General features: G+C 64.3%; 58 protein-coding genes (2 of these 58 cut by a window edge). 25 read left to right on the top strand and 33 right to left on the bottom strand.

The annotated features are described in order from the left end of the window. The 8 genes from QM588_RS07770 to QM588_RS07735 all read left to right on the top strand — a co-directional run. A protein-coding gene (locus QM588_RS07770) for an adenylate/guanylate cyclase domain-containing protein (protein ID WP_283312477.1) crosses the window boundary here: on the top strand, positions 1 to 720 show its end. The gene continues 804 nt to the left of window position 1, outside the view; 720 of the gene's 1,524 nt are visible here — the last part of the coding sequence; its start codon lies off the left edge, out of view; it ends in the stop codon at positions 718 to 720. Between the two features lie 115 nt (positions 721 to 835). Beyond that, entirely contained in the window at positions 836 to 1,501 is a 666-nt protein-coding gene (locus QM588_RS07765) for an HAD-IA family hydrolase (RefSeq protein ID WP_283312476.1), read from the top strand. A gap of 24 nt (positions 1,502 to 1,525) precedes the next feature. Continuing rightward, on the top strand, positions 1,526 to 2,737 hold the full coding sequence (locus tag QM588_RS07760; protein ID WP_283312475.1) for a sedoheptulose 7-phosphate cyclase: 1,212 nt from the start codon (positions 1,526 to 1,528) through the stop codon (positions 2,735 to 2,737). Positions 2,738 to 2,739: 2 nt separating this feature from the next. Then, positions 2,740 to 3,528 (top strand): O-methyltransferase, encoded by a 789-nt coding sequence (locus tag QM588_RS07755; protein WP_283312474.1) that lies wholly within the window; start codon positions 2,740 to 2,742, stop codon positions 3,526 to 3,528. After that, positions 3,525 to 4,811 carry an ATP-grasp enzyme gene (locus QM588_RS07750; RefSeq protein ID WP_283312473.1) on the top strand — a complete coding sequence of 429 codons (1,287 nt, stop codon included), beginning with the start codon at positions 3,525 to 3,527 and terminating at the stop codon, positions 4,809 to 4,811. Before QM588_RS07755 ends, QM588_RS07750 begins: the two co-directional genes overlap by 4 nt. After that, positions 4,811 to 5,836: a D-alanine--D-alanine ligase family protein gene (locus QM588_RS07745; RefSeq protein ID WP_283312472.1), complete on the top strand. Its 1,026-nt coding sequence runs from the start codon at positions 4,811 to 4,813 to the stop codon at positions 5,834 to 5,836. The genes QM588_RS07750 and QM588_RS07745 overlap by 1 nt, the downstream gene beginning before the upstream one ends. Further along, positions 5,833 to 6,585: a TauD/TfdA dioxygenase family protein gene (locus QM588_RS07740; RefSeq protein ID WP_283312471.1), complete on the top strand. Its 753-nt coding sequence runs from the start codon at positions 5,833 to 5,835 to the stop codon at positions 6,583 to 6,585. The genes QM588_RS07745 and QM588_RS07740 overlap by 4 nt, the downstream gene beginning before the upstream one ends. Before the next feature lie 50 nt (positions 6,586 to 6,635). Next, entirely contained in the window at positions 6,636 to 7,361 is a 726-nt protein-coding gene (locus QM588_RS07735) for a YoaK family protein (RefSeq protein WP_283312469.1), read from the top strand. Here the strand turns inward: QM588_RS07735 and QM588_RS07730 are convergent. Next, positions 7,331 to 7,972 (bottom strand): TetR/AcrR family transcriptional regulator, encoded by a 642-nt coding sequence (locus QM588_RS07730; protein ID WP_283312468.1) that lies wholly within the window; start codon positions 7,970 to 7,972, stop codon positions 7,331 to 7,333. The genes QM588_RS07735 and QM588_RS07730 overlap by 31 nt on opposite strands. An 80-nt stretch (positions 7,973 to 8,052) precedes the next feature. Between QM588_RS07730 and QM588_RS07725 the strand changes: the two genes are divergently transcribed. Continuing rightward, on the top strand, positions 8,053 to 8,985 hold the full coding sequence (locus QM588_RS07725) for a DAPG hydrolase family protein (RefSeq protein ID WP_283312467.1): 933 nt from the start codon (positions 8,053 to 8,055) through the stop codon (positions 8,983 to 8,985). Positions 8,986 to 9,003: 18 nt separating this feature from the next. Here QM588_RS07725 and QM588_RS07720 read toward each other — a convergent pair whose 3' ends face one another. Genes QM588_RS07720 through QM588_RS07710 form a run of 3 tightly spaced genes read right to left on the bottom strand, consistent with a single transcriptional unit; the run spans position 9,004 to position 11,311 of the window. After that, positions 9,004 to 9,579: a hypothetical protein gene (locus QM588_RS07720; protein WP_283312465.1), complete on the bottom strand. Its 576-nt coding sequence runs from the start codon at positions 9,577 to 9,579 to the stop codon at positions 9,004 to 9,006. Positions 9,580 to 9,619: 40 nt separating this feature from the next. Continuing rightward, positions 9,620 to 9,961, bottom strand: coding sequence for a GNAT family N-acetyltransferase (locus QM588_RS07715; protein WP_283312464.1), 342 nt, complete (start codon positions 9,959 to 9,961; stop codon positions 9,620 to 9,622). 54 nt (positions 9,962 to 10,015) lie between these two features. Then, complete coding sequence (locus tag QM588_RS07710) at positions 10,016 to 11,311, bottom strand: ricin-type beta-trefoil lectin domain protein (RefSeq protein ID WP_283312463.1); 1,296 nt, start codon at positions 11,309 to 11,311, stop codon at positions 10,016 to 10,018. A gap of 454 nt (positions 11,312 to 11,765) precedes the next feature. Between QM588_RS07710 and QM588_RS07705 the strand changes: the two genes are divergently transcribed. Next, positions 11,766 to 13,007: an ATP-grasp domain-containing protein gene (locus QM588_RS07705; protein WP_283312462.1), complete on the top strand. Its 1,242-nt coding sequence runs from the start codon at positions 11,766 to 11,768 to the stop codon at positions 13,005 to 13,007. Between the two features lie 41 nt (positions 13,008 to 13,048). Further along, positions 13,049 to 15,055 (top strand): hypothetical protein, encoded by a 2,007-nt coding sequence (locus QM588_RS07700; RefSeq protein ID WP_283312845.1) that lies wholly within the window; start codon positions 13,049 to 13,051, stop codon positions 15,053 to 15,055. On the opposite strand, the gene QM588_RS07695 is transcribed toward QM588_RS07700, so the two are convergent. From QM588_RS07695 to QM588_RS07625, 15 genes are all read right to left on the bottom strand, one after another. Further along, on the bottom strand, positions 15,037 to 16,335 hold the full coding sequence (locus tag QM588_RS07695; protein WP_283312461.1) for a ricin-type beta-trefoil lectin domain protein: 1,299 nt from the start codon (positions 16,333 to 16,335) through the stop codon (positions 15,037 to 15,039). The two genes, QM588_RS07700 and QM588_RS07695, sit on opposite strands and share 19 nt — an antisense overlap. A 99-nt stretch (positions 16,336 to 16,434) precedes the next feature. Then, on the bottom strand, positions 16,435 to 16,656 hold the full coding sequence (locus QM588_RS07690; RefSeq protein ID WP_283312460.1) for a DUF2945 domain-containing protein: 222 nt from the start codon (positions 16,654 to 16,656) through the stop codon (positions 16,435 to 16,437). 63 nt (positions 16,657 to 16,719) lie between these two features. Next, positions 16,720 to 17,715, bottom strand: coding sequence for an alpha/beta hydrolase (locus tag QM588_RS07685; RefSeq protein WP_283312459.1), 996 nt, complete (start codon positions 17,713 to 17,715; stop codon positions 16,720 to 16,722). A gap of 110 nt (positions 17,716 to 17,825) precedes the next feature. Continuing rightward, positions 17,826 to 18,962 (bottom strand): RNA polymerase sigma factor, encoded by a 1,137-nt coding sequence (locus tag QM588_RS07680; protein WP_442972888.1) that lies wholly within the window; start codon positions 18,960 to 18,962, stop codon positions 17,826 to 17,828. 29 nt (positions 18,963 to 18,991) lie between these two features. After that, positions 18,992 to 19,399 carry a YciI family protein gene (locus tag QM588_RS07675; RefSeq protein ID WP_283312458.1) on the bottom strand — a complete coding sequence of 136 codons (408 nt, stop codon included), beginning with the start codon at positions 19,397 to 19,399 and terminating at the stop codon, positions 18,992 to 18,994. 93 nt (positions 19,400 to 19,492) lie between these two features. After that, positions 19,493 to 20,515: a class II fructose-bisphosphate aldolase gene (gene fbaA, locus QM588_RS07670; protein WP_283312457.1), complete on the bottom strand. Its 1,023-nt coding sequence runs from the start codon at positions 20,513 to 20,515 to the stop codon at positions 19,493 to 19,495. A gap of 33 nt (positions 20,516 to 20,548) precedes the next feature. Then, positions 20,549 to 21,559, bottom strand: a complete 1,011-nt coding sequence (locus QM588_RS07665) for a LacI family DNA-binding transcriptional regulator (RefSeq protein ID WP_283312456.1) — start codon at positions 21,557 to 21,559, stop codon at positions 20,549 to 20,551. Positions 21,560 to 21,595: 36 nt separating this feature from the next. Continuing rightward, positions 21,596 to 22,246: a nucleoside/nucleotide kinase family protein gene (locus QM588_RS07660; protein WP_283312455.1), complete on the bottom strand. Its 651-nt coding sequence runs from the start codon at positions 22,244 to 22,246 to the stop codon at positions 21,596 to 21,598. Next, complete coding sequence (locus tag QM588_RS07655) at positions 22,236 to 23,159, bottom strand: PfkB family carbohydrate kinase (RefSeq protein WP_283312454.1); 924 nt, start codon at positions 23,157 to 23,159, stop codon at positions 22,236 to 22,238. The genes QM588_RS07660 and QM588_RS07655 overlap by 11 nt, the downstream gene beginning before the upstream one ends. Beyond that, positions 23,140 to 23,868: an ATP-binding cassette domain-containing protein gene (locus QM588_RS07650; protein WP_442972887.1), complete on the bottom strand. Its 729-nt coding sequence runs from the start codon at positions 23,866 to 23,868 to the stop codon at positions 23,140 to 23,142. Before QM588_RS07650 ends, QM588_RS07655 begins: the two co-directional genes overlap by 20 nt. 50 nt (positions 23,869 to 23,918) lie before the next feature. Continuing rightward, complete coding sequence (locus QM588_RS07645; protein ID WP_032376276.1) at positions 23,919 to 24,908, bottom strand: ABC transporter permease; 990 nt, start codon at positions 24,906 to 24,908, stop codon at positions 23,919 to 23,921. 34 nt (positions 24,909 to 24,942) lie between these two features. After that, on the bottom strand, positions 24,943 to 25,941 hold the full coding sequence (locus QM588_RS07640) for a substrate-binding domain-containing protein (RefSeq protein ID WP_283312452.1): 999 nt from the start codon (positions 25,939 to 25,941) through the stop codon (positions 24,943 to 24,945). 281 nt (positions 25,942 to 26,222) lie between these two features. Beyond that, the gene (locus QM588_RS07635) at positions 26,223 to 27,803 is read right to left on the bottom strand and encodes a carboxylesterase/lipase family protein (RefSeq protein ID WP_283312450.1); all 1,581 of its coding nucleotides are present in this window, start codon (positions 27,801 to 27,803) and stop codon (positions 26,223 to 26,225) included. Then, positions 27,800 to 28,402 (bottom strand): TetR/AcrR family transcriptional regulator, encoded by a 603-nt coding sequence (locus QM588_RS07630; protein WP_283312449.1) that lies wholly within the window; start codon positions 28,400 to 28,402, stop codon positions 27,800 to 27,802. Before QM588_RS07630 ends, QM588_RS07635 begins: the two co-directional genes overlap by 4 nt. Positions 28,403 to 28,532: 130 nt before the next feature. Continuing rightward, positions 28,533 to 29,507, bottom strand: coding sequence for a YihY/virulence factor BrkB family protein (locus tag QM588_RS07625; protein WP_283312841.1), 975 nt, complete (start codon positions 29,505 to 29,507; stop codon positions 28,533 to 28,535). Positions 29,508 to 29,658: 151 nt separating this feature from the next. Between QM588_RS07625 and QM588_RS07620 the strand changes: the two genes are divergently transcribed. Together QM588_RS07620 and QM588_RS07615 are read left to right on the top strand one after the other, a co-directional pair. Further along, entirely contained in the window at positions 29,659 to 29,829 is a 171-nt protein-coding gene (locus tag QM588_RS07620) for a CsbD family protein (RefSeq protein ID WP_027495724.1), read from the top strand. A gap of 221 nt (positions 29,830 to 30,050) precedes the next feature. Continuing rightward, entirely contained in the window at positions 30,051 to 30,770 is a 720-nt protein-coding gene (locus QM588_RS07615) for a GAF and ANTAR domain-containing protein (protein ID WP_283312448.1), read from the top strand. Between the two features lie 12 nt (positions 30,771 to 30,782). Here QM588_RS07615 and QM588_RS07610 read toward each other — a convergent pair whose 3' ends face one another. The 3 genes from QM588_RS07610 to QM588_RS07600 form a co-directional block, all read right to left on the bottom strand. After that, on the bottom strand, positions 30,783 to 31,586 hold the full coding sequence (locus QM588_RS07610; protein WP_283312447.1) for a DNA-formamidopyrimidine glycosylase family protein: 804 nt from the start codon (positions 31,584 to 31,586) through the stop codon (positions 30,783 to 30,785). A gap of 70 nt (positions 31,587 to 31,656) precedes the next feature. Further along, complete coding sequence (locus QM588_RS07605) at positions 31,657 to 33,099, bottom strand: PepSY-associated TM helix domain-containing protein (RefSeq protein ID WP_283312446.1); 1,443 nt, start codon at positions 33,097 to 33,099, stop codon at positions 31,657 to 31,659. A 145-nt stretch (positions 33,100 to 33,244) separates the two neighbouring features. Continuing rightward, positions 33,245 to 33,775 (bottom strand): hypothetical protein, encoded by a 531-nt coding sequence (locus tag QM588_RS07600; RefSeq protein WP_283312445.1) that lies wholly within the window; start codon positions 33,773 to 33,775, stop codon positions 33,245 to 33,247. A 144-nt stretch (positions 33,776 to 33,919) separates the two neighbouring features. On the opposite strand from QM588_RS07600, the gene QM588_RS07595 reads away from it, so the two are divergent. Then, positions 33,920 to 34,180, top strand: a complete 261-nt coding sequence (locus QM588_RS07595; RefSeq protein WP_283312444.1) for a hypothetical protein — start codon at positions 33,920 to 33,922, stop codon at positions 34,178 to 34,180. Positions 34,181 to 34,228: 48 nt separating this feature from the next. Beyond that, positions 34,229 to 35,383 carry a hypothetical protein gene (locus QM588_RS07590; RefSeq protein ID WP_283312443.1) on the top strand — a complete coding sequence of 385 codons (1,155 nt, stop codon included), beginning with the start codon at positions 34,229 to 34,231 and terminating at the stop codon, positions 35,381 to 35,383. Here QM588_RS07590 and QM588_RS07585 read toward each other — a convergent pair. The 4 genes from QM588_RS07585 to QM588_RS07570 form a co-directional block, all read right to left on the bottom strand. After that, the gene (locus QM588_RS07585; protein ID WP_283312442.1) at positions 35,353 to 35,913 is read right to left on the bottom strand and encodes a DUF1275 family protein; all 561 of its coding nucleotides are present in this window, start codon (positions 35,911 to 35,913) and stop codon (positions 35,353 to 35,355) included. The genes QM588_RS07590 and QM588_RS07585 overlap by 31 nt on opposite strands. Beyond that, positions 35,870 to 36,094 (bottom strand): hypothetical protein, encoded by a 225-nt coding sequence (locus QM588_RS07580; protein WP_283312441.1) that lies wholly within the window; start codon positions 36,092 to 36,094, stop codon positions 35,870 to 35,872. The genes QM588_RS07585 and QM588_RS07580 overlap by 44 nt, the downstream gene beginning before the upstream one ends. Then, positions 36,091 to 37,677, bottom strand: a complete 1,587-nt coding sequence (locus tag QM588_RS07575; RefSeq protein ID WP_283312439.1) for a gamma-glutamyltransferase family protein — start codon at positions 37,675 to 37,677, stop codon at positions 36,091 to 36,093. The genes QM588_RS07580 and QM588_RS07575 overlap by 4 nt, the downstream gene beginning before the upstream one ends. Positions 37,678 to 37,765: 88 nt before the next feature. Beyond that, on the bottom strand, positions 37,766 to 39,136 hold the full coding sequence (locus QM588_RS07570) for a peptide MFS transporter (protein WP_283312438.1): 1,371 nt from the start codon (positions 39,134 to 39,136) through the stop codon (positions 37,766 to 37,768). Positions 39,137 to 39,455: 319 nt separating this feature from the next. Between QM588_RS07570 and QM588_RS07565 the strand changes: the two genes are divergently transcribed. The 3 genes from QM588_RS07565 to QM588_RS07555 all read left to right on the top strand — a co-directional run bounded on the left by QM588_RS07565 (position 39,456) and on the right by QM588_RS07555 (position 42,845). Then, a complete protein-coding gene (locus QM588_RS07565; RefSeq protein WP_283312437.1) occupies positions 39,456 to 40,175 on the top strand; it encodes a FadR/GntR family transcriptional regulator in 720 nt (239 codons plus the stop codon). A gap of 152 nt (positions 40,176 to 40,327) precedes the next feature. Then, complete coding sequence (locus QM588_RS07560) at positions 40,328 to 41,689, top strand: flavin monoamine oxidase family protein (RefSeq protein ID WP_283312436.1); 1,362 nt, start codon at positions 40,328 to 40,330, stop codon at positions 41,687 to 41,689. Between the two features lie 115 nt (positions 41,690 to 41,804). Continuing rightward, positions 41,805 to 42,845: an agmatine deiminase family protein gene (locus QM588_RS07555; protein ID WP_283312435.1), complete on the top strand. Its 1,041-nt coding sequence runs from the start codon at positions 41,805 to 41,807 to the stop codon at positions 42,843 to 42,845. Here QM588_RS07555 and QM588_RS07550 read toward each other — a convergent pair. From QM588_RS07550 to couN, 4 genes are read right to left on the bottom strand one after another with little or no spacing between them, the layout of a single operon-like run. Further along, positions 42,821 to 44,356, bottom strand: a complete 1,536-nt coding sequence (locus tag QM588_RS07550) for an acyl-CoA synthetase (RefSeq protein ID WP_283312434.1) — start codon at positions 44,354 to 44,356, stop codon at positions 42,821 to 42,823. The two genes, QM588_RS07555 and QM588_RS07550, sit on opposite strands and share 25 nt — an antisense overlap. A gap of 30 nt (positions 44,357 to 44,386) precedes the next feature. Continuing rightward, positions 44,387 to 44,848, bottom strand: a complete 462-nt coding sequence (couM, locus tag QM588_RS07545) for a p-hydroxycinnamoyl-CoA hydratase (RefSeq protein WP_032366817.1) — start codon at positions 44,846 to 44,848, stop codon at positions 44,387 to 44,389. Beyond that, on the bottom strand, positions 44,845 to 45,750 hold the full coding sequence (couO, locus tag QM588_RS07540) for a 4-hydroxyphenyl-beta-ketoacyl-CoA hydrolase (RefSeq protein ID WP_283312433.1): 906 nt from the start codon (positions 45,748 to 45,750) through the stop codon (positions 44,845 to 44,847). The genes couM and couO overlap by 4 nt, the downstream gene beginning before the upstream one ends. After that, positions 45,747 to 46,655, bottom strand: a complete 909-nt coding sequence (couN, locus tag QM588_RS07535) for a 4-hydroxyphenyl-beta-hydroxyacyl-CoA dehydrogenase (protein WP_032407229.1) — start codon at positions 46,653 to 46,655, stop codon at positions 45,747 to 45,749. The genes couO and couN overlap by 4 nt, the downstream gene beginning before the upstream one ends. 101 nt (positions 46,656 to 46,756) lie before the next feature. Here couN and QM588_RS07530 point away from each other — a divergent pair, with 101 nt between their 5' ends. Continuing rightward, positions 46,757 to 47,188 carry a MarR family winged helix-turn-helix transcriptional regulator gene (locus QM588_RS07530; protein WP_283312432.1) on the top strand — a complete coding sequence of 144 codons (432 nt, stop codon included), beginning with the start codon at positions 46,757 to 46,759 and terminating at the stop codon, positions 47,186 to 47,188. Positions 47,189 to 47,208: 20 nt separating this feature from the next. On the opposite strand, the gene QM588_RS07525 is transcribed toward QM588_RS07530, so the two are convergent. Both QM588_RS07525 and QM588_RS07520 read right to left on the bottom strand, forming a co-directional pair. After that, positions 47,209 to 48,798, bottom strand: a complete 1,590-nt coding sequence (locus QM588_RS07525; RefSeq protein WP_283312431.1) for an amidohydrolase — start codon at positions 48,796 to 48,798, stop codon at positions 47,209 to 47,211. Next, positions 48,791 to 50,311: an APC family permease gene (locus QM588_RS07520; protein WP_052053451.1), complete on the bottom strand. Its 1,521-nt coding sequence runs from the start codon at positions 50,309 to 50,311 to the stop codon at positions 48,791 to 48,793. Before QM588_RS07520 ends, QM588_RS07525 begins: the two co-directional genes overlap by 8 nt. A gap of 96 nt (positions 50,312 to 50,407) precedes the next feature. Between QM588_RS07520 and QM588_RS07515 the strand changes: the two genes are divergently transcribed. Then, positions 50,408 to 51,019, top strand: a complete 612-nt coding sequence (locus QM588_RS07515; protein WP_032366821.1) for a TetR/AcrR family transcriptional regulator — start codon at positions 50,408 to 50,410, stop codon at positions 51,017 to 51,019. Positions 51,020 to 51,041: 22 nt separating this feature from the next. Here QM588_RS07515 and QM588_RS07510 read toward each other — a convergent pair whose 3' ends face one another. Then, positions 51,042 to 51,497 carry a MarR family winged helix-turn-helix transcriptional regulator gene (locus tag QM588_RS07510; RefSeq protein ID WP_032369239.1) on the bottom strand — a complete coding sequence of 152 codons (456 nt, stop codon included), beginning with the start codon at positions 51,495 to 51,497 and terminating at the stop codon, positions 51,042 to 51,044. 160 nt (positions 51,498 to 51,657) lie between these two features. Between QM588_RS07510 and QM588_RS07505 the strand changes: the two genes are divergently transcribed. From QM588_RS07505 to QM588_RS07485, 5 genes are all read left to right on the top strand, one after another. After that, positions 51,658 to 53,154, top strand: a complete 1,497-nt coding sequence (locus QM588_RS07505) for an aldehyde dehydrogenase family protein (protein WP_032369147.1) — start codon at positions 51,658 to 51,660, stop codon at positions 53,152 to 53,154. Between the two features lie 33 nt (positions 53,155 to 53,187). Then, positions 53,188 to 54,291 carry an NAD(P)-dependent alcohol dehydrogenase gene (locus QM588_RS07500; RefSeq protein ID WP_032369148.1) on the top strand — a complete coding sequence of 368 codons (1,104 nt, stop codon included), beginning with the start codon at positions 53,188 to 53,190 and terminating at the stop codon, positions 54,289 to 54,291. Between the two features lie 133 nt (positions 54,292 to 54,424). Beyond that, the gene (locus QM588_RS07495) at positions 54,425 to 55,495 is read left to right on the top strand and encodes an aromatic ring-hydroxylating dioxygenase subunit alpha (RefSeq protein WP_283312428.1); all 1,071 of its coding nucleotides are present in this window, start codon (positions 54,425 to 54,427) and stop codon (positions 55,493 to 55,495) included. Further along, positions 55,492 to 55,737: a hypothetical protein gene (locus QM588_RS07490; RefSeq protein WP_283312426.1), complete on the top strand. Its 246-nt coding sequence runs from the start codon at positions 55,492 to 55,494 to the stop codon at positions 55,735 to 55,737. The genes QM588_RS07495 and QM588_RS07490 overlap by 4 nt, the downstream gene beginning before the upstream one ends. Continuing rightward, positions 55,734 to 56,687, top strand: partial view of a PDR/VanB family oxidoreductase gene (locus QM588_RS07485; protein ID WP_283312425.1) — the 5' portion only. It continues 9 nt past the right edge of the window; 954 of the gene's 963 nt are visible here — the first part of the coding sequence; it begins with the start codon at positions 55,734 to 55,736; its stop codon lies beyond the right edge, outside the window. Before QM588_RS07490 ends, QM588_RS07485 begins: the two co-directional genes overlap by 4 nt.

The following is a 56,687-nucleotide window of genomic DNA, read 5'->3' as shown; positions in this document are numbered from 1 at the left end:
TACGACGCCTCCGAAATCGGCAGACTGCAGAACGGGTTCAACAAGATGGTCGTCGGTCTCGACGAGCGCGAACGACTCCGCTCGCTGTTCGGCCGGCATGTGGGCCACGATGTCGCCCAGCGCGCGTTGGCCAGCGCGCCCCGTCTCGGCGGCGAAAACCGAACCGTCGCCGTCCTGTTCATCGACCTGGTCGGCTCCACCGCACTGGCCGAACGCGAGTCCGCCGAGACGGTGGTGGACCTGCTCAACCGATTCTTCGCAGTGGTCGTCGAACACGGCGAGCGCAACGGCGGCTTCGTCAACAAGTTCGAGGGCGATGCCGCCCTGCTGATCTTCGGCGCTCCGGTCGACCATCCCGACCCGGCCACCGCGGCGCTGCGCACTGCACGCACCCTCGCCGCAGCGCTTCGGGCCGACGGCGGATTCGAGATCGGCATCGGCGTCACATACGGGCCGGTGATCGCCGGCAACATCGGGGCCGAGTCCCGTTTCGAGTACACCGTCATCGGCGACACCGTGAATCAGGCGGCCCGGCTCACCGATCTGGCCAAGGACGACCCCGACACCGACGTCCTCACATCGTCGACGGTGCTCGAACACGCGACCTCGGACGAGAAGCAACTGTGGCAATCGGGTCGGTCCGTGACCCTTCGCGGGCGATCCGCACCGACGGTTCTGGCCGCTCCGATACTGCGCGACGAACAGGCGAGCGCACCGTAGAAAATTCGAAGGTTTCCCTTTCGGTGCCGATGGGGCATACCCCCCGAACCAACCCACCCATCGCGCTGGCGCGAGACATTTGCTGGTACAACGTCTCTCGCTCCGAAAGGCACCCATGCCCGCAATTCTGTTCGGCTCCATCAGCACTCTCGTCGACACCTCCGAGCTGCAGCGACGCTCGTTCAACGAGGCCTTCGCCGCCCACGATCTGAACTGGAACTGGTCGCAGGACGACTACCGGTCCATGCTCGGATCGAACGGCGGTGCCGACCGCATCAGCGAATACGCGTCGAGCACCGGAACCGAGGTGGACGCGGCCGCCGTGCACGCCACCAAGTCCGAGATCTTCCAGCGGCTGATCGGCGAATCCGACGTCAAGACGCGACCGGGCGTGGCCGACACGATCGACTCCGCGAAAGCGAACGGGTTGAAGGTCGGGTTCGTGACCACGACCTCGCGCGAGAACATCGACGCACTGCTCGCAGCACTGTCTCCCGAACTGACCGCCGACTCGTTCGACATCATCGTCGACGCCTCGTCGGTCGATGCGGGCAAGCCCGATCCCGCGTCATACGAATTCGCATTGAAGACGTTGGGCGAGAACGCGTCCGACAGTGTGGCCATCGAGGACAACGCCGGCGGAGTGCAGGCGGCGGCAGCAGCGGGCGTCACCTGTGTCGCGTTCCCCAACGAGAACACTGCCGGTACCGACTTCGGCTCGGCCACCGACACCGTCGATGCACTCGATCCCGAGCGTGTCCGCGCTCTGATCGCAGCCTGACCCTTCATCCACCCAGGAGTAATTGTGAGCAATCTTCAGGCCCAGGTCGTCGCCGGAGACAGGTCGTTTCGCGTCGAAGGCTACGAGCGCATCGAGTACGACCTGATCTACGTCGACGGAGTGTTCGCGATCGAGAACACCGAACTGGCCGACAGCTACCGGCCGTACGGTCGCGCGCTGATGGTCGTCGACGAATCCGTGCACGACATCTACGGCGACCGGATCAGCGCATATTTCGATCATCACGAGATCGCACTGACGGTGGTTCCGGTTCACATCGCGGAGACAGCGAAGTCGCTGGAGACATTCGAGCGCATCGTCGGTGAATTCGACGCCTTCGGCCTGGTCCGCACCGAGCCGGTTCTGGTAGTCGGTGGTGGATTGACCACGGACGTAGCAGGTTTCGCCTGCGCCAGCTACCGACGCAACACCCCGTACATCCGTATTCCCACGACGTTGATCGGCCTGATCGACGCAAGCGTGTCGATCAAGGTCGCCGTCAACTACGGAAAGCACAAGAACCGCCTCGGTGCATACCATGCATCGCAGAAGGTGCTCCTCGACTTCTCGTTCCTCGGCACACTGCCCGAGGATCAGGTTCGGAACGGGATGGCGGAGCTGATCAAGATCTCTGTCGTCGGCAACCTGGAGATCTTCGAATTGCTCGAGCAGTACGGCCCGGAACTGCTACGTACCCGCTTCGGCCACCTCGACGGAACACCCGAATTGCGTTCGGTGGCCGACCGTCTGACGTACTCGGCCATCGCGACCATGCTCGAGCTAGAGGCCCCCAATCTCCACGAGATCGACCTCGACCGCGTCATCGCCTTCGGCCACACGTGGAGCCCCACTCTCGAGCTCACGCCGCCCGCACCGTTCTTCCACGGCCACGCCATCAACATCGACATGGCCCTGTCGACCACGGTCGCCGAGCAACGCGGCCACCTGTCCGCGGCCGACCGTGACCGCGTGCTCGGAGTCATGAGCAGCATCGGGCTGGCGCTCGACAGCCCGTACTTGACACCCGAATTGCTCTCCGAGGCAACGGCATCGATCCTCAAGACCCGGGACGGGATTCTGCGCGCGGCAGTACCCGACCCGATCGGATCCTGCCGTTTCCTCAACGATCTGGATGCGAACGAGCTGGCCGATGTGCTGACCTTGCACAAGAAGATCTGCCTGGACTTCCCACGGGCGGGCGAGGGTCTCGACATGTTCACCGCTCCGACACCGTGACTGTGGAACCACGACCGGTCACCCCGACGACCATCCTGGCGCGCGAACTGGGCGAGATAGCCGCGCTGCTCGACGCCGGGGCGACGGGCGAGCTGACCACCCGTGTTCATCGGGCCCGCGATCTCGCCGCGGGACTCGACCCGTATCTCGACATCTGCACCACCTCCGAATCTGCGGCACTGGCCACGTTGGCGTCGCGGACCCGCTCTGCGGACTGGAGATCCCGTGACGTGGTCTCCGGTTCCGGGCCCCTGGAGATGGAAATGCTCTCCGGCCATGTGGAGGGACGCTTCCTGGCGTTTCTCGTGCACATGACCCGGGCGACGCGGGTGCTCGAGATCGGTATGTTCACCGGTTACTCGGCGCTGGCGATGGCCGAGGCGCTGCCCGCAGGCGGCGAGGTCGTCGCCTGCGAAGTGGATCCGTACGTCGCCGAATTCGCGCAGTCCTGCTTCGCGGAATCGACAGCAGGATCCGCCATCACGGTGGAGGTGGGGCCCGCGCTCGACACTCTTCGCCGGCTCGACGGGACGTTCGACCTGGTGTTCATCGACGCCGACAAGACCGGATATCGCGGGTACCTGGAGCATCTGCTCGACAGCGAGCTGCTCTCCGACGGTGCCGTGATCGCCGTCGACAACACCCTGTTGCAGGGACAGCCCTACACGGCACAGCGGAGCGATAACGGCCGGGCCATCGCCGAATTCAACGACTACGTCGCGAACGACCCTCGCGTGCAACAGGTTCTGATTCCCTTGCGCGACGGCGTGACGCTGATTCGGCGCGCATGATCCGCACCGTCGCAGCACTGATCGGCCTCACGGTCACCCTCCCCGTCGATCTCGCGGCGGTGGGGGTGGTGGCGCTGCGGGGTACCCGGCCTGCCACCCGTCGAACCGATTCGCCCAGAACGGTTCTGATCAGTGGCGGCAAGATGACCAAGGCCTTGCAACTCGCACGGTCCTTCCATCTCGCCGGCCATCGGGTGATCCTCGTGGAATCGGCGAAGTACCGCTGGACCGGACATCGTTTCTCCCGCGCTGTCGACCGCTTCCATTGCATTCCCGACCCGGGTGATTCGGGATATGCGCAGGCTCTGCTGGACATCGTTCACCGCGAGGGCGTCGATGTATTCGTGCCCGTGGCAAGCCCGGCCGCGAGTATTCACGACGCGGACGCGCGTGCACTCCTCGATGCGCACTGCGAGGTGATCCACGGCGGCGCGGATGTCGTGCGAATGGTGGACGACAAGTCCCGATTCTCGGAGCACGCAGCGTCATTGGGACTACGCGTTCCCGACTTCAGACGTATCACCGACCCCGCCCAGATCGACGAGTTCGAGTTTGCGCCGGGCCGTGAGTACATCCTCAAGCGGATCTCGTACAACCCGGTCGGCCGAATGGATCTGACGCGGTTGACGGCGCACACGCCGGAACGCAACTCCTCCTTCGCCCGGAGCCTGCACATCACCGAGGACGACCCGTGGATTCTGCAGGAGTTCATCGCCGGACAGGAGTACTGCACGCACGGCACGGTGCGTGAGGGTCGCCTACAGGTGTACGGCTGCTGTGCGTCGTCGGCCTTCCAGGTCAACTACGAGATGGTCGACAAGCCCGAAATCCACACCTGGGTCACCACTTTCGTCTCCTCGCTCGACACCACCGGGCAGCTGTCGTTCGACTTCATCGAGTCCTCCGCCGACGGCCGGATCTACGCCATCGAATGCAACCCGCGCACCCACTCGGCTATCACGATGTTCTACGACCACCCCGAACTGGCTGCCGCGTACCTCGACGACGGACATGCCGAGATCGTGCCGCGTGCGACGGCCCGGCCGACGTACTGGATCTACCACGAGGTGTGGCGTCTGATCACCGAGGGTGATCGAGCATCTCGGCTCCGCACCATCTTTCGAGGCAAGGACGCCATCCTCACCGGTTGGGATCCGCTGCCGTATCTGTTGGTACATCATCTTCAGATTCCCTCGTTGCTGATCCGGAACCTCCGCGAGCGGCGTGGCTGGTCCCGAATCGATTTCAACATCGGCAAACTCGTGGAGAACGGAGGCGACTGATGACGTTGTCGGTCGTGGTGCTCGTCGGGTCCTCGGTGGACCGCTTTCACAGTGACCTCTCTCGGGTCTACGCCGGCGGTTTCCTGGACGCCCTAGGTAACGACCCCACGTACGGTTTCGAGATCGCGTTCGTCTCTCCCGGCGGCCTCTGGAGTTTCCCCACCGGTCTCGACGATTCGAGTATTGCTGCGGCGCAGCAGATGCCGTTGGCACAGGCGGTGGAGCACATTGCGGTGCGAGACTTCGACGTCATGGTTCCGCAAATGTTCTGTATGCCGGGTATGACGACGTACCGCGGCCTGTTCGATCTACTGGGAGTGCCCTACCCCGGCAACGGTCCGGACCTCATGGCATTGACGGCGAACAAGGCCCGCGCCCGCGCCGTCGTCGCGGCAGCCGGCGTGCGTGTTCCCGAAGGCGTGGTCGTCAGATCCTCCGACGACGTGATGGACCTCGCCCTGCCGGTCGTGGTCAAGCCCGTGGATTCGGACAATTCGATGGGTGTCTCGCTGGTCCACGAGCCCGCCGGTCTGGCCCCCGCGATTCGAGAGGCTCTGACGTATTCGTCTGCTGCACTGGTGGAGACGTACGTTCCACTGGGTCGTGAAGTTCGGTGCGGGATCATCGTCCGAGATGGCGAACTGGTGTGCTTGCCCCTCGAGGAGTACGCCGTCGACTCCGTCCGCAGTAGTGCGGACAAGTTGAATCGCACATCCGACGGCGATCTCTACCTGGTGGCGAAGGAACAGACCAGGGCATGGACGGTCGACGTCACGGATCCGATCACCGAAAAGGTCTGGGCAGCAGCACGATCGAGTCACGTCGCACTGGGATGTCGCCACTACGGCCTGTTCGACTTCCGCATCGACCCGGACGGCGAGCCATGGTTTCTCGAAGCCAGCCTCTACTGCTCCTATTCGCCGTCCAGCGTGTTGGCGGTGATGGCCTCGGCCGCGGGCATCGCCGTCGAAGAATTGTTCGCATTCGCGCTCGAAGAACTGCCGGTGAAGGAGTCGTCGTCATGACGTTGGGAATCGAGATCGCCGATCTGAACTTGGAATCGGTTTCGGTAGAGCATCTTCGAGAGCTTCTTGCCGAACACGGGGTGTTGATCCTGCCGAACCAACCCGTCGACGATCAGCATTTCCTGGCGTTCCTGCGCCGGTTCGGAGAGTTGATGTTCACCGAGGGTGAGACGCCTGTTCCCGGCTGTCCGGATCTGAACGTCGTCAGCAATGTCGGCCGCTCCACGCCGCCGAAGTCCACGTTCCACGTCGACACCACCTACATTCCGAAGCCACCCGCCTACACCGCGTTACGCGCGGTCGAAGTACCCGAAGCCGGCGGCAGTACGTTGTTCAGCGACCAATACGCCGCATACGAAACGCTTCCGGCAGAGATGAAGGAGCATCTGGCCGGGCGCACGGTGACGCACCGAGTGACCGGCGTGGCGTCGGATTCCGACTCTTCGGCCGACCATCCCCTCTTCGCCGTTCACCCGGTATCGGGACGTACGGCACTGTCGCTGTCCGCTCCCGCTCGCTGTGTCGCGATCAGCGGAATGACCGAAGACGAAGCACGAGACACCGTTCGCTACCTCGTGGAGCATTCCACCCGGGAGGACAACCTGCTGCGGCACAGCTGGTCCCCCGACGACATGGTGATGTGGGACAACAGGTGTGTGATGCACCGCGCCGATCACAGCGGGGTGGTCGGCAACCGGGTGATGCACCGCGGGATGGTGGCGAGCAGCCACCCGACTGCGTCTGTGTGACCGATGACTCAAAGATTTGCCGACGCGGCTCACGCCCGGAGAATCGAGTCATGACTTCCCCCTTGGCGATCAGCCGCGAAACAGCCGTCGGCGCCGAAGCTCGTCTGTCCTGGGTCCTGTCCGGACTGGCAGGCATGGTGGGTGCGGTCGCGTTCCTGCATTCCGCCGGCTACTTCGTGACCTTCATGACCGGCAACACCGAACGTGCCGTCGTCGGGCACTTCGGACATCCGGAGGGCAAGGAGGTAGCACCTGGGGCGTCACCTTGGGCAGCGTTGGCACTCATGGCGGCGTTTCTCGGCGGCGTGATCGTCTCGTCGATCTGCCGACGTCGTTACTGGTCCAACCACCCCCATGGAGCGACGGTGCTGACCACGATCGCGCTCGCCGCAGCAGGGATGATCGACATCGCCGTCTCCGGGTGGTCGTCGGCCAACGTGAATTTCTACCCGATCCTCCTCGTTGCCTTCGCGCTCGGCGCATTGAACACCGCGTTCACGAAGAAGGAAGAGACGTACATCCCGCTCAGTTACGTCACGGGGACAGTGGTCAAACTCGGCCAGGGAATCGAGCGTCACCTCTTCGGCGGCGGAACCCACTACGACTGGCTCTGCTACGCAACACTTCTGGGGTCCTTCGCAGCGGGAGGTGCTGTCGGTGCGTTCATCGGCGTCGTGATCACCGGGCCGCAGGTGCTACTGCTCACTGCACTCATCAGCTTCGGCGCGACGATCTTCACGTTCACTCACACCGAACGAAACTCGCTGCTCGGCTGATCGGTGACCATCGGGGATGCGCCGACGATCTTGCGCAGCATTCGGTCGACGACGGGACGTGGCAGCCGCGATCCGATCAGCACCTGCCTCCCCACGAGACCCTCGATCATGACCACGAGCATCTCCGCATCCCCCTGGGGGTCTTCGGATTCCAACGACGCGACTATCCACTGGGTGTACGCGACGAACGCGGCCCTCTGGGAGTCGAACAGATCGCGGATTTCCCGATCGTGTTGCGCCTCACCGAGCAGGATGCTGCGCGCGATCACCCTTTTCGTCGCTTCTCCGGTGGTCATCGCCTCGATGAAGTCGATGATGCGGTTCACGACGATGTCGACGGTGAGTGGTTTGACGTCGACCAGACCACCGAAGGTCGCGCCGGCAGTGTCGTAGTCGCGGGCGAACAACAGCTCGAGCGCCAGGTGCAACAGTCGTCCACGAGTGGGTGCATGGTAGTTGACCGACCCGGGGCTCAATCCTGCTGCAGCGTCGACCGCCCGGTGCGTCAAGCCGCGGAAACCTTGCGTTGCCAACACTTCGATTGCTGCCGCGGCGATTTCGTCGCGCCGACGCACTCTCGACTCGTCGTCCTTGGGACGGGCAGGACTCATACCACGGAGTCTAGTGCCCCACCATTGACAGTCACCGAAGTCACGTCGTAGTCTCAACCGATGTTGAGGAAACCCGTCCGATGAATCGCGGCCCGTCCCGGCGACGAATCATGGTCGGTTTCGCCGCGGCTGCAGCCACGGCTGCGCTCGGCCCCGCAGCACGAGCGGTCGCAGCTCCCGGCACCGGTTCGAGCGAAAGCTGCGACGAGCGGTACCAGGGCTACCGCGACCTCGACCGCGGACGGCCCTATGCCCATTTCTTCGCCGAACGGACGACACCGGCGCCGGTCGTCGTGACCGACGCGGTCGGTGGGCCGCCGATAAGGCCCGAGTGGGTCCCGCACTTCGACTCCATCACAACCGATCTCGCGCCGACGGGATATTCGGCGATCGAAACCGGTTACGGACGACGCGACGACGGAATGACGTTCGTGGCGGTGCGCACCGCGATGCCCCGGGTCACGGCAGCGATGTGGGACTGGTGGTTCGGTTGGCATTCCGCCGAAGCGGCTCGTTACAAACTGTGGCACCCCGATGCCCACCTCCACGCCGCTCTCGCCGAGGACCGGTCGGCGCATGCGATTCCGGACAGGGCGAAGTACATCGGCAACACATCGTTCGTCGACGAGTACGTCGGCGCGAAGCTTCAGCAGCTGGGTATCGGCTTCCGTGACCCTGTTGCGCACGGTTTCGACGTTCCCGCAGACCAGACGGTCATCTTCGGCCGAGTGGGAAGTTCCATCGCACCGGTGGATCTGGGCTGGCTCGCCCATCAGGTTCGGCCGATGCAGGGCGGTGCCGAGATGCGCAGCCGCTTCTATCTGAACCTGCGAGGATTGCACGTTCCCGATCCGAAGCAGGCCGTGTGCGCAGTTCGCCGGGGTGCGTCCGTGGATCCGAGCGACCTCGTTCTCGGACTCGACCTCGCCCGAGATCTGCTGCTGCACTGCGGACAGGAGATGAACCACCTCGCTGGTTTTCTGCCGGAGCTGCACGCCGAGTTCGGCGGTTGATCCGTCCACGAGGTGCAGCTAGTGGCCCAAGAAGACCTTCGCCAGCACGATGAGAGCCGCGACGACGGCAGTGGCGAGCCCGATCACCAGGGCCCGAAACGTCGGGCGGTTCCCGCGAATTCGTTCCGTGACAATCGGTATGGTGGCGATTCGTACGACGATCACCGCACCGGCCAGCAGTTCGGCCCATTGCGCCGGAAGCACCGACAGCCACCCGAGCGCCAGCATCGCCGCCGGAAACGTCCCGGAGCTCAGAATGGGGACTGCATCCCGGAATTCCTCGATGGCCTCGAACTTGCGCTGTTCGTCCGTTGCATCACCGTGCGCCTCCGGGATCTGGCTCCCGGCGACGAAATCTGCGAACACATGCGCGAGAAATGTCGTTGCCGCGGTGGCCGCTACGAGAACGGCCGCCGTCCCGTGCCCGATGGAACTCGGCGTGGAGGCGGCAACCGCGGCGAGGACCAGGATGTTGCCGTAGATGTACGCCGAGAGCCTCCTGGCCGCCCGAACGGGCGACAAGGGGCCGTCGGACCGGGTGACCAACCGTCGGTAGAGCTGGGTGCCACCGGGGCGGTGTCCGGGATCGGTCATGCTGCAGATCGTCGCACGACGACAGCGATCGGTCGACGAATCATCCCTGCTGGTCGTCCAGCCACTGGCGAATATCGTCCGTGACGGGCTCGACGATGTCGTCGTACTCGTGATGTTCGCCGACGAACGCGGCCACCAACGGACAGATCGGAACGGCGTGCTTGTTCTCGGAACGCGTCGCATCGAGCGCGTGCCGCACGACGATCGTGGCCAGACCACGTCCGCCGTAGGCCGCATCCACTTCGGTGTGGAAGAAGACGCGCCTGCCCTGCTCGTCGTCGGCGAACTCGGTGAAGCCGACCTGTGTGCCCTCGACCGAAATCGTGAACCTGTCCGCCTGCTGGGCGATCTCGACCTCGGCACCGGTTTTGTCGACCGTCATCGACGCTCCCCTTCTCTCGATGGCGCGCCCCAATCGATTGGGTACACGGTCGGGTCAGCCTACCCAGCTGTACACCGAAACCCAGTCCAGCAACAGATGCCCGTTGCTCTTTCCGGTGCCGTTGGTCTCGGTCTGCAGTTCCCAGCGCATCGGACCCGAGGGAACCCACTTGGTGCTGTCCAGGACCACGGTGTCGTCGAGGATGTAGCGAACGCGGCCCGGGGACCACTCGATGGTGTACGTGTGCCAATCGGTGAAGTTCGCGCCGATGTTCCGAGCGACATCCTGGCAGCCGCCGACGCACGAACCGGCACCCGAGTAGTGATGGAAGCCGCCGACCTGCCCCGCGAGACTTCCTTCCGGGAAGTCCATTTCGCCGTCCGCGGGCCATCTTTCGGACTGCGGCCACAGCAGCCACGCAACGTAGTACTCGGCCAGAGTTGCCGAATCGACCTTGAATCGTGCTGTGTATCTTCCGTATGTCTGATTCTGCCCTGCCGCGTTGATCACCGGCGAGACGCTGGCACCGGCCGGGACGCCGTCGACATTGTGCAATCCGTAATCGAGCAAGCCGTCGTGCGTGGACAGCACGGCGTCCGCTCGGTACGGGCGCTTCTGATAGGTGTCCTTGTAGCACTTGGGGTACGTGCGCCACTTCTGATTCTGAGCACCGACGTAGACGATCTTGGTGGGGTCGCACTCGTTGGCCCAACTGCCGACGGCGGAAGGCTTCGCGAAGTCGTCGACGAAGATCTGCTTCCAACCGGGTAGGTCGCCCACCGGCGCGGCTACCCCGCTGGGTGTGGTGGACGGAGTGGTCGGTGGCGTCGTGGGCGGCGTCGTGGGCGGCGTCGTGGGAAACGGCGTGGTCGCGGTGATCCACTTCTGAGCAGCAGACCCGTTGCATTTCGCCAACACCGGTCGGTTTCCGTTGACCTCACGCGAATTCTGAATGCACAGGCCGGTCTTCTGCAGCAGCGAGATCGAGCCGTCGCCACGGATCGACCATTGCTGCGCGGGCTTGCCGTTGCATGCCCACGTGGTCAACGCGACGCCGGCCGCCGCGTAGCCCGATGCCGGTGACAAGCACCGGCCCTGCACTCGAATCGTGGCGTCCTCGGTACCGGTCCATGTCTGCGCGCCGGTACCGTTGCAATCCCAGATCTGGACGGGATTGTTCTGTCCGGTGAGACCGCCCTTGTTGTCCAGGCAGAACCCGGCGGGCGTCTTGATCTGTCCCGAGGTGGCGGCCGCGGCCTGTGGCGCGTGAACTACGAAAGCCGAGAGTAATACGGTTGTTCCGAGCGTTACCAAGGAACGCTTCAGAACAGCACGGCCCGAAACAGTCATGGTTTCATCCTTCGAGAGACCGAACATCGCATTGGATACACGGCGGATTAATACAATTGATTGCCGGCATCTCGAATCATAGGGATGAGTCAGGCATTGCGCAGTGAATTCGCATTCACCATGAAACTCCAGGTCAGAAGCGTAATTGAAAGAAATACGACCGGCATGAATTCGGGATTAAATATTAAACTAGTTGCTGCGGATCGAAAATCTATTCACGAGAATCGAAATGTCGAGCAAATCGTGCACCTGGACTTTTTATGATCTCGTATCGATCATTTTGCTGGCAAACGAGCGCATTGCCAGCCCTGCGCAGGATCCGGCCCGACAGTTCGAGGGACGGTTCACATCGCGTCCCGGCTTCCCGAGCACCGGGTCCGGAAAGCGGCACCGAACACCCTCTGTACGGTGGAGCGAAGGACCTCGACCGTGCATCACAAGGGAAAGGAACTTCATGGATCGGCCACCGAGGCTGGAGAAAGACCCGAACAAAGGCTTCGTAGCACTGCTGGGCTGGAGTTTGGCCGCAGTCGAAGCACTGGACAAGTTCGATCGACGCTACGTCGTCGTCGCCCCCGAGTGGGCCGAGGCATATTGCACCGAGCACGACATTCCGTACCTACCGTGGAACTTCGAGCGACTCAACGACAGGTCGCTCGAGATCGCGGAGACTCTCCGAGACAAAGGCGTCGATGTAGCGATACCGCTGTACGAGGAGACAGTCGAGTGGGCCGGTGCCATCAACTCGGTGCTGATGGGCAATCCGCGACTGTTCGGCCAGGCCATGTTGCTCCGAGACAAGTCCTTGATGAAGCGGCGCGCACAACTCGGTGGTATTCGCGTCGGCATCTTCGAGGAGGCCCACGACCGCGAGGACGTCACCCGATTCCTGCGCCGCGTGAATCAGACGCTGCTCAAACTCGACGGTGACCCGAACGACCCCATCCATGTCAAGGCATTCGACAAGGCAGGCTGCCTTGGCCACCGCGTCATTCGCACCCCCGACGAGGTCGACTCCATTCCCGACGAGGAATTTCCAGCGCTGATGGAGTCGCACCTCGACGGCTGGGAGTTCGCCGTCGAGGCGTGGATTCACAACGGCAAGATCAAGTTCCTCAACATTTCCGAGTACGTGACGCTCGGCTACTCGGTCTTCGTTCCGGCCACACCGGAGCTCGAGAAGTACCGCGAGCAGATCACGGTGCAGATCGAGAAGTTGATCAAGACCTTCGACATCGAGTTCGGTTTCATTCATCCCGAGTACTTCGTCACCAGTGACGGCGAGATGTACTTCGGTGAAGTCGCCTACCGCCCACCTGGTTTCAAGGTGTTCGAGCTCCTGGAGCGGGCCTACGGCTTCAATGCGTACCAGGGTCTGGCGTTGGCGTTCGATCCGAAAACCACCGAGGAGGAGATCGACGCCTTCTTCCCGAAGGAGGTTGTCGACGCCACCGGTGTCGCCGGATGTTTCGGGGTGTACCCGCGCCGACGCGTCGTCAGCGATCTCGTCATACCCGCCATCACCGCCGACGACGACTATTACGAGACCAACGACCTGTCGGCACCGGTCGAGGAAACCGTCACCAAGAGAACGGCTTTCGGTACCCACTGGGGCTTGCTGTACTTCTTCGGCGATGATCCGTACCGGATGCGCGACCTGCTCAAGCAACAGGAAGAACTGGACTTCTACGTGTGAAGCAGCAACTCGGCAACGACCACGAACCCACGACGCAGACGATGAACGACGCTGCACCGATCGACAAGGCTCTGGTGTCGCGGCTGGCCCAACTCGATCACGCCGTCGACGCGCTGGCCGGTGCACCCGAGTTCAGCAAGAGCACCAAGGTGCGACGGGTTCTGGATTCCCTGCACCGAGTGTTGTTGCAGCCCGGCGGTTGTGGCGCGGTACGCGAACGCGCTGCGGTGCTGGAGAACGCCGGGCTGTTCGCCGGGACGGACTGGGCGCAGCCGGACATTCTCGTTCCGGCGTTCGTGGGGCCGAGCCTGCGCAGCGGCAACGACGACACCGTGGTTCTCGAAGCAGCCAGCGAGTTGCGGATGGTCGCGATCGTCGCCGGTGAGTACGAGCATCCCGCAGTCACCGCCGACGATGCGCGACGCTTCCTCTCCCAGGTACTCGCGTTGAACCTCGAGGTGTTGTTCACCCCGCCCTCGGAATCGGAGCGAGTCCGTTTGGGGCGGACAGCACACCTGATCCGCGACCTCTTCGGCTACGTTGCCGGGGAGATCGGCTACGACAGTGTGCTGGACGAGTTGCTCGAGGAGATCTGGCGGATCCTGCGTCAGCGTCCGATCCAGGTCGACACCATCAAGTCCATGGTCACGCGCATTGCGATCTATCGCGACGACCCGACCGTCGATCTCGGCACGTCCGGTCAGGGACTCGATCGGTTGACCACGGCGTTGTTCGGCACCACGGACGCGTGCCGCGAGGACCCGGGCGTGGACGTCTACCGGAACCGGCTCGAGGCCATGGACGTCGAGGCACTGCAGTTCGAGGCCCGCGGTTTCGCACGGGCAATGCACGACACCGGTCTCGTTTCGCCGTACCACGCCACGCTCACGCAGTATCTCGTCGACCACTACTCGTATGTCCTGCCCGAGGCCTTGGGGCTGTCCGATACCGGGCGTACGTGCCTCACTCGCTATCCGGAATTGGTCCACCGTCTGATCGAGGAAACCGTGTATCCCGAGACGGCGCAAAGTCTGTACGGATTGGCGCTGCTGCTCGACCGCGGAATCCTGCATCAGCCGCCGATCGTGCCGTCCCTGTGGCGTCAGCTGGCGCTGACACTCGCGCCCGCAGTGCGAGAACGCCTGATCACCACCTTCGGTCCGGTTCCGGCACCGGAGTCTCGGTTGCTCGGTGGGTTGCTCTCCATGCTCGGACAACCGCTCGGTGTCGGCCAGGGCGACAACCCCACGTGTCAGTCGGCGCGCGCGCTGTCGATGTGGGCGTACAACGATCCCGACTACCTGCTCCAGATGGTGGTGTGGGCGGCACGCGACGAAGAGATCGTCATGCACTTCGAGGGTCAGTCGATCTCGTCCGTCGACAGCGAAAGTGGTGTCGCGACGTCGGATCCTGTCGATCTCGACCCGGCTTCGCTGATTCTGGTTCCGCACCTCGACCGGATCTACGCCGAGATGGTCCGACGCTGCGCCGACAGACCGGGCGACCCGCATCGCTGGGTCAACCCCGAATTCCACGGGTGGTGGTCGGCCCGCGAGTTCCATATCGACGTGGACGTCGCGACCGGGAATCTGATCGATCTCGATGGGTTCCTGCGGCAGTTCCATGCCGCGTATCACCCCGAGTACAACGGCCATCAGCCTCTGATCCACCCGCAACCCGCCGGGGTGGCCGTAACCGACAGCGCTGCACGGTATGTGGGGTGGCACGCCATCGCCATTCTGCGTGTTGCCCCCGACCCCGACGGCGTCATGCGGGTCTACTTCTTCAATCCCAACAACGACAGTGGGCAGGATTGGGGTGACGGAGTCGTCGTCGGAACGGCAGGGAACGGCGAACGCGCGGGCGAAGGCTCGCTACCGTTCGATCAGTTCGCCTCTCGCGTGTACATATTCCACACGGATCCGTTGGAAAAGGGTGAGCCCGAGAAGATTCCGAACGCGGACATCGACACGATCGTCGGTTACATCGAACGCAGTTGGGGTGCCGAGCGCTCGGCGCGGGCTGCGTATCAGCCGTTCCAGGAATAGACGGAGACCCAGTCCAGGATCAGATTGCCCTCGTTGTTTCCGTCCCCCTTGGTTTCGGTCTGCAGCTCCCATCGCATCGGTGTGGACGGCACGAAGTCGGTGGAGTCCAGTACGACCGTGTCGTCGAGGAAGTATCGAATCCTGCCCGGCGACCATTCCATGGTGTAGGTGTGCCAGTCGGTGAACTGGGCGCCGATGTCGAGGGCGGGCGATTTGCACCCGTCGGCGCACGAGCCTTCGCCCGAGAAGTGATGGAACCCACCGACGTTGCCCGACAGCGCACCTTCCGGGAAATCGAACTCGCCGTCGTACGGCCAGTTCTCGGACTGCGGCCAGAGCAACCATGCCGCGTAGTACTCGGACAGATCCGGTGAATCCACTTTCAGACGCGCCGAATATCTTCCGTACGTCTGATACTGACTGTCGGCACCGATCAGAGGGGAGATACTCGCTCCGGCCGGAACGCCGTCGACCTGACCGAGGTGGTATCGGAGCGCGCCGTCCGCAGTGGACAGCACTGCATCGGGCCGATACGGCCGTTTGTCGTAGGTATCGGGATAGCAGGACGGATAGGTGCGCCACCGCTGGCCCTCGGCTCCGGTGTAGACGACCTTCGAGGGGTCGCACTGATTGGACCAACTGCCGGTGGCAGACGGGGCGGTGAACTCGTCGACGAATATCTGCTTCCACCCCGGCAGATCCCCGGTGGGTGCAGCAATTCCGCCGGGGTTCTCCGCGGTCGGTTCCGCGGCCGCTACCGGTGTCCACGTCTGTACCGACGAGCCGTCGCATTCGGCGAGCACGGCCACACGCCGAGAGGTCTGTCGTGCGTCGTTCGCGAGACAGAGGCCGGTGCCCGTCAGACCGATCGCACCGGATTCGCCCGCCGTCCACTTGGAGACAGCACTGTCGTCGCAGCTTCCGAGGACAACAGGTACATCGGCTGCGGCCTCCCCGTTCTCCGGCACCAGGCACTGCGATTGCGATCGAACCGTGCCGTCGGCCTCGGCGACCACTTGCTGCGCCGGCGTTCCGTTGCACGTCGCGAGACTGACGGTGTCGGTGTCGCTTCCGTCCAGGCAGAGCTTGTCGGGAGACTCGATCTGCCCGGTGAAGGTCACTGCGGACGGTGTGTCCGTGGTCGAGTCGCCGGAGAACACGCCGCAGCCCACGACGAGTACGCACACGATCGCCAGCGTCCCCGAAGCAGCGAGAGCTCTCCCCGCACGGCGATCGCCACCCCACCGACCGAGACGCGAACGTGCACGAACAATCCGCATCGGGGTCGTCCCCATCGTTGCCTCCAAAGTGACGATCCGTCCCAGCCGAGGGTACAGATGGTCAGCAGGGGCAACTTTCGAGAGACATACGGAGCGGGATCAGCCCTTCTTGTCGAGCGATTCGGGCTTGTGCACTGCGTCCTTTCCGGACTTGTCACTTTCGACGCGGTACTGCGGGTCGTCTTTCGAGGCCTTGACCTTGCGGCCGGCGGCTTCGGTCTCGGTCTCGGAGGTGATCTTCTCCTGCACCGTTCCCTCGGTGGTGGTTCCGTGGGTCTGCCATTCGACCTTGTCGCCCTTGTGCAAATCGTCCTTCGACATGTTCCGGTGGTCCTTTCGTCGGTGCCTGTCCATCGACACTTACCCACGGGCGAGTCGGCGCAATCAGCTGGTTCCCAGAGCCGGTGCCAACGTGGTGAACCAGGCTTCGCGCAGCTGATCCTCGAACAGCGGCCAGGTGTGTGCGCCCTCGTCGCGCATGGAGACGGTCGCCGGCACATCGGCTCGTCGTAATGCGTCGACGAATATCGAGGTGCAGTAGTTCACCATCGCCTCGACTGCCATCCCACCGAACGGCGGTACCGCACCCTCCGGAATCCGGTCCACCGGTCCGGGAAGTCCACGGGACGAGCTCACGTACACCGCGGTTCCCCGCAATCGCTCGACGTTGAGCGACGGATCGTGGTCGCGCCAGCCCTGACTTCCCGGCAAACCCCACATGTTGAACGGGTTGTTGAGTCCACCGGCGATCATCGCCGAAATACCCGCGGTGGCAAAGGGATTGGAGGGCGCGGGACAGCCGCTGAACGACGCGGCTGCGTCGAACACATCCGGAGCCTGGATCGCCAGATCCAGTGCGGGGCCGCCACTCATCGACAGTCCCGCCACACCGCGTCGACCGTTGGATCCGTAGGCGGCGTCGACGGCGGCAGGCAGTTCGCGGGTGAGATACGTCTGCCACCTGTTGGCACCCAGAACCGGATCCGTTGCCTGCCAATCGGTGTAGAAGCTGAACCGACCGCCGATGGGTGCTACGACGGTGACGTTCTTGTCGAGAAAGAACTGTTCGACGCCGGAGTTGTTGAGCCAGCCGACCCCGTCCTCGTTGCCGAGTGCGCCGTTGAGCAGGATCAGGCTCGGGGCAGGTCCACCTCCCGGCGAATGCAGGATCTCGTTGGAGATGACCCGATTCATGGACGGAGAGAACACGTTCAGCACCGCACGCGTTGCCGACACCTGGTGGATTCCGACGGCCCCTACCGCGGCGTCGGCCGATCCGGTACCGCCCGGCAGCGCCTGTGCCGGGCTTCCGGCCCACACCATCGACGCCAGTACGGCCGCGGTCACCACCGCGGTGGATCGAGTCAGCTTCTTTCTCATCTGTCCCACAGGCAACATCAGCACCATACGAGGGTTGCACGGATTCCGCTTTCGACCGCTAACGATCCGATTACAAAACCGCTCGGTCCGTTCGCTGTTTTCGGGTACCGCTACGAACCTGCGGTACGAATTCGAGTGGCGCGCAGCGTCAGATGATGCCGCTCGGCCACCGAGGATGCCGACTCGGCCGCGCGAACGAACAGCTCGGCGGCCAACCGGACATCGCCCGCCTTCTCGTGCAGATGCGCAGCCACCGCGTGGTACCGAGGTACCGCGGAATCGACGGCGGCGAGCGCCGCGAGTCCGGCAGCCGGGCCGTCCGCCTCCCCCACCGCGACGGCTCTGTTGAGCCGAACGACGGAGCTGTCGGTGATCGCGAGCAACTCGTCGTACCATTCGACGATCTGTACCCAGTCCGTGTCCTCGACCCGGCGTGCATCGGCATGCAGTGCGGCGATGGCGGCTTGTATCTGGAACTCGCCCAGCCGATCCCGAGCGAGCGCCGCCTGCAGAATCCGCACTCCTTCGGCTATCGAGGCGGTGTCCCACGTCGACCGATCCTGCTCTGCCAAGGGAATCAGCCAGCCGTCGGAGCCTGTTCTCGCCGCGCGGCGGGCGTGGTGCAACACCATCAACGCCAACAATCCAGCGGTCTCCGCGTCGTCGGACAGGGTCGTCAGCTGCCTCGTCAACCTGATCGCCTCGGCCGCGAGATCGACGTCGCCGGTGTACCCCTCGTTGAAGACCAGGTACAGCACCCTCCGAACGGTCGTGAGGTCGCCCGGAGCGTCGAAACGGACATCTCGCACCGCCCGTTTGGCTCGGCTGATGCGCTGGGCCATGGTTTTCTCCGGCAGCAGATACGCCTGCGCGATCTGCCGCGTCGTCAGACCCCCGACGGCACGCAACGTCAGCGCTACCGCTGCTGCGGGTGTCAGCACCGGGTGCGCGCAGAGGAAGAACAACTGCAGCGTGTCGTCGACGCCGTGCACGCTGCCCGGTTCCGGCTCGGCCGCAACCCGGTTCTCTCGATCCCGTCGAGCTTTCTCCGACCGCTGCGCGTCGAGAAACTTGCGCCACGCCACGGTGACGAGCCACCCCTTCGGGTCGGACGGCGCGTCACCCGCCTGTGCCGACGCCCCCCACACCGAGGCCGCCTGAACCAGCGCCTCCTGGACGGCGTCCTCGGCGGCCGCGAAATCTGCCCCGCGGTGGACGAGGACCCCGATCACGGAAGGAGTCAGCATCCGCAGCACGTGGGGATCCACAAGTGCCGTCACTCGTCGATCGTGGTGGGGGCCTCCATGAACGGACGCAGCTCGAGCCATTCGCCGATCGGCTCACCACCGGCGCCGGGTGCTGCCGAGAGTTGCCCGGCGAGTTCGAGCGCGCGGTCGTAGGACTCGACGTCGATGACCATCCAGCCTGCGATCAAGTCCTTGGTCTCCGCGAACGGACCGTCGATGACCGGGGGCTTTCCGGCCCCGTCCGACCGCACCCACGTTCCCTCGGGGGCCAGGGCCTGCGCGTCGACGAACTCGCCTGTCTTCTCGAGTTCGTCGGCGAAATCTCGCATGAACTGGATATGGTCGTGCACTTCGGCCGGGGTCCACCGGTCCATCGGGATCCAGTCGGCAGGCTCGGGGGCTCCGCGATAATGCTTGAGCATGAGGTACTTGGCCATGATGTCTCCTCGCGTCGGATGCAGCCATTCTTTCTGCATTCGCCCCTGGGACGGAGCCGGTCGGCCGATATCTACATACTCGACCGAAACACTTCACCGCATCGTTCGTCCGACCGAGCCGAGCATCTGGGTTGCCTCGACCACGCGGGCTGCCATGGCCGACTCGGCCGGCTTGCCCCACGATCGGGGGTCGTAGGCCTTCTTGTTGCCGTACTCGCCGTCGATCTTGAGAACCTGGTCGTACTTGCCGATCATGTGACCGGCGATGGACCTGGTGAACGCGTACTGAGTGTCGGTGTCGATGTTCATCTTGATCACCCCGCTCGCCACAGCCGACGCGATGTCGGCGGCACTCGAGCCCGATCCACCGTGGAAGACGAGGTCGAACGGCTTGTCCTTTCCGATCTCGGCACCGACGACCGACTGGATCTCGTCGAGAATCTCGGGACGTAGATGTACCGAATCCGGGTTGTAGACGCCGTGGACATTGCCGAAGGTCAACGCCGTCATGTAGCGACCACGCTCACCTGCACCGAGCGCGGCGATGGTGGCGCGGGCGTCGTCGACGGTGGAGTACAGCTGCTCGTTGATCTCGTGGGACACCCCGTCTTCCTCCCCGCCGATCACGCCCACCTCGATCTCGAGAACGGTGTCGGCCTGCACCGACAGATCGAGCAATTCGCGTGCGATACGCAGGTTCTCGTCGAGCGGCACAGCGGAGCCGTCCCACATGTGTGACTGGTACAGCGGTGCCAGGCCGCGAGCGCGTCGTTCGATCGCGTCGGCCAGCAGCGGCCGCACCCAATCGTCGAGGTTCTCGGCGGGGCAGTGATCGGTGTGCAGTGCCACCGAGATCGAATAATGCTGGGCCACTTCGTGGGCGTACTGCGCGAGCGCCTTGGAACCGGCGAAGCGGTTCTGCACGGCATTGCCGGACAGGTACAGCGCGGTGCCGACGGACACCTGGATGATGCCGTCGCTTTCCGCTTCTGCGAAACCCTGCAGCGCTGCGTTGAGCGTCTGCGAGCTGGTGACGTTGATCGACGGGTACGCGAACCCGCCCTCCTTGGCGCGGTCCAACATGGCGACGTACTGTTCTGGGCTGGCAATCGGCATGGACTGTTCTCCTCTTTCGGGTGCGGCTGGTCTTCAGCGTGCTGCTGCAGTGCAGCCGCACGAATTGCGATGGGTGAACGTCGTCGGTACCGAAATCGACCGCGGTGCGTCGTCACGGCCTTCGATTCGACCGATCAACAGGTCGGCGGCGGTTCTGCCGATGGTCTGCACGTCCTGTGCGGCGGCCGTCAGGCGCGGCTCGAACAGATCGGACCACTCGAAATCGTCGTAGCACACGAACGCCAGGTCGTCGGGAATCGACAAGCCAAGGGCGCGAACCGCTTTGAGTGATCCGATGGTCATCGAGTTGTTCATCGACACCAGAGCCGAGGGTCGGTTCGAGCTGGTCAACAGCTCGCGTACCTGCGTCTCGGCCACCTCGACGTTGGACCGGCCCTCGAGAACCAACCGAGGGTCGAGTTCGATCTCCCGATCCGTGAGCGCCCTGGCATAGCCTGCGAAACGCTCTGTGGTGGAGGAGATTCCCTCGATGCCACGGACGATCGCAATTCGGTCGTGACCGGCGTCGAGCAGATGGGCCGTCAGCTCGTACGCGGATTGCTCGTTCTCCGGGCCCACCTGATCGCACGGGATGTCCAGCATCCGGTCGATCAGCACGAGAGGTGTTCCGCTGCGCATGATCTCGGGAATCGTCGACTCCTCCGAACCGGCCGCGGGCGCAAGGATCATGCCGTCGACCTGACGGTCCAGCAGAGAATCGGTGACGCGCCGCTCCGACGTCGGCTCGTCGTGCGAGTCACCCAGAATCAACACGTAGCCTGCCTCCGACAACCGCTGCTCGACGGCATAGACGAGGCTGCCGAAGTACGGATTGGTCAGCGCCGCGATCGACAGCCCCACCGTGTGGGTTCTACCGGCCGCGAGAGAACGCGCCACGACGTTGCGCCGGTACCCGATCTCGACGATGGCAGCGTCGACGCGTTGCCGGGTCGCCGGGTTGACCTTGCGGGTTCCGTTGAGCACGTGCGAGACCGTCGACACCGACACTCCGGCGATACGAGCGACGTCGTCCATGGTGGGCATGTCAGTCGTTCCCGTGTGTATCGGACGGCGGCGGTCTCATGTCAATCGCAGGATTCGATCGGCGCGCTGCGCGGTCGAACCGATGAGCTCCGCGTTGCGTTCGTCCGAACCCAATGCCCAGAACTGCGCTTCCTCGGGTGATTTCCCGTAGGCCTCGTGCCGCGCGACAAGGCGCTCGTGCCGAACGGCCGTGTGCGGGGCCAGGAACCAGACCTCGTCGATCATCGCCCGGGCAGCAGGCCATGCGTCGGATTGCATCAGCAGATAGTTGCCCTCGGTGATCACCAACGGAACGTCCGACGGGACCGGGACCGCGGAACCGATCGATTCCTCGATCTCTCGCCTGAACTTCGGTGCGTACACCAGCGGATCGCCGGGGCGTTGATCGTGAATCGCGGCGACGAGACGTGCGTAGCCGCCGTCGTCGAAAGTATCGTGTGCGCCTTTGCGATCGAGCCGGCCCAGTTCGATCAACACCTCGTTGGCCAGGTGGAATCCGTCCATCGGAACCAGCACCGAAAGCTCGGGGCCCAGTGCATCCACCAACTGCTGTGCGACGGTGGACTTTCCGGCTCCGGGTGCACCGGTCAGGCCGAGTATGCGCCGTTCTCCCGGCACGGCGAGCCGCCCGGCCAGCTCCACGAGTTCGTCCAGGGATGCTTCCTGCACCTGTCGGTCATTGCTCACTGTTGCCGCTTTCGAGTCCGTGAATGGAAATTTCGCGTAGCCACGCTCTGGGGCCGACGACCGAGCAGCGCAGCGCCGCAACGCGAGCCGACCGGCGGATACGCTCCTGCACGGAGCCGGACTGCGTCGAGTAGTACGCGTACGCGCCGTGGAAGACGTCGCCGGCTCCCAGTGTATCGACCACGGTGACCGCCTCGACGCCTACGGAGCCGGAGTTGCCCTCGGACCAGAATTCGACGGGCTCTCCGCCGTGGGTGGTGACGACGGTGCGTACGCCGGAGCGCACCAACGTCGCTGCGGTGGCAGCTGTGTCCGACGCTCCGGGCGTGCGAAAGTCCGCTGAGCACACCATGTCCGTGACGAACGGAATCAGCTCGCTCATCACGGGTTTCCAGCGTCCGGCGTCGACGACCGACGTGGTATCCCGCGCCGCCGCATGTTCCACGGCGGCGCGGGCGATCAGGGGGTGGTGGCCGTCGACGAGTACGACGTCGGCACCGGCGAGCACGGCATCGAGGCCGCTCGGCGGTGCGGCGTCGGAGTGCACGGCGTCGGCCGAGACGACAGACCGGTCTCCCGTCGACTCGATCACCGTCACGGCCGAGACGGGTACTGCTCTGACGGTGCCCGCGATCGAGTCGATCACGCGCACATCACATTCCGCAAGTTCTGCCTTGACCAGGGCAGCCACCGGATCGTCTCCGAGCGCAGTGACGAGAACGGCCGTACCGCCCAGTGCGGCGAACGTGACGGCGGCGTTGGCAGCAGGACCGCCGGCCGCAACGAACTGCGCGTTCGAGGTGATCTTCTGGTTCGACGCCGGGGGCGACGACACTCGATGAATCACATCGAGTGTCGCCAGCCCGACGAAAACTCCGACCGGACGGGTAGATTCAGAGTCCGGCGCGTTCATCGTCGGTCGGCTCCTCCGCGCCGGTCATGAGCGCGACGACCTCGGACATGGTGCGGTTCTTCGGATCCACGACGCCTGCGCGTTTGCCGAGGCGGTGGATGTGGATCCGGTCGGCGACCTCGAACACGTGCGGCATGTCGTGGCTGATGAGCACCACGGGTATCCCGCGGTCGCGAATCGTTCGGATCAGGTCGATCACCATGCCCGATTCCCGCACGCCCAGAGCTGCGGTCGGCTCGTCCATGATGATCACCCCGCGGCCGAATGCCGCAGCTCGTGCCACTGCGACGCCCTGACGCTGCCCACCGGACAGTGTCTCGACGGCCTGGTTGACCGACTTGATGCCGATCTTGAGGTCCTGCAGATGCTTCGACGACTCGTCGCGCATTCTCGGCATGTCCAGACGCCGAAAGATGCTGCCGCTGATGCCTTTGCGCTTGATCTCGCGTCCGAGGTAGACGTTCGAGGCGATGTCGAGCGCGGGAATGACGGCCAGGTCCTGATAGACCGTCTCGATCCCTGCCGCCCGCGCGTCGCGGGTGTTCTTGAACGACACGGGCGAGCCGTTCATCAGGATCTCACCCGAGTCCGGTATCACCGCACCGGCCAAAGCCTTGATGAGACTGGACTTTCCGGCACCGTTGTCGCCGATCACTGCCAGCACTTCACCGGCCCGCAACTCGAAATCCGCACCGTTGATGGCCGTCACGCTGCCGTAGGTCTTGACCAGACCACGGGCTTCCAGAGCGAGGGGGGCATTCACTGTGACCTCCTGCGTGCGAATTGATCGACGGCCACAGCGACGATGACGAGAATGCCGGTCGCGACGTTCTGGTACAGGCTGTCGACGCCGGCCTGGGTGAGCCCGTTGCGCAGTACCCCGACGATCAGAGTTCCGATGAGTGTCCCGATGACGGTACCGCGGCCACCGAAGAGACTGGTTCCACCGATCACGACCGCGGTGATCGTTTCGAGGTTGGCGTTCTGATAGGCGTTCGGGTCGGCGTTGGGGATCCGTCCGAGCGCTGCCCATGCCGCGATCGCGGCGATGACACCGGTGACGATGTAGACCGAGAACAGCACGCGACCGGACTTGATGCCGGAGCGGTCCGAGGCCTGCGGGCTACCGCCCACCGCGTATATGTGCCTGCCCCACGATGTTTGGGATAGGGCGTACCACATCACGGCGTACACCAGCAGCATTACCACCACGCCGTAGGTGGTGGAGAAACTGCCGATCTTGAACGAGGTACCCAGCAGCGTCAGTGGTCCGCTCGGCACCTGGTAGGTCTCGGAGCCGGCCAGCAGTCGGGTGGCCGCTTGGATTGCCGTGAACGTACCGAGCGTGACGATGAACGGTGGCAGCCGCAGCATCGTCACCAATCCGCCGTTGATCGCGCCGAACGCCACGCACACGGCGAGCGTCGAACCCAACGCTACGACCGGTCCGTTGGCCCCGGCCGACTGCGCCATCACGATGGTGCCCATCACGGCCACCGCGCCGATCGACAGATCGATACCGGACGTGAGGATGATCAAGGTCTGGCCGACGGCAAGAATGCCGACTACCACGGACTGCTGCAGAATCAGAGAAACGTTCTGCGGGTTGAGGAACGAGCTCGAGATCGAGCTGAACACGATGATGGCAATGACGAGTGCGGCCAGTGGCCCGAGCAGCGGTTCACGCAGGATGGTCCCCACATTGAACCGGCTCGGTGCCTTGGGAGGCGCAGCGGTATCGGTACTCACGAATCAAATCCCTGTGTTCGCCGTTGTTTCGCGATCAGCCCCAGCAATTCGCTTCGCCCCATGCGGTGTCCTGGGATTCGATTCCGGCAACCGGCTTGTCGGTGACCAGCTGAGAACCGGTGTCGTTGAAGCCACTGGGCTTGGTACCGTCCTGGGCGAACTTGACCACAGCGTCGACGCCCTGCTCGGCCATTTTCGCCGGGAACTGCAGCACCGTTGCGCCGATGATGCCGGACTTGACGTTCGCGATGCCGGTGCAGCTGCCGTCGATCGAACCGATGGTGATCTGATCGGCGCGGCCGGCGGACTGGATTGCCTGGTACGCACCCGCCGCGGCGGGCTCGTTGATCGTGTAGAGCGCGTTGACGCCCGGAGCGCGCTGCAGCAGGTTCTCCATGGCCGTCTGCGCCTTGGTCTGGTCGCCGTTGGTGTTCTCCTGGCCGACGATCTCCGACGAGCTGTCGGTCAGGCCCATTCCTTCGAGGAAGCCGTCGTGACGGAACGTGTCGACGGTGCCGCCCGCGGTGCCGTCGAGCATGATGACCTGGGGCGCAGTGGTTCCCAACGTGCCCTTGACCCACTCGCCCTGGCTGACGCCTGCCGCCTTGTTGTCGGTCGCGAACGTGGCGTCCACCGCGTCCTCGGGGTCGGTGGCAGTGTCGAGGGCGATGACGACGACGCCTGCGTCGCGCGCCTTCTTGATCGCGTCGAGGACGCCGGTCGAGGAGTTGGGGGTGATCAGAATGCCTTTGACACCCTGGCCGACCAGGTTCTCGATCGCCGCGACCTGACCTTCGTTGTCACCGTCGAATGCACCTGCGAGAGCGACCAGTTCGGCTCCGCTGGAATCCGCCTTGGCCTGAGCTGCCTCACGGAGCTTCACGAAGTACGGATTGGAATCCGTCTTGGTGATGAGCCCGACCTTGACGCTGTCCGAATCCGAACCGCTGCATGCGGTCAGTCCGAGTACGAGGGAACCGGCCATCAACGCGGTTCCGATCGTCAGCGTGGTCTTCCGACGGTGATTGAACATGTGGACTCCCTTGTCCTCGCCACGCAGGTCGCGTCGCTCGATTGCAGGAGCGTACGACCAATACAAGCGCTTGCGCATGCGCTTTCGCGAAATAATTCCGAAAACTTTTCCGACCGGCCGGCGACGTCCCGATTCAGCCCCGCCGCCCCGGTCCTCGCAAACGCGCGCGCGTTTGCCATCCGCGCGTGAAATAGTGCCCGATCACCCAGCTATTCCGCGCGCATCCAGCGAATGCGCACGCGTTTGCGGAGTCGATCGGCGTCAGCTCGTCGCCACGCTTCTCAGCGCGCGAGTGAGTTCCAGAAGTCGCAGTGATGCTCGGCATCGGCGTCGATCACCGAGATGTTGTCGGAGACGAACCGAAGCACCGGGATGGAGGTGTCGGTCGTTCGCGGCCACTGCGGCCCGCCGTCGGCACTGGGTGTTCCCGTGTGGGCGAACGAGGTGAAGTACTCGATCATCCTCCGCGCCAGATCCTGCTGCGCGGGCGTTTTCAGTAGATTCTCGCCGCCGAGATCGAACAGGTACGGCATATCGGACGCATGCGCGGCGTCCTGCGGAACCCCGGAAGATCCGACACCGTTGACGTCGACCGTGCTGGTATCGGCGAATTCGTAGGAGTACACCGGCGCATTCTTTCCCAGCGCTCGGTTGTTTCGGTATGTGGGACACGACCATCCAGCGTCGGTGGTGGCCGCCGCCCACGCGAGCGCCGCGGATGGATAATTCTGCAGCGGATACAGGTCGGCGACGCGGGCGGCGTCGGACCCGAAGGCATCGGCCAGCAACTTCGGGTAGGTGTCGGCGGTGATCGAGGCCTTCTCTGCCAGCACCGCACCACCCACGAACGATCTCTGCTCGGCAGCGGTACCGCCCGAGATGACGGGAATCGGTAGTGCACCGCCGCTTTGGACTACGGTTCGCGGATCCTCGGGCAGCAAATCGGTACCGAAAGCCACATCGAAGCCGAAGTTCTCCCCCTTACCCACGAGTGCATCGACGGGAAGTGCACGTAGGCATTCCACCGCATCTGCGCCTGCGCACCCCAGTTGCTGCGCAACGTCCGACCCGACCGACTCGTTGATTGCAAGCGGGACGAACGGTCGCTGCGGCGGAACGCCCGGGAAGACTGCATCCGCCGGAAAGTCCAAGGCGCACGATCCCGACATGATTGCGGCCTTGTCCACCAAGCCTTCCGCAACAGGGGATGTCAGCAGAGCGCACGTCGACATACCGCCCGCCGACTGCCCGAACACGGTGATATTGCTCGGATCACCGCCGAACGCAACGGCGTTGTCGTTCACCCATCGCAACGATTCGATCTGATCGGCCAGTCCGAAGTTGCCCGACCCCGTCAGATTGGGGAGTCCGAAATAGCCCAGCATTCCGAGTCGGTAGTTGGCGGTCACGACGATCACGTTGCCCTCGCTCGCCATCCGCTGGGCGTCGTAAGCGGACCCCGAGCCTGTGGTGAAGCCGCCGCCGTGCCACCACACCATCACGGGGAGTGGTTCGACCGACCGCTTCAGCGGCGTGGTGACATTCAGGAACAGACAATCCTCGTCCGAGGACGAGGTAACACCCGGTAGGCCGGCAGCCTGTGGGCACTGCGAGCCGGGTGCGGTGGCGTCGACATCGGCGTCCGACGTCGGAAGTGGTTGCGTCGGAGCCCATCTCAGATCTCCGACGGGCGGCTCGGCGAATCTGATACCGAGAAATTCACGGGTGGTCTCGGTGGTCAGGCCGTGTACCGTGGCCGTGGTCGTGGCGATATCGACAGGCGCGGTGTCGGATTCGGCGTTCGACGAGCAGCCGGTGAGTACAAGAATCAGTACGACGGCGGTGATCGTGAACTTCTTCATCGGTCCTTCGAACGTGTTGCAGCATCGAATGTTCGGCGCAATTCTCCTGAGAGCGTCGCCGCATCGTCACCGGCCCCGACTCGCCACACTGCCGCGTCGAGAGCGGCGCGAATCGTCATGGCCATGATCCGGGTGTCGAAGGATCGGAACTGTCCGCTCCGCTGGCCCGCCTCGAGCAGTGTGTGCACTTCGAGCATTTCGGCTCCGTGCTCGGATCGTTCGATCCGAGCGGGGGCGGCGGCGAAAATGGCCGAGAGAGCCTTCATGTGGCGCGGGTAGGCAGCGTAGAACGTGACGCTGCCGCTGATGAATGCCAACAACGCGTCCCGACTCGAGTGGGCCGCCTGAACGTCAGGGCCCACTTCCCGCTCGCCGAGCGCATAGACGCGCTGGACGACACCGTCGAGAAGTTCTTCGCGGGAGCCGAAGTGGTAGGAGATGACTCCGCGGCTGATGCCTGCGTGCTGGGCGATGCGCACGAACGACGCCTTCTCGACCCCCGTCTCGGCGATGACGTCGACGGCGCATTCGATCAACTGTGCTCGGCGGGCGTTTTGGATGTACGTCGGTTCCGAGCGATCGGCCTTCGCGGAGGGCATGCCTGCAATCTAACACTGGTGGGAGATTTTTCCCAGTGGTGTCAAAAATGAGCCCGAGGCGAGCTGAGGGTCCACAATTCGCCGCCGGTTACGGGATCCCGTGCGCGAGCCCGAATTGTGGACACTGAGCTCAGTCGTTCGAGTTACCGGCCGAGTCCGGCTCGTCATAAGTGACGGTAATGTCTTGGAAACCCTTGTTACGCTGCGCTTCTGCTTGGCCGGTGTAGGAGTTCTTGTCACCCTCGGTGAGTTCGACGTTGTCGGTGAACGGCGTCAGCAGAGCCCGGGGATGCAGGTGGTCGACTCGCACGGCGTTGATTTCGATACACAGCACGATCAGTACCGACGCGACGTACAGGAAGCCGAGCAGACCGAGGACAATTGCGAAGATGCCGTTGCTTGCACTTGCGTTGCCCACGACGTAGCGAATGTAGATGCCGCCGAACGACTGCAGCGCCTGCCAGACGACCGCCGCGATCGCCGCACCGGGGAGTACGTCGCGCACGCTCAGATCCCGCGCGGTGCCGATTCGGAAGGCCGCGGTGAAGACGGCGGCGTTGACCACCACCGCTCCGACGAGTGCGAGCGCACCGCCGGCGAACCCGAACACGCCCGAGGACGCGACCCCGTTCAGCACCGTCAGTCCGATGATCGCAGTGCCGACAGTGCTGAGCAGCAACAATCCGCGCAGCCGACCTTTTATAGGGTCCGGTTGCTCGTTGCGCGGCACCGACCACGCAGTGTTCATCGCGTACTGCACGGCCAGCGACACTCCGAGTCCGCCGTACAGCGACCCGACGACACCGATGACGATGGCCGTTGTTCCTCCACTGAGGCGGTCCGGTTGACCGAGCTGGTCACCGATGACCGGGATCTGGCTCATCGCCGAGTCGATGATGCGGGTCTGCAGCTCCGGGTCTCCGGCCAGCACGATTCCCAGCAGCGTGGTGAACAGCAGCAACAGGGGAAACAGCGACAGGAACGAGTAGTAGGCGATCAGTGCCGCGAGGTAGCCGCCCCGGTCGTCCATGAATTTGTAGAGCACCGCCAACGGGAAACCCGCCGAGGGGTGCCTGCGCTGGAAGTTGTCCACCTTCGCGACCATCATCGGTCGAATGTAGCCAGCGGCGAGCCTGCGGAAACGTCGACGCCCCGGCTTTCGGTGTGACCCAGATCTCACCATTGAGACGTGCGCTTCGTCGGTCGGGGTCCGACCAACCATTCGAGAAGAAACCGAACCGAGAAAGGATCTCGTCATGAGCTTCATCGACAAGGCCAAGAACGCAGCAGAAGACGCCATCGGCAAGGCGAAGGAAGTTGTCGGCGACGCAACGAACAACAAGGACCTCGAGGCCGAGGGCAAGAAGGATCAGGGTTCGGCCGGCGTCAAGAAGGTCGGCGAGAACATCAAGGACACCTTCAAGTAGGACGCAGTGTCCGGAAGGGTCGTCGATCGAATGATCGGCGGCCCTTCGTGCATCCGGTGACGATGCGCGGCAACACTCACCGGACCACCGTTTTGCGAACCGTATAAAATCCATTGATCCGGCCTCGAGGTCGGGACAGGGCGTCCAGAAGCAGGCGCACGATCACAGGATCTCGCCGACGCGATGACGTCGAAGGTCCAACGCGCGAGAGGATCGTGTGAATGACTGATTCACCGGCCGAGCAAGAGATGTCTCGAACGTCCGAAGCCCTGTCGCTCGCGCAATTCGCTCGATCGCTGCGTGATACTCATCGGTCGATGCCGCAGACGTTGAGTGAGATTCTCCGAATGGCGATTCGGCTCATTCCGGGCGCAACCACCGGATGCATCACCACGGTGAACAGGGGTGAGCGCACAGTCGTCGCATCGACGGACCCGATCGCCGAGAAGCTGTGTCGGCTGCAGTACGAGCTCGACGAAGGTCCGATTCCCACCGAGGTCCGACACCTCGACGTCGTCGTGTCCTACGATCTGGCAACCGAACCGCGATGGCCACAGTTCGCTGCGCTGGCCGTCGAGGCTGGTTTCAAGTCGCTCTCGGCCTTTCAGCTCTACAGCAACGCCGATGACCTCGGGGCGCTGGTGTTGTACAGCGACGTCACCGGAGCGTTCGACGCCGACGCGGTGGCGATCGGCGAGGCCTTGTCTGCGCATGCTGCCATCGCAATGCTCAGTGCCCGCGACAACGAGCAATTCCGGACCGGCTTGGCCAGCCGAGACATCATCGGCCAGGCAAAAGGCATGATCATGGAACGTTACGACCTCGACGCGGTACAGGCGTTCGACCTACTGGCGAAACTCTCGCAGCAACAGAACCTGCCCCTGCACACCGTCGCTCGCGATCTCGTCGACGCCGACCACCCGACGAACTCGACGTTCTGACCCCTACCGCGGTCAGCACCCAGGCTTCGGTTGGCAGTGCGGACACCACCATGTTCGACGTCGATCGGGGTCGTTCGGCACGTCGGCCTCGACACGAACAACGGTCGCGCAACGCAGACACGGCTTACCTGCCCGGCCGGCGACCCAGTGGGTCCGGCCACGACGGGTGTCGCCGGTGGTGACCTGCATGGCCCCGGGAGTGTTCGCCGAATGCCGCATCGCCCGCGCGAGCAGAGTCACCAATTTCTCCGCGTCCACGCCTGCCGACGGAGCCCAGGGCCACAATCCACGCAGAAAACACAGCTCGTTCGCCCACAGATTTCCGGGTCCCGCGATCACCCGCTGGTCCAGGAGGGTGAAGACGATCGGCCGGGAACCCTGCTCGAGGATGTTCGATGCCGCACGATTGGAGTCGAAGTCAGGGTGCAGTGGGTCCGGTCCCAGATGTGCGACCAGGGCGTTCATCGACGCCGTGTACCCATAGTCGACGACAGGCAACAGAATGCCGTAGGCCGTGGGGCCGTCCACCGCGGACAGGCGCACCCGGACGTCGGGATGCACCCGCCGCGGTATCGAGCGGCCGGCCCGGACCACCGTCCACGATCCCGTCATGCGGAGGTGGGTGTGCAGCGTGGTGTCGTCGTCGAAATCGGTGAACAGATGCTTGCCGTGAGTCCGATGAGCGACGACGGTTCGCCCGGCGAGATTCTCGACGGCGTGTGCGGGCACGTTCAGTCGCCCTGTCCGTAGCGTGACGCCGTCCAGCGCTCGCCGCAATCGCACGGCGAGCGCGTGGACGGTGTCACCTTCGGGCATGGTCTCCGAGTATCCCGAGGGCGGCAGAAACAATCGGACCGACCGGCGAGAGAGCGTCGTCCTCCTCGCGTCAGTGCGCGGGCCGCCTGACGTATCCGACCATGAAGTCGACCGCCAGGAAGGCGACCAGGCTCAGCCCCAACAAGGGCAGGAACCAGCCGACGGCCACGGTAGCCGTGGCGAGAAGCACCACCGAAAACGGCGAGATGCGGCGCAGTCCCCCACGCAGAGGCGGCCGGCCTGCGGTGAGTCCAGTGCTCTTCGCGGGTCGACGCTTCCACCACATCATGTAGCCGCGCACGATGACCGATGCCAAGGCGAGCGAAAGCACAACGAGGGCAAACTGATTGACAACTCCGAACAGCGTCCCCATGTGCAACTGAATTCCCCAGGCCGACAGCTTGGCTGCCACCGGCCAGTCGGCGAAGTACTGGGTGTCGATCACCGCGCCGGTACTGCCGTCGATCGAGATCGAGTTGTTCGACATCACCCAGGGCTGACGGGTTTCGGCGACGACGAACGCCACGTCGTTCGATGCCGGGATCGATGCCTCCACCGCTCCGTCGACGCCGTTCGCTTCGGCGGTGTCGAGCACCGAATCGATGCGGCCGACATTGCTGTCGGTCGCCGACGCATCGGCCGACATGTCCATGGAACGGCCGCCGTGACCGGAGTGATCCCCCGAGTGATCCCCCATGGTCGCCGTGTCGGAGGAACCGATGGTCGTGGCAACGGCGGGGGTCGTCCAGCTCAGCGCGGCGCGAAGGTCGGTGACGTTCGCGCCCGCGTACGTGGACCACGTGAGTCCGGTGGCGGAGAGGAAGATCAGACCTACGGCGATCCAGATACCGACTACGCCATGCCAGTTCAAGGACCTGTTGCGGCCCTTCGACTCACGATCGAAGGTGAGCAGAGTCGCCCTGCTTCGGTTGCGTCGGTAGCGCTCGATCCACAGGTACAGGCCACCGAGCGCGATCACCCACAGCCACGATGCGGCCAGTTCGCTGTAGATCCGGCCCGGTTCACCGAGGTGCAGGTGCCGGTGCAGTTCCGAGATCCACGTTCTGACCGGCAATGCGCTCGAGGAGCCGTAGACGGCAAGTTCACCCACCGGCGACGCCGTGGCGGGATCGACGAAGACGGCCAGTCGTCGCGATTCGCCGAGGGTCGGATCGGTGAACAGCACTCGGGTGGTGTCGCCGATTTCGGCGGCGGGTCGCACGGCCGACACGGTCAGATCCGGCCTCTCGACCTGAGCGGCTCGAATCTGTTGGGCGACCGGGACAGCCGGTCCGGTGGAGTCGACATGCAGGTAGTCGCGGTAGACGAGTTGCTCGATCGTCGGTGCGACGGCATAGAGGCCGCCGCTGACGGTCGCTATCAGGATGAACGGCGCGATGAATATGCCCGCGTAGAAGTGCAGACGAAGAATCAGCGGACGCCAGCTGCGCGGGCCGGCCGGACGGGTGGGCGGGGAAGGATCGGCGACGCGTTCCTTTTCCGGTGTGGACATGAGGGCTCGTTTCGTGAAGGCAGGGGTGGGCGCGCGCCGTGGGCACGGGTCGACTCGATGTCGAGCGAACCGTGCTGTGCGCGAAGAACATGCCGCAGCTCTGCTCGCCCCGCAGTGCAGGAGCGGTCGTGGTGGGAGGCTGCGGTCAGTACGACGCGGCAGGCGGTCCGCGGTTCCCGGAGCCCGAGAGATCGAGGAGCCGCTGGACGCCGGGTGTCCGGTACAGCGGAAGCGGGGCGGCACTCGGCGAATCGTCGACGACGACAATGGCAAGGATCGGGAGTATCCGACGAACGACGGTGGCTGCGCGCGAGATCCCACGCTCGGCCCCGTGCACGATCACCGCGCCGACGACGATCGCGATCGCGTGGGCCGCAAGCATCTGCTGTGTCGGCACCGAACCGTGGTGATCGCCCTCGACGAGCGTCAGCAGCACGTGTCCGAACGTCTGCGCAGCGGCCAGCGTCGCCATCAACTGCAGGCGAGGCGCGATGACGATCGGCACGGCGGCGGCGGCGTACCCGAGTCCCGCGCACACCAGAGCCAACAGGACGATCGCGGCGTCGGAGGGGAACATGCCGCCGCCGAACGCGTGCGCAGTGGCGGTGATCGTTGCCGTCAGAGCGCCGACGGCAGATCCGCGCAGGGCGGCGGATCCGTCCGGGGTCGCGGGCACGAACAGCAGACTACTACCCGTTTCGGCAGAGGCAGTGGCGTCTCGCCCATGTCGCATGGTTTGTACGCAAAAACCGATCCAGCGGTCTTTTTCAGGTCCGTTATGGTGATCGCGAGTATCACGCCACGTTCAGAGAGGATCGCCGTGCCGGACAGTTCTGATGTGGCTCAGGCCCGTGTGTTCGCCGACATGCTTGCGGCCGAAATTGCGTCGACGTCGAGCAGAATCGAAGTCTCGGAGAACTACGCCCACAAGGCCTTTCGGGTGGGCGACCCCCGCAGCGCGAAGTGGCACACCGACGAGGCCTGCGCTCAGAAGCAGGCGCTGTACGAACTGCACCGACAATTGGACGCACTGCGCAGCCGCTTCCAGATCTCGAAGGGTGAACCCGAACCCGTGTGCTGACGTCCGGCTCGGTGTGTGAGGGTGTCTGGTCCGGGGTACCGCGACAAGATGGTTTTCGACAAGACAGACAACGGCTCGGGGGCCGAAAGCGAAGGACAACGAACGATCACGATCGGGTTGGTGGCCGACGAGGGATTCGCGTCGACGATAGCGGCCGCCATCGAACGGGAACTTCCGCCCACCATCACTATCGACGGGACCGATGCCCGCCTGGACACGGCCCGGCCCGCAGTCACGCTGCCTCCCACCGAGGCAGGTTCTGCGCCGTTGGGTCAGTGGCTGGAGGCCATTCAGGCCACCAACACATTCGACTTGGTGCTCTGCATCTCCGAGGTTCCGCGACGCGTCGGGGCCAGCCCCGTCGTCGCCGAATTGCGTGACGGTTCGACCGGTGCGTTGTACGTACCCTCGTTCGGCACCATCGGCGTACGGCGTCGCGCCGTGGCGGTGGCCATCGCGATCGTGCACGATCTTCTTCGCAGCGATACCGCCTCGCGGCCACACCTACGACGGTCGATGTCCAAGTGGGCTCCTGGCCCCGACCCAGACGGTGGCGGCGAGCGAATCCTGCTCACTCCCGGCATGTTCGGCCGAACGCGCATGGTGCTGGGCATGATTCGCTGCAATCGGCCGTGGCGTCTGGTCCCCGCCCTGTCGAGCGTGCTCGCGGCTGCGAGCGCCGCGTCGGCATTCGGTGTGTTCTACGCGAGCATCTGGCAGATGGCGGCCTCGATGACGCCTGCCCGGCTCACACTGATCGGTATCGCCGCCATCGTGGCCATCACGGTGTGGCTCATCTTTCCGCACGGCCTCTGGGAGCACCGACGGTTTCGCTCCTCGACCACCGATCGCTGGATCTACAACTCTGCCACCCTCGGCACCGTCGTGGCCGGCGTGCTGTGTATGTACGCAGTCCTGTTCGCGGTCGTGTTGCTCTCTGCTGCCGTGGTGATCTCGCCCGAGTTCCTCACCGCTCAGATCGAGCGAGAAGCGAGCACGGCGGACTACCTGTCGCTGGCCTGGCTGGCGGCGTCGTTGGGCACGGTCGCCGGAGCAGTGGGCTCGTCGGTATCCGATCGCAGCGACATCCTCAACGCCACGTACGGCCACCGAGAGATGCTCCGGCGCCAGCACAGCGCAGAACGGTCCCGCACCGAAGACGCCGGTGCGGCTCAGCCCGTGGCTCCGTCCCAGGCCCAATGACCGAGCGCCGCGACCGCTGCGGTCAGGGCCGCACCGAGCAGCACGGGTATCGCAATGTCCACGCGCAGTAGAAGCGCTCCGATGACGGCCCCCACGAACAGCACGAGGATCGCCCAGAGCCGCCGGTTGAACAACCGACCGGGGCCCTGGCCGACGAACGACTCGCCGGCGAGCGAGGTGATGGTCGACGTGACGACGACGGTCGTCATGTCCTTGACCGCGAGGAATCGCGCAGCGAGTGCCTGAGCCCCCATGTCGACAGCGATGACACTGGCGATCGCGATACCGAGCGGCGAGTTGCCCTGAACGTCGACCACCAGCAGCGTGACGCCTGCTGCGACGAGTCCCAGCGTTCCCACCGTGAAGATCGCGGTGACCCGGATGTTCCATCCCGGCGCAGCCGAGCGAAGCGTCACGCCGGCCAGCGCGGCACCGAGCACGAAGGCGAACAGCGCTACCAACGGGCCGACGATCGGCAGTCCGTCCTCACCTGCCACCCCCATACCGAGGATGACGATGTTGCCGGTCATGTTTTCCGGTGAAAATGCGGTCCAATCCGAGGTAGCCGACGGCGTCGAGCATCCCGGTCACCATCGTCAGCACCATCATCGACCACAATCGGAGGTGACCGTTCACGGCCTCGCCGACACGGTGCCTCATGGTCGTCGGTGCCGGTCCGTCTCCGGCCACCGTCGTTTCGTCGAGACTCATGCGGTCACCCACACGCCGCCGTCACTACGCGGGTCTGCGCCGGCACCGAGCGTACCGTCGGCGAGAACCCTGGCCACCATGGAATGACCTGCGTTACTGTCCAATTCGGTGCCATGCTTGACGGTGAACACCGTCTGCGAAATCTGTTCGACGGCGGAGTCCTCCAACGTCGGCTCGACCAGTACCGAACCGTTGGGTGTGCCGGCTTCCAATCCGCCGACGATGAATCGGGGCGCGGAGACGGTCTGCTGCGGATCGAATCCACGCAGCGCCCGCAGGATCAACTGGGTGTGAATCTGCGACTGCGCTTTGCCTCCCATGGTCGAGTGGGCGGACACCGCTCCGTCCGCCCAGTCCACGATCACCGGAACGAGCGTGTGCGCGGGCCGCTTTCCGGACTCGATGCGGTTGGGCGACGCGGCATCGAGCGTGAAGAACGCAGCACGGTTGTGCAGCACGAGCCCGGTGTCGGGCTCGAGGATCTGCGCTCCGAAGGAATGAAAGACGGACTGTATCAACGACACTGCTGTGCCGTCCTTGGCTACGACCGCAATTCCGACGGTGTCGCCGCCCGGACGCGGCGTCGCAGTCGATGTCTGCCGTTCGGCTCCTGCCACCCGGGCTGCCGCCGCCTCGTGAATTGCCGCGAAGCCGGCCGGGGTCAGCTGATCGTGGATATCCACAGTGGCACAGCGTGGGTCGGCGAGGTAGGTATCGCGATGCTCGTCGGAGTCGTAGAAGATCTCGGCCAATACCCCGGCGTCGACATCCCCCGCAGACGCACTCCCGGACAAGGCGGCACCGAGAGATCGAATAAGTGTGTAGCCCTGCGAGTTCGGTGGTGCCGTGGCCACCGAGAATCCGTCGAATTCGCGCACCAGAGGTTCTTCGACGCTCGGACGATGACGTTCGAGGTCCTCTCTCGATACCGGCACGTCGAGTTTCTTCAGTCCGGCGGCGAATCGGTCGGCGGTGTGACCGCGATAGAAAGAATCGAGGCCATCGGTCGCCAGGTCCGTCAGGGTGCGGGCCAACTCGGGCTGCACGACGAGGTGCCCGACGGGGATCGGCTGACCATCGACGAAGAACTTCGCGCGCAAGCCTGGATCGGTGATCAGTGCGTCACGGTCGAGCTCGATCATCTCGACGAGTCCGGGGCTGGCCGGAAACCCCTCTGTGGCAAGCGAAATTGCTGGTGCCAATACTTCGAGCAACGGCAGCGAGCCACCGGCGTCGAGCAGAGCCGCCCACCCGGACACTGCACCTGGAACGGACACCGTCAGCGGACCGGTGATCGGCATCGTCTCGATCGTCTCGAACAGCTGGTCCACGGATGCAGCCGAACCGTATGCCCCCGATGCGTTGATGCAGGTGGTGCTGCCGTCGCTCCTGCGCAGCAATGCGATGACGTCACCGCCCACACTGCACATGTGCGGGTAGACCACGGTGAGGGCCGCAGCTGCAGCGACCGCCGCATCGACGGCGTTGCCACCGGCTTCGACGATCGTGCGGGCAGCGTCGACGGCCGCGGTGTGCGGCGCGGCGATTGCCACGCCGGGTGCCGGTTGCGACTGTTCGGGCATGAATATCTCCTCGAGTGCGGCCGATCCGAGAGCAGGATCGGTCGGGGCATGTTCTGGGTTCGTCCGAAAGTGTTGCGTTGGAGCAGTATTACGTCAGAGCGGCTCGTGCGATGAGCGTGCGATAGGCACCGTGCAGCACCGCCGCGGCCACGATCGACGCCGCCGCCGTCACACCGAAGAAGGTCAGTTCGTTTGTTGCAGAGTACTTCTGAGCAAGCAAGCCGGCCAAGGTCGAGCCTCCTGCCATCGTGAGGAAGTACAGCGACGTCATCCCGGCCTTGTGCGATGCGGGTGCGAGCTGCGCAGTGGCAGACAGGACCGACGGCACGACAGCTATCTCGCCGGCACCGAACAGCAACATCGCGACGAGAACCAGGACAACCGAATTCGTCGCCCCCGATGTGCCCGCCATTGCCGCGAACATGGCCATTGCCACCGCCAGCAGGCCGATTCCCACGACAATTTTCGTTCCGGGACTTGGCTGCCTGCTGCCCATCCGGGTCCAGCCGACGGCATAGATCGGAGCGATGACAGTGGCGAAGAGACCTTCCAACGTGATCACGGTTGCCGCAGGGATCGTGAGCGAGCCGACCGTCAGATCGACGCGGGTGTCCATGTACGCCGCCAGGGTGGTGAACAACTGGAACAACAACGTCCAGAACAACAAACTACTGAGGAACACCGGAATGTAGGCGAGCACCCGTCGATGCTCGGTGGCGTCGACCTTCTTCGAGGACAACAGCATTGCGAAGTAGGCGATGCTGGCGATCACGATGATCGCGGTCAGCACGGTTCCCAGGTTGTCGAGATTCAGGAGGCCACCGACGGCCGCGGCAACGATGACCAGGGTGACCGATCCGGCCACAGCTGCGGCCGCCGCCCGACGCGAGCGCGGAAGCGGATTGGGCACCGTTCGGGTGGCCTCGGGCAGATGCTTGTACCCGACCGCATACTGGGCCAGGCCGATCAGCATTCCCACCGCCGCTGCGCCGAAGGCGATATGGAAGCCGGCCGAGCTCTGCAGGGCACCGGTGAGCAGCGGGCCGAGGAATGCACCGAGCGAGATTCCCATGTAGTAGAGCGAGTATCCCGAGTCGCGCTTGGGATCGTCGTTCGCGTAGAGCATCCCGACCATCGCTGTGACGTTGACCTTGAGTCCGCCGGTGCCGATGACGATCAGCAGCAGGCCTACGCCCATACCCGCCGTCGTCGGGATCAGCGCCAGCACCACATGACCGAGCATGATCGAGATGGCCGAATAGAGCACCACCGTTCTCGGGGCGACCAGACGATCGGCAACCCAGGCTCCGACCATCTGCGCGATATAGACTGCGCCGCCGTAGGATCCGGCGATACCGACCGCCACTCCGACGTCGAGTCCGAGTCCGCCGTCGACGAGCGAGTAGTACAGGTAGTACGCGAGGATCACCTGCAGGCCGTTAGAAGCTGAACCGCTCAAACAACTCCGTGCCTGCCAGGGTGACCAGTCCGCGCGGTTGATCCCGGAACGTGGAGCCGAACGCACCGCGGTTCGCGCCTGCGCTCGGCTTTTCGAGTGTTCCGTCCGTCGTCATACAGGTCCACCTTCGGTAGTCCGAGAAACTGCTGCGGGAGAATGAGTGACCGGAGTCACGATATGTCGATCTAAAACTGGTAGGACCAGAACCGTCAAGGTGATGGGCGGGATATTTACACGTCAAATCGGCTCTACTGGGGAAACAGGTCGAATCTGGTATTTTGGTAGGACCATTTCGAAACGTTCGGGGACGGAGCTTTTGATGACGGCGTGGTCCGAGATAGACGTCGAAGCGGCGTCGGTCCCCGAATTGCTCAGCGGCAGAATCGCGCAGCTGATCGACAGCGGTCGCGTCGAAGCGGGATCGAAATTACCCAGCGAACGCGCCCTGGTGACGATGCTCGGAGCGTCGAGAATCTCGATCCGCCATGCACTTCAGGACCTCGAATTGCGGGGATACCTGACGCGCAAACCCCGGGCCGGCCGCGTCGTGGCACCGCTCGAGATGCGCGCGCTCGCCGAGGGCAGCATCTTCGGCAGCATGAGCAGCGACCAGCGCACGGTTCGTGAGGTGATGGACCTGCGCGCAGTCGTCGAACCACCCATTGCCGAGCGTGCCGCCGTTCGCCACCGCGTGTCGGAACTACATGCCCTGCGCACTCCGCTGGAGACCTCGGAGCGTGAGCTCGGCAACCGGCCGCCGTCTCTGCAGGTCATGCAACTGTGCGACGTGCAGTTCCATCTCGCGATCGCCGGGCTTGCCCACAACTCCATGCTCACCAGGCTCGTGACCGAGACCAACGAGTGGATGGCACCGTCGAGGCAAGCAAGTTTTCAGACCGAGCAGCGGATGCAACGCTCGGTCGATGCCCACCGCAGCATCTATCACGCTATCGCAGAACGCGATCCGGTCCGCGCTCGCAAAGCGATGCACGATCACCTCGCCGACATTCTCGAGGCGATCGCGCCCCTTGCGCACTGAGTCCGACCGCCCACACCGAATCGGTCGTTGTCCGAAATGGAGCGCACGATTGCACTCGAGTGGCCACTTCGTCGTGTGCGAATCGGGTGAATTCCGGTCAGAATCGAGGCCATCGGTCGACACCGATGTACCGCAACCAAAGGAGCTCGTCAGTGCCCACCCTCGACCGTGACGTCGCTATCGTCGGGGCCGGCCCTTCCGGCCTGGCCGCAGCAACCGAGCTCCGCAAAGCAGGATTGTCCGTCGCCGTGCTGGAAGCGCGCGACCGCGTCGGAGGACGTACCTGGACGAACACCATCGACGGTGCGAGCCTCGAAATCGGCGGTCAGTGGGTCTCACCCGATCAGGAATCTCTGATCGCGTTGATCGACGAGCTCGGCCTCGAGACGTTCGACCGATACCGCGAGGGCGAGTCCGTCTACATCTGCGCCGCGGGCGAGCGGACCCGTTACTCGGGTGACTCGTTCCCCGTCGACGAGACCACGGAGAAGGAAATGGACCGACTCGTCGCACTGCTCGACGACTTGGCCGCCCAGGTCGGCCCCGAGGAGCCGTGGGCGCACCCACTTGCGCGTGAACTGGACACGATCTCGTTCGAGCAGTGGCTGATTCGTGAGTCCGACGATGCCGAGGCACGAGGAAACATCGGTATGTTCATCGCCGGCGGCATGTTGACCAAACCGGCGCACGCGTTCTCGGCTCTGCAAGCAGTGCTGATGGCCGCCTCGGCGGGTTCGTTCTCCCACCTGGTGGACGAGAACTTCATCATCGACAAGCGCGTCGTCGGTGGTATGCAGCAGGTGTCGATCCGGATGGCGGCCGCCCTCGGCGACGACGTCGTCCTCGACGCGCCGGTGCGAACGGTGCGGTGGAACTCCGACGGCGCAACGGTATTCGCCGACGGCGACATCGAGATACACGCCAAGCGCGTCGTTCTCGCCGTTCCGCCGAATCTGTACTCGCGCATCTCCTACGATCCGCCGCTCCCGCGTCGCCAGCATCAGATGCACCAGCATCAGTCGCTGGGACTGGTGATCAAGGTTCACGCCGTTTACGACACCCCGTTCTGGCGCGAGGACGGGCTGTCGGGAACCGGCTTCGGTACCTCCGAGATCGTGCAGGAGGTGTACGACAACACCAACCATCAGGACAGCCGAGGAACACTGGTCGGCTTCGTGTCCGACGCCAAGGCCGACGCGATGTTCGAGCTCGACGAGCAGGAGCGCCGCGCGAAGATCCTCGAATCCATCGCACATTATCTGGGGCCCAAGGCAACCGAACCGGTCGTCTACTACGAGTCGGACTGGGGTGCGGAAGAATGGACCCGTGGTGCGTACGCGGCCAGCTTCGACCTGGGCGGTCTGCACCGCTACGGCAAGGACAGTCGCACACCTGTCGGCCCGATTCACTTCTCCTGCTCCGACATCGCCGCGGAGGGCTACCAACACGTCGACGGCGCAATCCGCATGGGTCACCGCACCGCCGCCGACATCGTCTCGAGAATCGTTTCCTGACACCCGATCTTCGATCGCACACAGCAGACCCACACCTAGCACCGAGGACACACATGCGCACTGTCACGGAACACAACTCGCCCGCTGCTGCGGCCTCGAACCTCGGAAGGCAGTGATGGCGTGGACGATGCCGGCCGAAGGTGTTCGGCACGAACGGACCTGGATGGCCTACCCGTGCGAGGGTTACTCGCTCGGTGACACGCCCGAGGAGCACCACGAGGCGCGGACCACGTGGGCCGAGGTCGCGCAGGCGGTCGCTCGTTTCGAGCCGGTCACCGTCGTCGTCGACCCCGCCGAAAGCGCCGTCGCACGCACGTATCTGACCTCCGAGAGCGCTTTCCCCATCGACATCCTCGAGGCACCGTTGAACGACGCCTGGATGCGCGATATCGGGCCCACGTTCGTGCTGTCCGAGGACGGCCGTGTCGCCGGCGTCGACTGGGTGTTCAACGGCTGGGGCGCGCAGGACTGGGCGCGCTGGGACAAGGACTCCAAGATCGGCGCGCTCGTCGTCGAGAAGTCCGGTGCCGAGATGATCGATTCGCCGATCGTCAACGAGGGCGGCGGTATTCAGGTGGACGGACTGGGAACGGTTCTCGTCACCGAGACGGTACAACTCGATCCCGGTCGCAATCCCACGCTGTCCAAGGCCGATATCGAGGCCGAACTGGCCCGCACGATCGGTGCCACCACGGTGATCTGGCTTCCCCGAGGACTCACGCGTGACGCGGAAGAATTCGGAACCCGGGGCCACGTCGACATCGTCGCTGCCATCCCCTCACCCGGCGTCGTTCTGGTGCACGACCAACGCAACCCCGAACACCCCGACCACGAAGTCAGCAAGACCGTGTTCGAGATATTCGAGAACAGCACGGACGCACGCGGTGAGAAGTGGACCATCGTCAAAGTTCCGGCACCGGAGATTCTCCGTGACGAGGAGGGCTTCGTCGATTACAGCTACATCAATCACTACGTCGTCAACGACGGTGTGATCGCCTGCAGCTACGGCGATCCCGCGGACGAAGAGGCTGCTGCCATTCTGTCGGCGGCATACCCGGGCCGCACCGTCGTCACCGTCGACGCTCGGCCCCTCTTCGCCCGCGGGGGCGGAATTCACTGCATCACACAGAATCAGCCACAGGCTCGGACGGACTGAGTGGACGCGGGAGCAGGTATCGAATACTGCTCCCGCAACTCGTTCTTGCGAATCTTGCCCGTCGGGTTGCGCGGGATCTCGTCGACGAGGATGTAACGCTTGGGGATCTTGTACCGCGCGAGTCGGCCGTCGAGCGCCGCCGCGATGGCATCGATGTCCACGTCTGCCCCTTCGACCACAGTGATTGCGGCAACCGCAGATTCGCCCCATTTCTCGTCCGGTACACCGAACACCGCGCAACTGTCGATGCCCGGCAGTTCGAGAAGTATCGCTTCGACCTCGGCGGGATAGATATTCTCTCCGCCCGAGATGATCATGTCCTTGAGCCGATCGACGATCGTGACGAATCCCTCCGCGTCGGCAATTCCGACGTCGCCGGTACGGAGCCAGCCGTCGTCGAACACGTCGGCGGTCGCGTCGGGACGACCCCAGTATTCCTTCATCACGTTGGGGCCCTGGATCTGAATTTCACCGCGCTCCCCCGGTTTCACCGGCTGTGACATCGCGTCGACGATCCTGACGTCGGAGAAGGTATGGGGCACACCCGCGGTACCCATTTTGCGTTCGGCATCGACCGCAGCGAGCATCGTTGCGCCAGGACCACTTTCGGTGAGACCGTAGCCCTGACACATCTTGATCCCGCGTTCGGTATACGTACGGAGCGTGCGCGGCGGCACCGGTGCGGCGGCCACCACCACCCGGCGCAGCGAGGTCAGATCCGTGTCGGCCCACGCGGGATGCGACACGAGCGAGTCCAGGATAGTCGGCACTCCGAACGTGTACGTGACCGAGCGCGATTCGACCAGATGGAGCACGCGTCCGGCATCGAACCCTTCCTCGATGACGACCGAGCCGCCCTTGAACAGAACGGGTAGTGCCACCATGTCGAGCGCGGCGGTGTGAAACAGCGGAGCGCAGACCAGGGCCACCTCGTCGCTGCAGAGGTCCAGATCGAGGACTGCGTTGAGAACGGCGAACAGCACGTTGTCGTGAGTCATCACGACGCCTTTGGGTTTACCGGTCGTGCCGGAGGTGTACATGACGAAACACAGATCCGCGCCGTCCACTGCCTCGTCGATGCGCGTCGAGGGGGCCGCCGAGATCAGCGCTTCGTACTCCTCGCCCAGTGTGAGGCGACGCGTGGGGCCGTCGCCGACCGCCGAGTTCGCGACGTCGTGCAGGGTCTCGGAATGCACCAACAACGACAGCCCCGAGTCCTGCACTGCGAAAGCAACTTCCGGTGCGGTCAACCGTGCGTTGAGGGGCACGAAGATCGCTCCGAGCACGCCGCAAGCGAACAGCACTTCGAGGTAGGCAGGATGATTGGTGGACAACAGTCCGACCCGATCTCCGGTGCCCACCCCCAGCTGACGTAGACCGTGTGCGAGCCGAGTGGTGCGCTCGTCCAGTTGCTCGTAGGTCGAGGCCTGGCCGCGGAACTCGATTGCCGTTGCTTGCGGACACTGCCTCGTACGTCGACGGATCCACGAACCGACTCCTTGATTGCGCATCTGAAATCTGTTCCTCTCGGGTCCGTGATCTCAGTCGAACATGCGGTAGACGGCCTCGACGACGACTGCGGGGCGCTCGCTGCCTTCGAGTTCGATCGTCGCGGCGACGGTCAGCTGAGCTCCGCCCTTCGGCAGCTCCTCGTACCCCTTCAGCGTCGCGGCCAGGCGCACTCGGCCGCCGGCGGGAACCGGGTTGGTGAAGCGAACCTTGTTCAATCCGTAGTTGATCTTCGTGGTGACGCTGTCGACGACCAGTAGCTCGTCCCACATCGGAATGATGAGCGACAGAGTCAGATAGCCGTGCGCGATCGGACCACCGAAGGGGCTTTCGGCCTTCGCCCGTTCGGGATCGACGTGAATCCACTGATGGTCGTCGGTGGCGTCGGCGAAGGTGTCGATGCGCTGTTGCGGCACCTCGATCCACGAGCTGGTGCCCAGTTCGGTGCCTTCGAGGTTCTTCAACTCGGCGAGAGTGGCGACGCGGGTGGTCATGATGTCTCCTTGGCGGACAGGCCGAGTGCGGCCAGTGCATTGGTCTTGAACACGAGTGGACGAATCTCGTCCTTGATGTCGAGCTCGGCGAAGTCCTTCATCCATCGATCCGGCGTCAGAACCGGAAAGTCGGAGCCGAACAACACCTTTCGTTTCAGCATCGAATTCGCCGCCCGCACCAGTTGGGGCGGAAAGTATTTCGGTGACCAACCCGACAGGTCGATGTACACGTTCGATTTGTGCGTGGCGATCGAGATCTGCGCATCCGCCCACGGCACCGCGGGGTGCGCCATGATCATCGTCAGTTGCGGGAAGTCCGCGGCGACGTCGTCGAGCAACATCGGATCCGAATAGCGCAACTTGATGCCGTGCCCGCCGGGAAGTCCGGCACCGATACCGGTTTGGCCGGTGTGAAAGAGCGCGGGTACTCCGGCTTCGGTGATGGCCTCGTAGATCGGATAGAAGCGGCGGTCGTTCGGCTCGAAGCCCTGCATGCTCGGATGGAACTTGAACCCGCGCACCCCGAACTCCTCGACGAGTCGGTGCACCCGCCGCACGGCGGCCTTACCCTGCCACGGGTCGACCGAGCCGAAGGGGATCAACACGTCGTTGTGGCGTGCCGCCCCCTCGGCGATCTCCTCCATCGAGTTCGGTGAATGTCCGGACGCCGCACCGGCATCGACGGTGAACACCACGGCGGCCATGTTGCGGGCACGGTAGTACTCGGCGATGGTGTCGATCCCTGGAGTACGGTCCTCGCCCGACTTGAAGTACTTCTCCGACGCGGTCATCAATTCGTCGTCCAGTGCGCGGTGTCCGCACCCGTCGATCTCCACATGAGTGTGCACATCGAGTGCGACGATCGAGTCGAAGTCGATGGCGCACTGGTATTTCGAGCTCATCGCGCCGGCTCGACGGGGAGATTCTCGCCGACCGACTCGAGGCTGTCCGCGAACGTCGACGGCCACGCAGCGGCGATGTTCTCGGCCGACCAGCCACCGTCGTGGTAGCTCGTGGCGATCATGTCCGGGTGCGTCCACAGCGCCAGACGATCGCCGCCGACGGCGAATGCCTGACCGGTCACGTCTGCACTCGCGTCGCTTGCCAGGAAAGAGACGATTCCTGCGGCGTCCGCGGGGGTCCCGAACCCGAGTTCACGACGGGCGAACGGCGGCAACGGATCCCCGTTACGCATGGCCTCGATGTACGGCTGCAGGAACGGAATGGTCTCGGTCATCGCCGTGGCCGCCACCGGGCACACCGCGTTCACGGTGACACCTGCACGCTGGAGTTCCATCGCCCAGGTCCGCACCATCCCGACGATCCCGGCCTTGGAACCGGAGTAGTTGGTCTGTCCGAAATTTCCGCGCTGACCGGCGGGAGAGCCGATGCACACGATCCGGCCGCCCTCACCCTGAGCGCGGAAGTGAACGGCTGCTTCGCGTGCGCAGGTGAACGTGCCGCGGAGATGAACGTTCACGACGGCATCGAAGTCGTCGTCGGTCATCTTCCACAACACCTTGTCGCGCAGGATCCCCGCGTTGGTGACCATGACGTCGAGACGACCGAACGCCTCGACCGCGCCCGCAACCAACTTCTGTGCGGTCTCGGTGCTGCCCACCGGAGCCACGACCGCCACTGCCCGTCCACCCGCGTCGACGATCGAGGAGACAGCCGCGTCGGCTGTCGCCTGGTTCACGTCGTTGATCACGACTGCTGCACCGTGGCGCGCGAGGTCCTGGGCATACGCAAGTCCGAGCCCCTGGCCGCTACCGGTGACGACAGCGACCTTGTTGTCGAGATTCATAGCTCTCTCCTCTTCGTGGTTACCAGACTGAGAAAACCATCAATAATTGAGAAAGTCAATGATTTACGTTTGCTAGAATTACCGCCGATACGAGGAGTCTCATGACCGACATCGCCCCCCTGTCCGACGACATCGGATTCCTGCTGACGCGCGCCGGAACGTCGCTGACGGCCGCCGCCAAAACGGCACTGGCCCCCTTCGAGCTGCGCGTACGTTCGTACTCCGTGCTGGCCCTGGCCTGCGAGCATGCGGACGGACTCGGCCAGCGGCAGCTCGCCGAGGAACTGGGCTTGGACCCCAGCCAGATCGTGGCGTTGGTGGACGATCTGGAGGACCGAGAACTGATCACCCGACGGGTCGACCCCGGCGATCGACGGAACAAGCGAATCCACGCGACCGACGCCGGCCGCGCGCTGTGCGTCGACGCACAGCGCGCGCTCGCGGCGACGCAGTCCGACATCCTGTCCACCCTCGGCGACCGCGGTGTCCGTGAGCTGCGACAGTCGCTGCAGTCGATCGTCCGCGCGCAGTAGAACGTGCACACGTGAGCCGGTCAGCGTTCGTAGACCACGCTCCCACCGACGACCGTCGCGAAGATCGGTAGTTCGGGAATCCGATCCGCCGGACCCATCAGGTCGCCGCCGACTGCAGTGAAATCTGCGGGACCACCGACGACGATGGTTCCGGTCCCGTCCGTCAGACCGGCCGCCGCGGCGGCGTGGGTGGTGTATCCGTCGAGTGCTTGCCGAGCCGAAATCGCCTGCCGGGGTTGACGAGGAGGATCGGCCGTCAGGCCTGCGGGGCGGCGTAGCCGGGCATCGGCCATCACGACTCGGGGATCGAAATGTGCTACCGGCCAATCGGATCCGAGCGCAACGGTCACACCGAGATCGAGAAGCTCGGCCACCGGCCAACCACGGTCGATACGATCGCGGCCCATGCGCCGAGACCAGTCGTCGGCCTCGTCCGCTCGGGTGTACCTGGTGCAATGGGTCGGCTGCATCGATGCGGCGATACCGGCGTCCGCGATCGTTGTCAGATCCTCGGGACAGACGGTCTCGAGGTGTTCGAGGCGATGCCGAACCCCCGTTCCGAGGGCCGCCAGCGTCCGTACGCAGTGGTGCACAGCGGCATCACCGATCGCATGAGTAGTGGTCGACACTGCACGGCGGTCGAGCTCGCGCACCACGGCCGCATACCGTTCCGGGTCGGTCCACGACGGCCGGGTACCGTCGCCGTACAGGTCCGGGTGACACAACCACGCCGTCCCACCTTCGACGGTTCCGTCCATGAACAATTTTGCGCCCGCGTATCGCCACCGCGCCCCGGCGGTACCGTGCACCAGCGCAGCGATTTCTGCGACCCGATCGGCAGGATGATCCGGCTGGACCCAGCCGTACACCCAGAACCGCAGTCCGGCGTCGTCCTCGTCGAGCGCCCGAATCATCTCCACGGTCCCGGGGAGGTCGTCCATGACGTGCACCCCGGTCAGCCCGACCGACGCCATCTCCTCGGTCACGTTGCGTAACAAAGACTTCGCCGCGACGACGTTCTGGGCAGGCATGACCGCCTCCACCAGATGGATGGCCGGCTCCTCGATCAGGTGACCGGTGGTCTTCCCGCCACTGTCCACCGCCACTCGGGCACCGCCGTGGTCGAAGGTCTCTCGGCCGGTCACGCCGGCAATATCGAGTGCAGCCCGATTGGCCAGCGACGAATGCGCGTCGTAGAACCGAATGAGAACAGGGGTCGTGACCGAGTCGGAGATGGCATCGAAGCTCGGAGCTCGGCCGCCGAATACGTTGTGGTTCAAGCCCCAGCCGCGAATCCAACCGTCCGTCGGGTGCGCATCGTGCAGTACCCGACGCACGTCGTCCAGAGTCTCGCACCGACTGAAATCCACGCCGAGTGACATCAACGCGCCTTGCACCACGTGTGTGTGGGCGTCGACCCATCCGGGCGTCAGCGTGCTCCCGGCCAGGTCGATGATCTTCGTTCCGGGACCACTGCAACCCAGGACGTTGTCGGTGCTCCCGAGTGCGATCACTCGGTCGTCTCGAACGGCGACGGCCTGCTGCGGCTCGGCACCATCGACCTGGGTGAGCACCGTGGCGTTCATCAGAATCAGTGTGGCATCAGTCATGTCGCACTCCTCGTGCATCATCGGTAGGTAGTGCGGTCGACGGTCCGGCCTGAGTATCGGGCAGTATCTCGGAATCGATGTCGGTCGTCCCCAGCCGTGCGTACACCTGGGGGCGGCGTGCCCGGATCCACAGGGCCACTGCCGAACCCAACGCGAACACCACGACGGATCCGATGGAGGCGACGGTGTTCACCACCGGGTCGGTCGTCAGGGTGGCGATTTCGATCTTGTCGACGACGAGGTACAGAGCGATTCCGATCAGGACGAACGCGGCGATTCCAGCGAGTGCCGCGCCCCGATCCCGTGCCACTTCTCTACCGCGCAGGAAGAACACGGCAACCGAGAGAGAGGTGAGCCATTGCAGCGCAAGGATTCCCACGGTTCCCGTACTCGCCGTCCACGCAGCCAACTGCAGGACCGGATCGACGTCGGCCGCGGCGAAACACGCGATGGCCACTACGGCCGTCGCCGTCTGCGCGATGCTGGCGATGTGCGGAGACAAGTGCTTGCTGTGCACGTGGCTGAGCCGCACCGGGAAGATTCCTTCACGACCGAGCGCATAGCCGTACCGGGTGATCGCGTTGTGGAAGGCCAGCAGAGCCGCGAGTCCGCTCGAGACGATCAGCACGCGCATCACATCCGTTGCCGCACTACCGACGTAGGTCTGCATGGCGGTGAAGAAGAAACCGGCAGGATCCGATGCAGCCGCGGCGACCGCGTTCTCGGCACCGAACGCCATGACCGCAACCCAGACGATGAAGCAGTAGAAGACCGCGAGGAAAATGACCGCGGCATAGGTTGCGCGGGGGACCGTCCGGTCCGGTCGTACCGCCTCGTTGCGGAACAGGGCGGTTGCCTCGAAGCCCACGAACGCGGCGAACGACACGGCCAGTACCGCCCCCATCGATCCGGTGAAGACGTTCTCGGGATAGAACGGCTGCAGGTTCAGACCACTCGCACCGCCCTTGGCGATCACTGCGATCGCCAATACGAGCAGCACCAGCACTTCGAGAACGAGCAGCACGCCGAGGACCTTGGCCCCCACCCGAATCGATCGGTAGCCCAGCACGGACACGATCGCCGCAGCGACCAACGCCCACAGCCACCAGGGTAGGTCGACTCCGACGAAGTCGTTCATCGTCGCCTTGGTCACCGCTCCGAACAACCCGTAGGTGCTGATCTGCAGGAGGGTGTACCCGGCCACGGCCACCAGAGCGCTACCGAGACCGGCAACTTTGCCCAGACCCATCCGGATGTACGAGTAGAACGCGCCGTTGTTGTGCACGTGCCGCGCCATCTTGGTGAAGCCGATGGCGAAAACCGTGCTGATCAGGCCGGCGCACAGGTATCCGGCGGGAGCGCCGATCCCACCGATCAGCAACGCGATCGGAGCAACGGCCACCATGACGGTGAGCGGTGCCGCTGCCGCGACGACGAAGAAGACGATGTCGCGTGAGTTGAGGCTGGAACTATCGAGGGCATTCGGCTGCCCGGAATGTTGGGGGATGGTCATGGCCGGCTCCGTGTGATTAATCCAACGATGTTTGGTTTTGACGTAACGTAGACCACAGAAGACAGTTTGGAAAGACCCCGGCGAAATGGAGTACACGTGGCAAGGCCGAAGACAGCACTACTCGATGTCGATCGCATCGTCGATGCCGCACTTCAGATCACCGACGCCACAGGCGATTTCACAGTTGCACAGCTCGCCTCCAAACTCGCCGTGCATCCATCCTCGCTGTACCACCACGTGTCCGGAAAAGACGAAGTGATCGATCGAATGCGGGCTCGAATCGGTCGCAAGATCGACAACACGGGCTTCGGAACGGGCCCGTGGGACGAGGCATTGAAGAGGTTGGCGTGGTCGTATCGAGCGGCGTTCGCCCGTCACCCCGGGTCCATTCGCTTGTTCGCGACCTCACGCATCCGCGACCGCGAATCGCTGTCCGAGTACGAGCGAATCGCCGACGGTCTGCACGATGCGGGCTTCGCTTGGCCCGAGGTACTTCCGATCATCATCGCGTTCGACAACTTCATTCTCGGCTCGGCCCTCGACATGGGCAGCGGCGGTAACCTCTACACACCCGACCCGCAGATGCACCCGGCCCTGACTGCTGCGGTGGGCGATCCCGAGGAACAGCCGAACCCCACCGACGTCGCCTTCGAGCTGGGACTGTCGGCACTGCTGACGGGCCTGCAACACCGCCTGGGCAATCGCTGACGCACCCTCCGCTCCTCGAGGCTCAGTGCGCCCCGGTGTGTCCGAGAGCCAGGCGACAACTACGGAGGAAGCCGCGGAATTCGTCTCGTTGACGCGGCGACAGATCGGCGACCATACGGTCCTCCAGGTCACCGATCTGCGCGTCGTACTCTGCGAGCAAGCGTCGTGCTTCCTCGGTCAAGCTCGTGAGCATCCGCCGTTTGTTGGCCGGATCCGTTCGGCGAGTGACCAATCCACGCTTCTCGAGTGCAGCGATCATCTCGCCCATCGTCTGAGCCGTCACGAAGGAATTGCGTGCCAACTCCGCGGACGACAGCCCGTCGCGTCGACGTAGCACCGTCAGCGCGGTGTACTGCACGGCAGTGATGTTCATCGGCCGCAACAGCGCATCCATCTGGGCCCGCACCGCCAGCTCGACCTGCTTGATGGCGTAGAGCAGCGTCGGCTGCTCGCCTGCCGACGACGGCCTCGATGCCACGTTCACCACCTCGCTTTCCGAACTCGCGTGTGCCTGCAGCCTAATTACCGAATGCCGCCGACCGGCACCTGGATCGCCTATTGCTTTCCGAGCATGCGCGCGGTTGTATATAAGGAACCCTGTTAATCAGGTCACAGCCGGCCATCGAAGCGAGGCGTTCATGACGATCACCGACGACAGCGTCACACTCACCCGACCCGACGTCACTCCCGGACGGCTCTTCGTCGACGGTCACTGGCGTGACGCTGCCGCAGGTGGCCGATCCGACGTGCTCGATCCGTCGACGGGAGCGGTGCTCACCTCCGTGTCCGAGGCGTCCGCTGTAGACGTCGACGCAGCAGTGTCCGCAGCTCGCACCGCCTTCGACGACGGCCGCTGGTCGTCGCTGCCCGGACGCGAACGGGCACGCATTCTGCACCGAGCCGGTCAGCTCATCCGCGAACGCGCCGACGAGATCGTGGCCGTCGAAAGCGCCGATGTGGGTAAGCCGGTGTCGTTGTGCCGCCCGGTGGACGTACTGACCTCCGCGGAGCAGTACGAGTACTGCTCCGCACTGGCTCAGACGCTCGGTGGATCGCATCGCGACACTCCGCTGTCTGCGCACGCGTACACGCGCAGAGAACCGCTCGGTGTGGTCGCCGCGATCACCCCCTTCAACTTTCCGCTGATCTTGTCGAGTTCGAAGATCGCGCCTGCACTCGCCGCGGGTAACACCGTGGTCCACAAACCCAGCGAGGACACCCCGCTCAGCGCATTGCTGATGGCTGACATATTGACCGAGGCGGGCGTACCGCCAGGCGTGATCAACGTGGTCACCGGAACAGGTTCCGTTGCGGGAGAGGCACTTCTGCAGCATCCGGGAGTCGACAAGATCGCATTCACCGGGTCAACGGCCGTGGGCAGACACGCTGCCGGGGTCGCAGGCCGCAATCTGGTACCGGTGACGATGGAACTGGGTGGCAACGCCGCGCACATCGTGTTCGAGGACGCCGACATCGACAAGGCGATCGGAGCGATCATCAAAGGGTTCGTCTTCAACTCCGGGCAGTTCTGCATGGGCGGCCCGCGCCTGCTCGTCCAGCGCTCCCGATACGAAATGGTGTTGGACATTCTGGCCCAGGCGGTTCCCGGTGTTCCCGTCGGCGACCCGTTCGATCCGGCCACGGTGGTCGGACCCATGGCCGGAGAGCGGCACATACACAAGGTCGAGGAGTACGTGGACATCGCCCGCCGCGACGGCGGCCGTATCGTCACCGGCGGGCACCGTCCCGACCTGTCCGGGACGCCCCTCGCCGGTGGCTCGTTCTACTCCCCCACCGTTATCGCAGACCTGCCTGCCACGTCGCGGGTCGTTCGAGAAGAGATCTTCGGACCCGTTCTGACGGTACAACCGTTCGACACCGAAGACGACGCGGTCCGCCTGGCCAACGGCACCGAATACGGCCTCGCTGCCGGTCTGCAGACGACGAATGTGGCTCGCGCACATCGTGTTGCAGCACGACTGCACGCCGGCATCGTGTGGGTCAACGACTGGGCGATGCTCGACCCGGCCGTTCCCTTCGGCGGAGTCAAGAACTCCGGCTTCGGCCGTGAGTACGGCCCCGAGGGCCTCGACTCGTACACCAAGGTCAAATCCGTCGTCATCTCGCTCGACTGAATCGAAGGCTCGACCGAATCGAAGGGCAGTGCCATGACCACAACCACAGCGGCAGTAGTCGAATCGGGCGGAGCCGCGTTCACATTGTCCCCGGTCCAACTGGGCGAACCCCGCAGCGGAGAAGTGCGCGTGCGTATCGTCGCAGCCGGCTTGTGCCACACCGACCTGGGCGTCGCCGCGGGCGGGCTGCCGTTTCCGCTTCCCGGCGTCCTCGGCCACGAGGGTGCGGGGGTCGTCGAAGCCATCGGTCCCGGAGTCACCGGCGTGCAGGAAGGTGACCACGTTCTGCTGTCGTTCACCTCGTGCGGTACCTGCGGAAACTGCCGATCCGGTCATCCCGCCTATTGCGCAACGTGGCTGCCGCTCAACCTCATCGGCGGGACTCGCGCCGACGGCTCCAGCCCGATCACGCGCAACGGCACTGCGCTCGGTGGCCATTTCTTCGGCCAGTCGTCGTTCGCGAATCATGCGATCGTGGACGAGCGGAGCCTGGTTCGGGTCGATTCCTCCGCACCGCTGGAGATCCTGGCACCGCTGGGCTGCGGGGTGCAGACCGGAGTCGGTGCCGTGTGGAATGTGCTGCGTCCACGCCCGGGAGATACCGTCGTGGTGACCGGCGCAGGCGCAGTGGGGCTTTCGGCCATCATGGCTGCCGCTCTCACTCCCGCGGCCAAGATCATCGCGGTCGATCGGGTTGCCGAACGTCTGGAACTGGCCACCGAGTTGGGAGCGACCCACGTCGTCGACGCCACCCGCGAGGACACCGCGGCAGCGTTGGCAGAACTGACCGAGGGCTCCGGCGTCGACGGAGCCATCGAAACCACCGGGAACGTAGGGGTGCTGCGCACCGCGATCGATGCCCTGGCCCCTCGTGGAACCGCCGTCGTCGTCGGCGCTCCGCCCTTCGGCACCGAGGTCCCGGTCGACGTCAACGCCATGCTGCCGGGCCGACGCATCGTGGGACTGACCCTCGGCGACAGCGAAACGCAAACCCTGATTCCGGTGCTGGTGGATCTTGTCGTGTCGGGTCGATTGCCCCTGCAGCGCTTGATCACTCACTACCGGTTCGACGACATCAACTCCGCGGTGGCGGACATGATCAGCGGTGCGTCGATCAAACCGGTCCTCCTCTTCTGACCGGGATTCCGACCGGGCTTCCGGCATCCGGAAGTCCGCTCGCACCGGCGGGGTGGCGTGCCACACACTCGATGTCATGAGCGCTGACGAGACGTCAAGCGACCGAACGACTTCTACGTGTTCAGGAGAATCGATGACGACAATCGTCCGTAACCAGTGGTATGTCGCGGCGTACAGCAGAGAAGTGGGCCGAGAGCTGTTCTCGCGCACCATTTGCGGTGAGGCCATTCTGTTGTGGCGCACGGAGTCCGGGGCTGTGACCGCAATGAGCGATCGTTGTGTGCACCGGCGGTACCCACTCTCCGCGGCCCCCAGCCACCTCGATGGCGACACCGTGGTCTGCGGCTACCACGGGTTCACGTACGGCAGCGACGGTGGCTGCGTCTCCGTTCCCGGCCAGAAGCGGGTGCCGAGGACGGCCAGGCTCACCACCTATCAGGTGTACGAGCAGGATTCGTTCGTCTGGGTGTGGATTGCCGACCCGGACGATCCGATCGACGGTGACACCGCTCGTATCCCTCGCGCCCCGTGGATGGACTCCCCGGATTACGCCGTGGTGAGCGGAATGGAGCCGATCTCGTGCAACTATCGGTTGCTCGTCGACAACCTCATGGACCTTTCGCACGAGACCTACCTGCACGGCGGTTACATCGGCACTCCGGAAGTCGCCGACACACCGATCACCACCGAGATCGACGACGACCGCAACGTCATCTACGTTTCGCGGCACATGGACGACGCCGAATGCCCACCGTTCTACTCGAAGTCCACCGGCATCGACACGCGCATCTCGCGTTGGCAGGACATCGAATACACGCCCCCGTGCCTGTACCTACTGCACAGCCGCATCGCTCCGCTCGGATCACCGCTACCCGCGGACGACGGCTCCGACGCCCACGCGTTCCACAGCGAGATCGTGTACGCGATCACTCCGGAAACCGAGACCTCGACACACGACTTCTGGGCTGTTGCTCGTGATTTCGCGATCGACGACGACGAAGTGTCCCAGTTTCTGGCCGAGAACAATCGCACAGTGGTCATGCAGGACGTGGTGGCGCTGAACATTCTTCAGCAAGCATTGGACACCGAAAAGGCCGGCTACCAGGAACTGTCGATCAACATCGATGCGGGCGGCCTCGGTGCGCGTCGGCTTCTGAGCAAGCTCTTCGAGGGCTCGCGAGCAGGTGCCGAGGTGGTGTCGTGACACCGGAACCGAATCGAATGCTGCAGGGTCCCCACGTGCTGCGCGTGGTGTGGGTTCCGGGTACCGACCGGCTGCGCGGCGTCTGCCATTGTGGCTCGTCCCGGCTCGAGGAGGATCCGGCACTGCTGTGGGAGTGGTTGCTCGCGCACCCCATCGGGCACTTCTCGACCGTCGACCCCGGCCATCCCGAGTTGCCCTCGGTGCGAGGCGAACTCGTGAGTCACGTGGGGAGAGCCGAGTGACGCGAAACCTCCCCGAGTGCGACCTGGATCTGATCGTCTCGGACAAGTGCAGCGGCGCGGATGGCGTTGCCCTGCTGCAGTTGCGCAAGCCGGACGGCACAGACCTGCCGAGCTGGACGCCGGGAGCTCATATCGATCTGGAGTTGACTTCCGACATCACCCGCCAGTACTCGCTGTGCGGAAGCCCGGCCGACCGCGACACCTGGCGCATCGGAGTCCTACGAGAACCGGCATCCCGCGGTGGTTCGCTCCATGTCCACGACACCCTTGCCGTCGGCGACACCGTCCGTGTCCGTGGACCGCGCAATCACTTCGAGTTGACCGAATCCGAGAACTATCTGTTCATCGCCGGCGGTATCGGAATCACACCCATCATCACGATGGTGGCCGAGGCCGAGCGGCGTGGGGCCGGGTGGTCGCTGGTGTACGGCGGCCGGTCCCGCGACAGTATGGCGTTCGTCGACGAGCTCGTTTCCCGCTACCCCGGCAACACGACTTTGGTCCCGCAGGACGAAAAAGGACTGCTCGATCTCGACGATCTGCTCGGGACTGCGCGCGTCGGCACGGCCGTCTACTGCTGCGGACCGGGGCCCCTGCTGGACGCCGTGACCGAACGGGCGGGGCACTGGCCCGAAGGAAGCGTGCACCTCGAACGGTTCCGTGCCGACACACTCGATCGGCCGACATCGGGTGCGTCGTTCGAAGTCGAACTTTCGCTGAGCCGACGAACCGTCACCGTGCATCCGGACGAATCGGTGCTCGACGCCGTGACGAACTCGGGAGTGCAGGTGCTCTCGTCGTGTAGAGAGGGAACGTGCGGAACCTGCGAAACAGCCGTTCTCGCCGGCACCGTCGACCATCGCGACACACTGTTGACCGAGGAGGAACGCGGTGCCAACGACACCATGATGATCTGTGTGTCCCGGTCGACGGGCCCCCGGCTCGTTCTC

The organism is Rhodococcus sp. IEGM 1354, from assembly GCF_030056855.1.
Classification (GTDB): Bacteria; Actinomycetota; Actinomycetes; order Mycobacteriales; family Mycobacteriaceae; genus Rhodococcoides.
Note: the sequence above shows the minus strand (reverse complement) of the source record. Positions and strands in the feature narration are given on the sequence as shown.

Coding starts and splice junctions, on each gene's coding strand:
- QM588_RS07550 (WP_283312434.1), bottom strand. CDS start 44,356: ATGCGCAATCAAGGAGTCGGTTCGTGGATCCGTCGACGTACGAGGCAG.
- QM588_RS07585 (WP_283312442.1), bottom strand. CDS start 35,913: ATGACCGGCAACATCGTCATCCTCGGTATGGGGGTGGCAGGTGAGGAC.
- QM588_RS07575 (WP_283312439.1), bottom strand. CDS start 37,677: ATGCCCGAACAGTCGCAACCGGCACCCGGCGTGGCAATCGCCGCGCCG.
- QM588_RS07615 (WP_283312448.1), top strand. CDS start 30,051: ATGACTGATTCACCGGCCGAGCAAGAGATGTCTCGAACGTCCGAAGCC.
- QM588_RS07705 (WP_283312462.1), top strand. CDS start 11,766: ATGGATCGGCCACCGAGGCTGGAGAAAGACCCGAACAAAGGCTTCGTA.
- QM588_RS07590 (WP_283312443.1), top strand. CDS start 34,229: ATGGTTTTCGACAAGACAGACAACGGCTCGGGGGCCGAAAGCGAAGGA.
- QM588_RS07695 (WP_283312461.1), bottom strand. CDS start 16,335: ATGCGGATTGTTCGTGCACGTTCGCGTCTCGGTCGGTGGGGTGGCGAT.
- QM588_RS07655 (WP_283312454.1), bottom strand. CDS start 23,159: ATGAACGCGCCGGACTCTGAATCTACCCGTCCGGTCGGAGTTTTCGTC.
- couN (WP_032407229.1), bottom strand. CDS start 46,655: ATGAATCTCGACAACAAGGTCGCTGTCGTCACCGGTAGCGGCCAGGGG.
- QM588_RS07720 (WP_283312465.1), bottom strand. CDS start 9,579: ATGACCGATCCCGGACACCGCCCCGGTGGCACCCAGCTCTACCGACGG.
- QM588_RS07710 (WP_283312463.1), bottom strand. CDS start 11,311: ATGACTGTTTCGGGCCGTGCTGTTCTGAAGCGTTCCTTGGTAACGCTC.
- couM (WP_032366817.1), bottom strand. CDS start 44,848: ATGACCACCCGCGTCGCCACTCTCGCCGAGTTGAAGAACCTCGAAGGC.
- QM588_RS07625 (WP_283312841.1), bottom strand. CDS start 29,507: ATGGTCGCGAAGGTGGACAACTTCCAGCGCAGGCACCCCTCGGCGGGT.
- QM588_RS07565 (WP_283312437.1), top strand. CDS start 39,456: ATGACGGCGTGGTCCGAGATAGACGTCGAAGCGGCGTCGGTCCCCGAA.
- QM588_RS07685 (WP_283312459.1), bottom strand. CDS start 17,715: ATGAGAAAGAAGCTGACTCGATCCACCGCGGTGGTGACCGCGGCCGTA.
- QM588_RS07500 (WP_032369148.1), top strand. CDS start 53,188: ATGACCACAACCACAGCGGCAGTAGTCGAATCGGGCGGAGCCGCGTTC.
- QM588_RS07525 (WP_283312431.1), bottom strand. CDS start 48,798: ATGACTGATGCCACACTGATTCTGATGAACGCCACGGTGCTCACCCAG.
- fbaA (WP_283312457.1), bottom strand. CDS start 20,515: ATGCCGATTGCCAGCCCAGAACAGTACGTCGCCATGTTGGACCGCGCC.
- QM588_RS07735 (WP_283312469.1), top strand. CDS start 6,636: ATGACTTCCCCCTTGGCGATCAGCCGCGAAACAGCCGTCGGCGCCGAA.
- QM588_RS07630 (WP_283312449.1), bottom strand. CDS start 28,402: ATGCCCTCCGCGAAGGCCGATCGCTCGGAACCGACGTACATCCAAAAC.
- QM588_RS07530 (WP_283312432.1), top strand. CDS start 46,757: ATGACCGACATCGCCCCCCTGTCCGACGACATCGGATTCCTGCTGACG.
- QM588_RS07750 (WP_283312473.1), top strand. CDS start 3,525: ATGATCCGCACCGTCGCAGCACTGATCGGCCTCACGGTCACCCTCCCC.
- QM588_RS07610 (WP_283312447.1), bottom strand. CDS start 31,586: ATGCCCGAAGGTGACACCGTCCACGCGCTCGCCGTGCGATTGCGGCGA.
- QM588_RS07495 (WP_283312428.1), top strand. CDS start 54,425: ATGACGACAATCGTCCGTAACCAGTGGTATGTCGCGGCGTACAGCAGA.
- QM588_RS07765 (WP_283312476.1), top strand. CDS start 836: ATGCCCGCAATTCTGTTCGGCTCCATCAGCACTCTCGTCGACACCTCC.
- QM588_RS07505 (WP_032369147.1), top strand. CDS start 51,658: ATGACGATCACCGACGACAGCGTCACACTCACCCGACCCGACGTCACT.
- couO (WP_283312433.1), bottom strand. CDS start 45,750: ATGAGCTCGAAATACCAGTGCGCCATCGACTTCGACTCGATCGTCGCA.
- QM588_RS07690 (WP_283312460.1), bottom strand. CDS start 16,656: ATGTCGAAGGACGATTTGCACAAGGGCGACAAGGTCGAATGGCAGACC.
- QM588_RS07680 (WP_442972888.1), bottom strand. CDS start 18,962: ATGCTGACTCCTTCCGTGATCGGGGTCCTCGTCCACCGCGGGGCAGAT.
- QM588_RS07715 (WP_283312464.1), bottom strand. CDS start 9,961: ATGACGGTCGACAAAACCGGTGCCGAGGTCGAGATCGCCCAGCAGGCG.
- QM588_RS07745 (WP_283312472.1), top strand. CDS start 4,811: ATGACGTTGTCGGTCGTGGTGCTCGTCGGGTCCTCGGTGGACCGCTTT.
- QM588_RS07620 (WP_027495724.1), top strand. CDS start 29,659: ATGAGCTTCATCGACAAGGCCAAGAACGCAGCAGAAGACGCCATCGGC.
- QM588_RS07605 (WP_283312446.1), bottom strand. CDS start 33,099: ATGTCCACACCGGAAAAGGAACGCGTCGCCGATCCTTCCCCGCCCACC.
- QM588_RS07700 (WP_283312845.1), top strand. CDS start 13,049: ATGAACGACGCTGCACCGATCGACAAGGCTCTGGTGTCGCGGCTGGCC.
- QM588_RS07740 (WP_283312471.1), top strand. CDS start 5,833: ATGACGTTGGGAATCGAGATCGCCGATCTGAACTTGGAATCGGTTTCG.
- QM588_RS07665 (WP_283312456.1), bottom strand. CDS start 21,559: ATGCCCACCATGGACGACGTCGCTCGTATCGCCGGAGTGTCGGTGTCG.
- QM588_RS07730 (WP_283312468.1), bottom strand. CDS start 7,972: ATGAGTCCTGCCCGTCCCAAGGACGACGAGTCGAGAGTGCGTCGGCGC.
- QM588_RS07580 (WP_283312441.1), bottom strand. CDS start 36,094: ATGAGTCTCGACGAAACGACGGTGGCCGGAGACGGACCGGCACCGACG.
- QM588_RS07555 (WP_283312435.1), top strand. CDS start 41,805: ATGGCGTGGACGATGCCGGCCGAAGGTGTTCGGCACGAACGGACCTGG.
- QM588_RS07725 (WP_283312467.1), top strand. CDS start 8,053: ATGAATCGCGGCCCGTCCCGGCGACGAATCATGGTCGGTTTCGCCGCG.
- QM588_RS07675 (WP_283312458.1), bottom strand. CDS start 19,399: ATGGCCAAGTACCTCATGCTCAAGCATTATCGCGGAGCCCCCGAGCCT.
- QM588_RS07640 (WP_283312452.1), bottom strand. CDS start 25,941: ATGTTCAATCACCGTCGGAAGACCACGCTGACGATCGGAACCGCGTTG.
- QM588_RS07520 (WP_052053451.1), bottom strand. CDS start 50,311: ATGACCATCCCCCAACATTCCGGGCAGCCGAATGCCCTCGATAGTTCC.
- QM588_RS07635 (WP_283312450.1), bottom strand. CDS start 27,803: ATGAAGAAGTTCACGATCACCGCCGTCGTACTGATTCTTGTACTCACC.